This window comes from Maribacter caenipelagi (assembly GCF_004364175.1).
GTDB classification, from domain to species: Bacteria; Bacteroidota; Bacteroidia; order Flavobacteriales; family Flavobacteriaceae; genus Maribacter; species Maribacter caenipelagi.
Map to the genome: position 1 here is coordinate 230,687 of NZ_SNZW01000017.1, position 57,671 is coordinate 288,357.

Here is a 57,671-nt window from a genome sequence, read left to right on the forward strand (position 1 = left end):
TAAAGGTTATATTTTATTTTTCACTGAAACGCAACTGCAAAATTACAAAAAATATAGAGATTAGCAGTAATTATAGTAAGTTTGCTCGCTAATGAACTTTTCAATGCCGGTAATACAGACCAAAACCAAGCTAACAGAAGAACTAAATAAACTAGGCAACGATAATGACTTAGGTCTTGTACCCACTATGGGCGCTCTACATAAGGGGCATGCATCGCTTATACAAAGAGCGGTTGAAGAAAATAAGAATGTAGTTGTAAGTATTTTTGTAAACCCTACACAATTTAATAATAAAGAGGATTTAGACAAATACCCGAAAACTTTAGTAGCTGACGTTCAATTAATTTCAGCTATTTCAGCTAACATTATTGTTTTTGCACCTGATGTTGCCGAAATATACCCTGACACGGTTATACCAAAAATTTATGATTTTGAAGGACTTGACAAAGTCATGGAAGGTGAATTTAGAGATGACCATTTTAATGGTGTCGGTACAATAGTCGAAGAGCTTCTAAAAACTGTAAAACCTACAAGAGCCTATTTTGGAGAGAAAGATTTTCAACAATTACGTATCATTCAAAAACTTACCGAAATAGAACATATACCAGTTGAAATAATTGGTTGCGAAATAGTACGAGAGAATCATGGTTTGGCAATGAGTTCAAGAAACGAAAGGTTGAGCAAAAGAATACGACAAAGGGCTGCGTTTATATATGAAACATTAAAAACTGCCAAAATAAAATTTGGCATGGAAAATGCATTAAACGTTAAAGACTGGGTCTTTAAGGAGTTTGAAAAAACTGACGAATTTCAATTAGAATATTTTGATATAACAGATGTTGAAACATTGACCCCAATTCAGAATAAAATAAATAATGTAAAATACAGGGCGTTTATTGCCGTTTATGTTGAAGACGTAAGACTCATAGATAACATAGCCTTAAATTAGTACAAGATATGCAAGTAGAAGTAGTTAAATCAAAAATACATCGAGTAAAAGTTACTGGTGCCGACCTTAATTATGTAGGTAGTATAACGATTGATGAAGATTTAATGGATGCCGCAAATTTTATTCGTGGCGAAAAAGTTCAGATTGTCAATAATAACAATGGTGAAAGATTAGAGACCTACATTATACCCGGTCCAAGAAAAAGTGGAGAAATTACACTAAATGGAGCAGCAGCAAGAAAAGTATCTGTTGGTGATATTTTAATTTTAATTTCTTATACTTGGATGGATATTGAGGATGCAAAAAAATTCAATCCTTCTTTAGTTTTCCCTAACGAAGCAAATAATCTTTTAACCTAAAAATTGACGAATACCCTAAAAAAAAATCTTAAGACCATACTCCCAATTGCATTGGGAGTTTTTTTAGTTTGGTACTCTTACAATTCAACAACCCCAGAAAATAGAAAGGAAATTATCTTTTACGTTAAAGAAGCAAATCCGCTGTATGTATTTCTTTCTGTTCTATTAGGCATTCTAGGGCATATTTCTAGAGCCGTTCGTTGGAACTATCTTCTAGAACCATTAGGCTACAAGCCTAAACTCATAAACAATATATTAATAATCTTAACTTCTTATTTTGCCAACTTAGGCATCCCTAGAACTGGAGAAATATTAAGGGCTACAGCACTGACAACTTATGAAAATGTTCCTTTTGAGAAAGGCTTTGGCACTATTGTTACCGAAAGGGTGATAGACGTAATTATGTTACTTTTAATAGTAGCTATCGCATTTTTGCTACAGACCGATATTATTATGGGCATTTTACAAGACCGTGGTTTCAATGCCACCGGACTCATACTTTTGGCATTAGCGGGAATAGCTTTGTTCTTTGTGTTCATTTTTATTATTAAAAAATCAAAAAAACCGTTTGCCCAAAAAATCAAAACATTTGTAAAGGGACTTCTTGACGGGGTGTTCAGTATTTTTAAAATGAAAAATAAATGGCTATTTATTTTTCATACTTTTTTCATTTGGGGATGCTATATAGGCATGCTTTGGATAATAAAATTTACGGTCCCAGAAACTATTTCACTTACGCTTAGTCAACTCTTGGTAGCCTTTGTTGCTGGGGCTTTCGCCATGGCAACGACCAATGGTGGCATAGGACTTTATCCCATCGCCGTAAGCAGTGCTTTGGCAATTTTTGGAATCAGTGCAGTATCTGGTGATGCCTTTGGGTGGATTATATGGATCGCCCAGACACTTATGATAGTTGTTTTTGGTGCAATATCTTTTCTTCTATTACCGTTATTGAACAGTAACAAATAGTTTACTTTCAACTAATAATTACCTTTTATGCGTTATGTATCTTTAATATTCGCACTTTTATTCGGGATAACCTCCTATGCTCAAGTGACACAAGAAATCTTCGAATCTTTTAAACTTCAAGAACGAAGAGATGTACATTACTATTTTCCTGAGAATATGGATGAAACCAAAAAGTACCCTTTGATCATTGTACTTGATGGTGAATATCTTTTTGAACAGGTAGTGGCAAATTCAAAATTTTATAGTCGTTTTCATGGCATGCCACAAAGTATTATTGTAGGTATTAACCAAAGTGAAAATGATCTTAGATATGAAGATTGTGCCTTCGATAGAAATAGTGGTTTACCTTCAGAAAAAGGAAAAAGTTTTTATGAATTTATAGGAATGGAGCTAATACCCTACCTAGATCTAAATTATAGTACAGCGCCTTTTAAAATGATTGTGGGGTATGATATTACAGCCAATTTCATGAACTACTGGTTGTTCAAAGACAATTCTATTTTTGATGGCTATGTGAGTATCTCACCAACTCTTGCTCCAGAAATGGAAAGCAGGGTACCTATGCGTTTAGGCACTTTTGAAAATCAAATCTTTTACCAGTTAATCGTTGAGGGTGAAGCTAGCAATGACAAGCAGCGAATTTTAGCTATGGATAAAGACTTAAAGGCTATCGATAAAGAGTCTTTGCATTATTTCTTTGATGAGTATACGAATGCAGATCACATATCTGTTGCTACCTACGGCATAGGCAAAGCATTTGATAATATCTTCGGAATGTTCAAACCTATCAGTCCGAAGGAATATAAAACTCAAATTCTTACCAGCGAAGAGCCAGTTTATCACTATTTAGAAAACAAATACCAAGGTATTTCAGACATGTTCGGCTTTACTAAGCCTGTTGAACTAAATGACATTATGGCAATATATGCGGCATCTCGTAAGAAAGAAGATTTTGAGTCCCTAAAACCTTTATCTGACCTTTGTAAAAAAGAATACCCAGAGACGATGCTAGGTTTTTATTTTGAAGCTGAGTATTACGAGCAACTTGGTGAGCCTAAGAAAGCACTAAAAACATTTGAAAAATCTTTTCAAATGAAAGAAATAGATTTTTTAACTAAAGAAATGGCCCTTGAAAAAATGGATGCAATAAAAGCCGATTTCGGTTTTTAAAGAATATTAATAAACGGCTAGTCCCAAATTAGCCCAACCTACTTAATTATGATTAAAATTGACGCAATGTACTTCGTGTTCTCCGGAGTGCTCTTTACTTATTTTGGCTTAAAAGGAGAGTTCATTTTAGCCTATAACGGTATTGCCCTATTTATGGCGTGGGCATCATTTTTCCTCGCCTTTAGTGCTATTAAAAAAGAGCGGTCCGGTGAAAATTAGCTTATAATTTCACTCTAAAATATAATCATTTCAAACTTCTTGCTACCTTTAGCATTTTCAATAAAAGCTAAAGATGGCCAAAACTAAAACTGCATTTTTTTGTCAAAATTGTGGTACTCAATATGCCAAATGGGTAGGGCAATGTTCTGCCTGTAAACAATGGAACACCGTTGTTGAAGAGGTGGTGCAAAAAGAAGAGAAAGCAAGTTGGAAAACCCCCTCTCAAACATCAAAAAGAGTTTCTAAACCTCTTTTGGTGAATGAAATCAGTATTGAAAAAGAAGTACGCCTAAATACTTTCGACCTCGAATTTAATAGAGTTCTTGGGGGTGGTCTAGTACCTGGTGCACTAGTCCTGCTTGGTGGCGAACCTGGTGTGGGCAAAAGTACACTGCTGCTTCAAATAGCATTAAAATTACCTTATAAAACGCTATATGTTTCTGGTGAAGAAAGCCAAAAACAAATTAAAATGCGTGCCGATAGAATTCACCCGAACAGCCAAACCTGTTTTATTCTGACGGAAACGAAAACCCAAAACATTTTTAAACAGATTGAAGCTACAGAACCCGATATTGTAGTTATCGACTCAATACAAACACTTCACTCTGACTATATCGAATCTGCAGCAGGTAGTATTTCGCAAATACGAGAATGTACTGCCGAGCTTATTAAATTTGCTAAAGAAACCAATACGCCTGTCATACTCATAGGGCACATTACCAAAGATGGATCTATTGCAGGTCCTAAAATTCTAGAGCATATGGTCGATACCGTGCTACAGTTCGAGGGCGACCGTAATTATGTGTACCGTATTCTTAGATCGTTAAAAAATAGATTCGGTTCTACCGCAGAGCTTGGCATTTATGAAATGCAAGGCAGCGGGTTGCGTGAAGTCAACAACCCATCTGAAGTATTGATTTCTAAAAATGACGATGGACTAAGCGGTACCGCAATCGCCTCGACAGTTGAAGGCATGCGCCCTTTACTCATAGAAATTCAAGCATTGGTCAGCACAGCTGTATACGGAACACCTCAACGTTCTACAACTGGCTACAATGCTAAAAGATTAAACATGTTATTGGCTGTATTGGAAAAACGCGCCGGCTTTAAACTTGGGGCTAAAGATGTATTCTTGAATATAACCGGTGGAATTTCGGTAGATGATCCCGCTATTGATTTGGCTGTAGTTGCAGCTATTTTATCAAGCAATGAAGATATACCTATTGATAAGGGTATTTGTTTTGCTGCGGAAGTAGGTCTAGCTGGTGAGATTAGACCTGTACAACGGGTAGAGCAGCGTATTCTTGAAGCCGAAAAACTAGGTTATGACACCATTATTATCTCAAAAAGTAATAAAATAGGTCTTAAATCAACCAAAATTAAAATCTTGATGGCTTCTAAAATTGAAGAAGTTGTTGGTAATTTATTTAACTAACGCTTATCTCTCATTATTCTAGCCAACACCATAATCACTATTATTACCACTAAAATGAGGACTATTTGTCCGAATCCGACTTTTAACAAAATAAGGCTTCCCATATTATGGTGCTGGGTTTGGTATTGAATTATGAATGGCTTCAATTTTTTCGATAATATTATCAGACAAATCAACATCTATACTGCCAATATTTTCTTCTAATTGCCTTATGCTAGTAGCACCGATTATAGTACTAGTTACAAAAGGTCTTGTATTTACAAATGCCAATGCCATTTGCGCAAGTGTTAAACCATTGGCTTGTGCCAATTCATAATATCTTTTTGTCGCCTCAACAGCAGTATCGCCAATATATCTATTATACTGCGGAAACAAGCTTAACCTAGAGCCCTCTGGCATTCTATCTCCTAAATACTTTCCACTTAATGCTCCAAAACCCATTGGAGAGTATGCTAACAAACCTACCTGCTCACGCATAGAAATTTCTGCCATGCCAACTTCAAACAATCTGTTCAATAAACTATATGGATTCTGAACAGTTATTGTTCTTGGTAATGTTCCATGAACTTTACTTTCTTCTAAAAAGCGCATGGTACCCCAAGGTGTCTCATTAGAAATACCCACATGTTTAATTTTACCCTCGCGTATTAAATCACGTAAGGTTTCTAAAACTTGATGAATATTATCTTCCCAATGATCAGCTATATCATGTTTATATCCTCTTTGACCAAAATAATTAGTACTTCTATCTGGCCAATGCAGTTGATACAAATCGATATAATCTGTTTGCAAACGCTGTAAACTTCCCTCTACAGCTTCAATAATAGATTCTCTAGTAAAACCGCTAGTACGAATAAACTTCGTCATATCGGCTTTCCCAGCAATTTTAGAAGCCAAAACGATATCTTCTCTATTACCGTTTTTCTTAAACCAATTACCTATAATTTTTTCAGTAGCGGCATATCTATCTTTATGTGCAGGAACAGGATACAATTCAGCAGTATCTAAAAAATTAACACCTTTATCTATAGCATAATTGATTTGCTCATGACCTTCTTCTTCGGTATTTTGATTGCCCCAGGTCATTGTACCCAAACATATTTTACTTACTTCAATATCGGTATGTGGTAAATTGGTATAGATCATTCTACTTAAAATTTGCAATATTAAAACGCAAAACTACTAAATATAATTAGTGCACTTGTATCCATTTCGTTAACTCTCTACCTCTATTAAAATAGGGCAATGATCACTGTGCTTTGCTTCTGATAAAATTACAGACCTCGACAGCCTGTCTTTCAAGGTAGAAGCTACCATAGCATAGTCTAAACGCCATCCCTTATTGTTATTTCTGGCATTGGCTCTATAACTCCACCATGTATAATTATCCGGTTCAGAATTAAACTCCCTAAAACTATCTATGAATCCGCTTTTCATGAAATCTCCTATCCATTCCCTTTCTACAGGTAAAAATCCCGATACGTTTTTTAATCCTACAGGATTATGAATATCTATAGCTTCATGACAAATATTATAATCTCCAAGAACTATTAAATTCGGATTCGTCTTTTTAAGCTTTTCAGTATACTCTTGAAAATCTGCCATATACGTAAGCTTAAAATCTAAACGCTGCATATTTGTACCGGAAGGTAAATACATACTCATGATAGATATATCTCCAAAATCTGCGCGTATATTTCTTCCCTCGAAATCCATATAATCGATCCCAGTTCCAAAAACAACAGCATCTGGCTCGGTCTTAGAAAGTATAGCGACACCACTATAGCCCTTCTTTTGAGCGCTATACCAATAATTATACTTGTAACCCGCTTCTTCAAACAATGTAAGATCTAATTGATCCTCGTTAGCCTTAATTTCTTGTAGACAAACAACGTCTGGTGAAACCGTACCTAACCATTCTAAAAAACCCTTTCTTAGCGCTGCCCTAATTCCATTTACATTATAAGATATGACCTTCATCTATATTCATTTTGGCTTAAAAATAAAAAAGAGTTGAAGATTAAAGGTGCATACTTTCTATTAAAATCATAATTTCACAGCTTTAAAAAAATATTTGCATTTTAAAACGCATCTCATGAACAAGTTTATTTTTTCAGCTCTTTTAATATTCATTACAACTTCTTCTTTTTCGCAAGCCTATTATAACGATGAAAACAGCCATGAAGTGAAATTGAACATTGGTCAATTTTTGGTAACCACTACTGTTGAATTTGGGTATGAATATTACATAAACGAAGATACCAGTATTGGGGGCACACTATATTTTGATGGAAAATCTACAGATTACAACGGTAATTTTGGAATAGGACCTAACCTGAGGGCTTACTTTGGCTACGGACCAAAAAGTGGGCTTTTTGCTGAAGTTTTCGGACTTTATTATACCGGTGAAGATGATGAGGACACTGCAAACTTAGGTAATAGAAATTACGATTACTCTACTATAGCACTTGGTCTTGGCGGCGGATATAAATGGGCAACTAGAAGTCAAAAATTTACCATTGAATTAAATGGCGGACTGGGCAGAAACATTAATCCAGAAGATTTTCAAGATGACTTTATGTTCAGAGCCGGTTTATCTTTAGGTTATCGCTTTTAATAGGTATTTTTGAGGTTTAACCACCTATGAAAAGAATATTTCAACTATTACTAATAATATCATTTACTACGTTAAACCTTTCTGCGCAAAATACTGTCAAAAATGATAGTGTAACCCAATTGAACGAAGTTATTGTTGTAGATACGCTAACCGCTAAAAAGGCTATTGGCATTATACCTTCGCAAACTATTGGTGCTACTACGTTTGCCAATTATAGTCCCGTAGATTTTATAAGCTCCATTAATCAAGTTTCCGGTCTTTATGCTTTATCTGGAGCGCTGAATACCAACAGAATTACTATTAGGGGTGTTGGTTCTAGAACATTATACGGTACAGACAAGCTAAGACTTTACTACAACAACATTCCCATTACAAACGGAACAGGTTCGTCAACCATAGAAGCTTTTGATCTTGAAAACCTTACTTCAATTGAAGTAATTAAAGGACCTAAAGGAACAGGATTTGGAACTAATTTGGGTGGAGTAATTATTTTAAACACGAAACAAACAAGCAACCAACCTACCAAGTTTACCAATAATACTACGATAGGTTCTTACGGACTATTTAAAAACAGTTTAGGATTTACACATTCACAAAAAGATTTTTATATGACCTTTCAATATGGTCATATGGAAATAGATGGATACCGTGAAAACAATAGATTTGAACGTGACGGATTTCTTCTTAACACTATTTTTAAACTTTCAGATAAAAGTGAAATCGGACTTCTGGTAAATCATATTGATTACTCGGCTCAAATCGCCAGCTCCATAAGTCAAGAAGATTTTGATGAAGACCCAACACAAGCTGCCTTTACTTGGAGATCATCCAAAGGATACGAAGACAACAACTATAGCCTAATAGGACTTTCTCATACCTATTATGCAAATTCTAAACTTAAAAACACCACTAGTCTATTCTACACCTATTTAGATCATTATGAACCTGCACCATTTAATATTTTAGATGAATACACTAATGGTTATGGTTTTAGAACATTGTTCTCTGGCAATCTTGCTATTTCAGATAATACGCTAGCCTACACTTTTGGCGGCGAACTTTATAAAGATGAATATTCTTGGGGAACATTTGATAATCTATATCAAGAAAATAATGGTAATGGAAGCCTACAAGGTGAGAGGCTTTCTCAAAATAAAGAATTTCGAAATCAAATCAATGGTTACGCCACAGCATCGTATTCATTTACGAACAAGTTTACCGCTCAATTAGGATTAAACATTAATAAAACTAAATATGATTTTAGAGATCTTTTCAACTCTGGTGCAACAAGCACGAGTGCTTTTAGGGATTTTAAAACTTTATTCTTGCCAAGTTTAGATGTAAACTATGCTATTACACGAACGAATCAACTTTATGCGAATGTAAGCCGCGGATTTTCAAACCCTGGTTTAGAAGAAACGCTAACACCTGACGGAATCATAAATCCTGATATTGTTCAAGAGACTGGCACAAACTACGAAATTGGTATTAAACATCAAAGCAAAGACAATAGACTAAAATTAGAAGTCGCTACTTATATCATGCCGATTAAAAATCTACTTGTTGCCAAACGTGTTGGCGACAACCAGTATATTGGGCGTAATGCAGGTAAGACAAAACATCAAGGTATTGATCTAGATTGGAGCTATCGCTTTAACTTAACCAATAAAATAACAATTTCACCATTTATAAGTTACACCTACAGCAACCATAAATTTGTTGATTTCACAGATGAGGAAGTTGATGAGGATTACTCTGAAAATGCTTTAACAGGTGTACCTAAAAACAAAGTAAATTCAGGAATTCAAACCAATTTTGGAAACGGGCTATTTGTCAATTTAACCCATCAATATGTAGATGAAATACCTTTAACAGATGCGAATTCACTTTATAGCGACTCTTTTAATTTACTAAACATTAAAACAGGTTACAAAAATCAAATCACGGAAAAACTACGTGTAGGTTTAGATTTTGGTATCAACAACCTAACAAATAAAAAGTACGCGCAGTCTGTACTAATAAACGCTACCGGATTTGGAGGAAATGCTCCAAGGTATTTCTACCCTGGGAACACTATTAATTATTTTGGTGGTGTAAAGTTGACTTACACTCTTTAATTTATTCCATTTTCTTCAACCATGTTTTCATATCGACTGCATCATGTATAATACCGTTCAGTGCAGATATAGCAACACGTTCTTGCTCCATAGAATCTCTATGTCTAATGGTAACCGTTTGGTCTTCCAACGATTGGTGGTCAACAGTAATACAGAAAGGAGTACCATTGGCATCTTGTCTTCTATAGCGTCTACCTACAGCATCTTTCTCATCATAAATAACATTAAAATCCCATTTAAGATCATCTATAATTTGGTGAGCAATTTCTGGTAAACCATCCTTTTTAAGTAAAGGTAAAATAGCAGCTTTCACCGGTGCCAAGACAGCTGGTAATTTAAGAACCGTTCTGGTCGTATTGTTCTCCAATTCTTCCTCTTTAAGTGAATTAGAGAATACTGCCAAGAACATTCTATCCAAACCAATAGAAGTTTCTAATACATAAGGCACATAGTTCTTATTTACTTCATGATCAAAATACTGTAATTTCTTACCAGAGAATTTCTCATGACTGCTTAAATCAAAATCGGTACGAGAATGAATTCCTTCTAATTCTTTAAATCCGAATGGAAAACGAAATTCAATATCTGATGCCGCATCTGCGTAATGTGCTAATTTCTCATGATCATGAAAACGATAGTTCTCTTGACCTAAACCAAGTGACAAGTGCCACTTCATTCTTTTTTCTTTCCAAACCTCATACCACTCTTTCTGCGTACCTGGTTGAATAAAGAATTGCATCTCCATTTGTTCGAACTCACGCATTCTAAAAATAAACTGTCTTGCAACAATTTCATTTCTAAAAGCCTTACCGGTCTGTGCTATACCGAAAGGAAGCTTCATACGACCAGATTTCTGAACGTTCAAAAAGTTTACAAAAATACCCTGGGCAGTTTCTGGTCTAAGAAATAGATCCATTGCAGTTTCTGCATTGGCACCTAACTTTGTACCAAACATTAAATTAAACTGCTTTACCTCTGTCCAATTCTTAGAACCTGACATAGGGCAAGCGATATCTAATTCTTCTATTAACGCTTTTACATCGGCTAAATCTTCATTCTGTAAAGATTTTCCTAATCTGCTTAAAATAGTTTTACCTTGTTCCTGATAATCAACTACACGCTGATTTGTCTGTAAAAACTGTTCTTTATCAAAAGCATCTCCAAAACGCTTAGCAGCTTTGTTGACCTCTTTTTCAATTTTAGCATCAATTTTAGCAACATAGTCTTCTACTAAAACATCTGCTCTATATCTTTTTTTAGAATCTTTATTATCTATTAAGGGATCATTGAACGCATCTATATGCCCAGAAGCCTTCCAAGTTAGTGGATGCATGAAAATTGCAGCATCTAACCCAACGATATTATCATTGAGCTGCACCATCGCTTTCCACCAATAGTCGCGTATATTCTTTTTAAGTTCAACACCATTTTGACCGTAATCATAAATAGCACTTAAACCATCATAAATTTCACTAGATTGAAATACATATCCGTATTCCTTTGCGTGAGAAATTACACGCTTAAAATCATCTTCTTGCTTTGCCATGTGGCAAAAATAGAACAATAGCCCAAAAAAATAATAATTATTTTAATTCAAATTCAGAAGAAGTAATTAAACGTTCGTCTTCAAACACATTTAATGTGTAATTACCTTCCATTAAAGAACCTTCCGGTATAGTAATAGACTCGCATAAAAACTGGTCTAACCCTGTAAAAACAAACTCGACTCTTTTGCTGTAAACATTACCATTTACGGTAATGGTATTGGCATTATCTTCAACAATTTGCTTGTTGGGATCTAAAAATTGTAGATATATTACTTTCTCTTTATTAGCTTCACTCTCATCTGCAAAAACTGTTACGCAACCTCTTAATTTTTTAATTATAGATGCCTTGTTAGTTTTGGTTGGTCTTGTACCACGAATTAATCTAAAACCACTTCCTTCAGCATTAGCCATTTTCAAATAGCTCTTCGTCTTTAATTTCTGATTAAGTTCTAATATTTTTCTTCTTTGTAAAGCCTCTGCTTCTGCTAAAGAATTGCTGTTTGTTCTTAGATTTTCAATTTGTTTACGAGACTCATCATACTTATCGGTAAGTAACATGTTGTTATAACGTAAGAAATTGTTCTTTAAAAGCAAGCTATCGTTCTTAGATTCTAACCTACGTAATTCTGTTTTAAATTCTCTTAACTTTTGAACAGTAAAATTTAATCGCCCAACAGAATCTAAAAGCTCTTGAACCCTATATTTAGAATCTTGCAATTCAATTTCGTTCATTTCACTTTTTGCAGATAAGCGAGCTACATCTGCTTTCATAATGGTAAGATCTTTTACAAGAATTTCTTTCTCTTGCTCTAAAAAATCTATTTGAGCATTTGATTGGGCATAACTATAGTAGAATGCAATTAAAAGTGCTATAATAACTGCAACGAAAGCTGCTAGTATTATTTTATAATTGAATTTATTATCTTGACTGTCCATTTAAAAAGCGGGCTGTAGGTTGTTTAATCTGTAAAATTTGATGAAAAACAGAATTTCAAATATACTAAAGGATGTTACCAACATACTCTTACCTATATCATGTTTTGGATGTAATGCACGATTATATAGAGGAGAGGTTCTTCTCTGTACATCTTGCCGACATCAATTACCTCTTACCGAGTATACATTTAACGATGAAAATGCAGTTGACCGTATTTTTTATGGTCGAATTAACATAAAAAAAGCAAATTCATTCCTATTCTTTACCGAAATTGGAATCGTAAAAAACCTCATTCATTTCTTAAAATACAAGAATCAAGAAGGTATAGGCGAGTTTTTAGGCAATTGGCACGGTCAAATTTTAAAAGAACAAAATCATTTGCCAAAAATCGACTTTGTAATTCCCGTTCCTTTACACAGAAAAAAACTTAAAAAGAGAGGTTATAACCAAGTGGCACTTTTCGCGAAGCGAATTGCTTTTCACATCGATGCCAACTATACAGATGATATACTGGTGAAAACTGCCAATACAAGAACACAAACCAAGAAAAATAGACTTAATAGGTGGTATGACAACCGATCTTTATATGAAATCAAAAATGGAGAAACGTTAATAAACAAAACCATATTATTAGTCGACGATGTGATTACCACTGGCGCTACGATGGAAATTTGTGCTAACACCTTCAAAGATATCGAAGGTGTTGAGATTTATATTTCAAGTATGGCGGTTGTTCCATAGAATTAGATTTCTATAAAATATGTTGTTTCTTTGCGATTGATAATTACACTAATGAGCAGAAAAATTTTAGGTTTTATATTTGTTTTTATCATCGTATTGGTGTCATATCAATGTGCACAACGGGGCACACCTACCGGTGGACCAAAAGATATTACACCTCCAGTGTTAACAAGGGCAGAGCCACCTAATTTAACAACCAACTTTACGGGGCAAAAAATTAGATTGTATTTTGATGAATTAGTGAAGCTAAAAGACATTCAAAAGCAACTTATAATTTCTCCTCCTTTAAAAAATGCCCCTGTGCTTTCACCTATTGGCAACGCGAATAAATATGTAGAAATCACTATTAAAGATACACTCGAGCCCAATACGACCTATACTTTTAACTTTGGACAAGGTATTGTCGACAATAACGAAGAAAACCCGAAATCGTTTTTCACCTATGTTTTTTCTACTGGCGATTATATTGATTCATTAGCGCTTACAGGTGTCGTAAAAGATGCTTTCAAAAAGAAAGCCGACGATTTTGTAAGCGTAATGCTGTATAAAATTGATACTAGTTATACCGACTCTACCGTTTACAAGAGACCACCAAATTATATTACTAATACGCTTGATAGCGCAGTTATATTTAAACTTAATAATTTAAAAGAAGGCAAATATGCTTTGTTCGGTATTAAAGATGCCGCAGGCAATAATTTATTCGATCAGAAAACCGATAAAATAGGTTTTGTAAGAGATACTATAAACTTGCCTACAGATTCTATTTATTTGTTGAATCTATTTAAGGAAATTCCTGATTATGGCGTAGCAGTACCAAGTATGGAAGCAAGTAATAGAATTAGCTTTGGCTATTATGGAGATGGTACCGAAATTTCAATAGAAACCATTACCGAAATACCCGATACCGTCAGAACAAAAATCGTTAAAGAAAGAGAAAAAGACACACTGAACTTTTGGTTTACACCGTATGAAATGGACTCTCTTCTTTTTGTAATCACCAATGAGTCTTTAAAAGTAAAAGACACGTTCAAAGTTAAAAATAGAAAAGTTGAGTTCGACTCTTTAAAGATTTCCATGAGTCAAAATGGAAATATTGAAATGGACAAACCCATTAATCTCTTAAGCAATACACCATTAATTAGTTTTGATAGTACCAAGATTAAATTGATGGATAAAGATTCTGTTGAAATCGCCTATAATTTAAAACTCGATACCATTGAAAATTTATTGAATTTCAATTTTAAGATTGATCCCGACCAAAGCTATAGAATGGAACTGATACCAGGTGCTGTAACTGACTTTTTTGAAACATCTAATGATTCGGTTGCTTATTCTTTTCGAACAAAGAGTATTGCAGATTATGGCAACTTAACCTTAAATCTAAATGGCGGTTCAATTGTTTATCCAATAATTGTTCAGCTTACTAACGAAAAAGGAGACTTACAACGAGAAATTTATGCTACCGAGCCACAAGATTATGCTTTCAACAATTTAAATCCTGGTAAATACCAAGCTAGAGTAATATTCGACATGAACGGTAATGGAAAATGGGACACTGGTAGTTTCTTAGAATATAGACAACCTGAAAAAATAAGCTATTACCCTACGTTAATAGAACTACGTGCCAATTGGGAAAAAATAGAAACGTTTAATTTAATAGATTAAATTCATCCCTATCATTTAAAAAACGAAGTTTATTTCGCACCAGATCGATTTCATCTTTTACCAACTCAACAATAATTGTTTCTTCCTGCTCAGAAATCGATATTAATTCTCCGAGCGGGTCATATACGCTAGAATGCCCAGGGTATTGATGACCCACCTTGTCTTCGCCTAAACGATTAACTCCAACACAATAAACCATATTCTCAATTGCTCTTGCTTTCAACAGTGCATCCCATGCATTTATTCTAGGTGCAGGCCAATTTGCAACATATAATAATACATCAAAATTTTCTGAATTTCTGCTCCATACAGGAAAACGTAGATCATAACACACTAAAGGGCAAATAGCAAAACCTTTATATTCTATTACTAATCGTTCTGTACCTGCCGTATATTTTTCATGCTCCCCTGCCAATGTGAATGTATGCCGCTTATCGTACGTTTCATATTCGCCATTTGGCTTTACAAAGAAGAGTCTATTATAATTATTGCCGTTATCATAAAACACCATACTACCCACTATGGCACTATTATTATTGGCAGCCATTTTCTTCATCCAATCTAGGGCTGTATCTCCTTCTTTTTTTTCTAAATTGTCAGGAGACATTGTAAAACCCGTAGTAAACATTTCCGGTAAAATAATTAAATCAACAACTTCGTCTATTTGGTCAATTTTGGTACCGAACATTTCTCTATTGGCATATGGATCTTCCCAATGTAAAGTAGATTGTATTAAGGCAATTTTTAAACGACCGTTGTGTTTCTCCATCATACTATTACTCCAATAAATCTATAAAAGCGTTTAATCCCTGAGTTCTTGCATGATCTAACGCGCTATTTCCTCTATTATCTTTTATGGTTTTATCTGCACCATTAGCGATTAACAATTTTGCAATTTCTAGACGATTAAATTGAGCAGCATAAATTAGGCAAGTTGCACCCATAGCATTACGCTCATTCAGTTGCGCCTTCTTGTCTATCAATAGTTTAACTAAATCAGCAAAACCTTTGAAGCACACACCCATTAACGCTGTATTACCAGATGCATCTATTGCATCGATTTTTGCCCCTTTATCTAATAGTAGTGTTGCAATCTCCATTTCATCATAATATGTAGCCAAAATTAAAGGTGTAGACCCTCTAGCATCTTTACTATTGACGAGTATAGGATTCTTCTCTAACATAGCTTTAACCTCATTAAAGCTACCTTCTCTTATCTCTTTAAAAAAAACCTCGTTCATAGATTTGTGTTATAAATTATTCTCATTCACGACAATACGGAAGCAATCATATTAAGATGTATTTTCTTACCTCTAACAATTTTTTCCTACCTTAAAGATAATATGTACCTTTAAAAAATTAAAATTCTAAAAACTTTTGAAAACATTAGCCGTTGACTTTCTTTTAAAAGAGTCCCCCAATGCAATTGCTATCGTCGATACTAAGTTAAACTTTATAAGTTACTCTAACCAGTGGCACCAAACTTTTAGCTTAAACAAAACCGATAATTTCAATAAAAATTTATTTAATAGTATAATTGAAACCCCTGAACTTTTCAAAACTGCCGTAAATGAAGGTTTAAATGGAAAAGAGCATGAAAACAATGGTCAAAAATTTATTTTGCCAAACGGCAAATTACAATGGCTGAAATGGAAAATTATACCTTCTAAAATTGAGAACCAAGGTTTTGATGGAGCTATTATATTTTTAGAGGACATTACGACCGGACAGAAAGAACTTGAGCTATTACATAAAGCTGAAGAAGTTGCCAGAATAGGTTGTTGGGAACTAGATTTAATTAACAACACGGTACATTGGACAAAAACAACAAAAGATATTCATGAAGTAGACCAGGATTTTGTTCCAAATTTAGAAGAAGGAATAGATTTTTACAAAGAAGGAATTCATAGGGATAAAATTACTTATTTAGTAAGCACCGCAATTGCCGAAGGGAAACCTTTTGATACCGAACTCATAATTATTACTGCCAAAGGAAATGAAGTATGGGTATGTGCAAAGGGCGAAGTTGAGATATTAAATGGAAAAACAGTTAGGCTAGTAGGTACATTTCAAGATATAGATGAGCGAAAGAAAATTGAATTAGCTCATCAAGAAATCTCAGAGCGACTAAAAATCACTACCCAAACTGCGCAAATAGGTACTTGGGATTATGATTTAATTGCAAAAAACTTAAAATGGGATAATGAAATGTATCGAATTTTTGATGTGAAGGAAAACCAGTTTTCCGGAGCTTTTGAGGCTTGGTCATCTACAATACATCCTAAAGATAAAGATCGCGTACTATTAGCGACCAAGAAAGCCATTGAAGGCATAAAAGATTTTGATGAAGAATTTAGAATAGTGCATCAAAACGGATATATCAGGCACATTAGAGGCTTATCTAAAACAATTAAAGGTCTAAATGGCAAGCCTGTTAAGATGACTGGTGCAAATTGGGATATTACTGAACTACGTAGTGCCGAACTTAAATTAGCTAGAAGTACAAAATCATTTACAGAAACATTTGAGCATTCTGCAATTGGTATGGCCTTAGTCGGTTCTGATCTTAAATGGCTAAAAGTGAACAAAAGTTTATGCCATAGCTTAGGATACTCTGAAGATGAACTGCTAAAAATTAAAACAACGGATATTACACATCCTGACGATTTACCAAATAGCAAAACCTTTAAAACCAAAGTGTTCAACGGAAAAAACAGAAATTTACATATACAAAAAAGATATTTTCACAAAAATGGAAATATTGTACATGCTATAATTGGCGTGACACCGGTGAAAGATGATAACGGCAAACCTAGTCATGCGATCACTCAATTTTTAGATATTACGAGTAGAATTGAATCGCAAAAAAAACTTGAAGGCCTTGTTGAAGTTACCAAAAGCCAAAACGAAAGTCTTACCAATTTTGCCCATATCGTTTCACACAATTTAAGGTCACATTCAACAAATATGACCATGCTGACCAAGTTCTTAAACGAGGAAGAAGATGAAGACGAGCGTAAAAATTTAAATAAAATGATGGTTAGTGCCACCGAAAGTTTATCTGAAACAATTGCACATTTAAACGACGTGGTACAGGTGAAGACCGGGGCGCTTGAAAAATCACAAAGTATTAGCGTTCTCAATACTATTAACCAAATTACAAAAAGCATAAACGGCATACTTGAAAAACAAAGTGCTATATTAAAAATAGATGTTTCAAAGACCCATTTTGTAAATGCAGTACCTGCCTACCTAGAAAGTATATTTTTAAACATTCTTACAAATGCACTAAAATATAGCTCGCCAGAACGCACTCCTTTAATTGAAATAGAATCAAAATTAAAAAATGACCATGTTCTTATAACATTTACCGATAATGGTCAGGGAATAGATTTAGAGAGACATGGCAAAAACATATTTGGCATGTACAAAACTTTTCATAGCCATAAAGACGCAAAGGGTATAGGTCTATTTATTACAAAAAACCAAGTAGAATCAATGAGCGGTAGTATTAATATCAAAAGTGAAGTTGACAAAGGAACCACCATGTTTATTAAACTTAAACAAGGTTAATTAAAAGATTATGAAAAGTGTTAAAATATGTTGCATCATAGATGACGACCCTATTTTCGTTTATGGAACCAAAAGAATCATAAAAGAAGTAGATTTTGCTAAATCTATTACCGTTTATTCTAATGGTCAAGAAGCTCTTGACGGACTCATGAGAACATGCATTGCCAACGAACCATTACCAGATGTCATATTTTTAGACCTCAACATGCCAATAATGAATGGTTGGGAATTTCTAGATGAGTTTAAAAACTGTAAAAATCCAAGGTCAAAGAAAATTGTAATCTACATTATTAGTTCTTCTGTGGATCCAAGAGATTTAGAACGGGTTAAAGATTATGAACAAGTAGATACTTACATCCTAAAACCCATTACCCCAGATGATTTAGCTAAAATACTAGGTGCCACGATAGAAATTGATTGAAAATTAAAATCCTTAATATTCTAAGAATGTTATTGTTAATAAAAATACGTGAAACTTATTTTTGTCAACTATTAGCAATTAGTAAATTATATAATTTAGTCAAATATAATTGATTACAGACTTGACAACCTAAAATCCAATCAAGGTAGGTCTACTTTTGAAATAATTAAAAATGAGTATATTTTCTAGTTGTTGTATTATTGATGATGACGAATTTTTTTCTATTAGCAGTAAGAATATTTTAAAGCATCATAACTTCAGCGATAATATTCTTTACTACACAGGTGGACAAGAGGCTCTCGATGGCCTTATCGGTTTATTAGTTGAAAACATAAAATTACCCGATGTCATCTTTTTAGATTTAAATATGCCTAATAGAGATGGTTGGTCATTTTTAGAAGAATTTAAAGATTTGCCTGAAGACAAAATAGGGCATATTAAAATTTATATTACTAGTTCTTTTATTAGCCCTAAATACATGGAAAAAGCTAAAGACTATAAATTAGTAAAAGACTATATTGTTAAGCCTTTGACCGAAAGTGCCATTAAAAAAATTATTGATTCGAAAGAAGTAATATAGAATTACCTCACTCCCGGGCTAAAATCTAACGGAGCATTTTGAGGCATGTTTATTGTCCCCACGTCACCTGTATCATTATAAATCAACCATTCAGTTGGGTCAAAAATAGTATTGTTAGAATCTATTTCTATTTTTCTAACAGCCCTACCGTCTTCAAATTCGTGATTGGTATTACTACCGTCTTCACCGATAACACCAAAAATATCTACAATGGTACCGAAAGGGTCTACTAAAACAAGATTATCATCGCCATTAGAATCTGCCGGTGAATTTGTACCAACTGAGACATCAGGCTCAAAGCCATATACATTATTAAACTCTTCTGTGTTGGGCGAAATCACTAAGAATCCTTTTCCCGGTATTTCATATTCACTTAAGTCGATACTTGAACTGACCTCGATATTGTCATTGGTGTAACGTTCCAAAACCCATCCTTTTAAAGAAAGGCTTTCTTCAGATGCATTATAAATTTCTACAAACCGAGCTCCTGCATTATTGTTTGGGTCTGCGATCTCAGATATAAATATTGATGAAGAAGTGAATTCATCTATAAAATCTTCACATCGGTCTTGATCAAATGAAAGGTCATCTAGACTTCTAATAATTAATTGAAATTGACTATTATCCATAGTTAATATTCCGGTTACAGTTCCCATTTTATCTGGGAGTATTTCAGATTGAAAATCGGCATAACCGCTGTTAACTATTACCAATTCGTTATCGCCACAATCAATCATTGTTCTCAATGTTTCTTGTTCCTTAATGGCAAACGTTTCTCCTAGCTCTTCTTGCTTAATTTCTACATCGGTCACCACAACCAATGTATTCAACATAGCTTCATTTAAATCTAAAATAGCAATTGAAGTTGGCTCAACACCCACATTCTCTTTACAAGAGACCAATACATGGTCAAAAACCAAATTTTTAGGCAACCTGCCCACGCTACGGTTACCAAAAGAAGTAAATACCCCGCCAATTTTGTAAACATCATTAGACTCGCCCAAATACAATCCCTTCAATTTTATAATTATTTGCTGACCAATATTAAAGAACAAATGTGAATCTCTTAATTCTAACTCGATCTGCATTCCATCTGACGGATTACTTGGCTCATCTTGAAAATATATGGTATTAAAAAAATTACCTTCTTTGTCTGAAGAAATCACATAACCTTTAACAACTAAGTCCTCTTGAATTTGAATAGTCTCGCCTTTATAAATATTCTTTAACTCTGATATACTGATGAACGTAAATTCTGAATCAGAGCAGTCTATTGCTGGCGTATCAAATTCTCTATTCTTCACGCATGAGAAAAGCATGATAGCAATAGTAATTGTCGTAAAATATTTATTCAAACTAAAATTCATACGAATTACTTTATTTTTAAAAACTAAATGCAAAATTTAAAAAATAGGTTCTACCGAAACCATACCAATACTTAGGTGCAAAAGAGGGATTGCCACTTAAATTATCTTGAGTTAACTGGCCATAATTTCCATTTCTACTTTGCTCATAGCCACCAGTTCTAAAAGTGGTATCAAAAACATTATTAATACTGGCAAATACACTGATGTACTTCCCCTTTTTAAGCCATGACTTACCACCAACCATATTCAACAAATAAAAATTATCAAGTGGTTTTTGCTTCAATAGTCTCTCCACATTTTCATCTGTAGCGTCAGGAAATCTTAATTGTGTATCTGGATCAATTAAAAAACTCTGAGTTCTAGTTATCGTAGAAATGTTTGCATAATTATTTGCTAGATAATTTGCCGAAGCACTTACCCACCAATATTTTGGATCTCTGTATTCTATACCTGCCGCAATTGCTTTCTGCGGACCTTGTGCCAACTTATACCCCTTAACTGCAGATTGCCCCAAAAACTTAGAACCTGAAATATCGATTAAATCTTCGGTCGCACCAGCTGTATCAAAATTAATCGTCACGAAAGGGTTACTTGCATATTCATGTTTCGCCACAGAGCCGACTAATGATAATTTAACAGCACTAGATAACTGGTACTCTAAACCCAGTTCAATGCCTAAATGTAATTTATCTAAATCAGTGATTACTTCTTGCACAAAATCTGAACCAACACCCGAATCAACGAAGAAGAAATTTACATCGGTTGTATTTTGAAAACGAGTATAAAAACCTGTGAATCTACCCGTTAATTTTGGCATTCTAAGATAGTAATTAGCATCTACACTAGTAATAGTTTCGCTTTGTAAATTGGGAACTACAGTATTGTTCTCCCTAGGATTTATAAATACATTTTGTAGAACAGGTGCTTTATTTATCATTGCGGTATTGATAGAAACCCAATGCCTTCCCGTTATTGTATATGACGCTCCCGATTTTAATGACCAATTTGAAAATTTGACTTTTTCACTATCCCCAAATGAATTATCTAAAAAACGTTCATTCATAAACAAACCTTCTCTTTGATAATCAACCATAGTATACTTACCGGCTATAAATGCCTTAACCTTATTGTAATGCGCATTTAACTGAGTGTAAACCTCACTATTTCTACCATTTAAATTATAGTTGTAATTAAAAATAGCACCATTACCTTTATTTACTTCAGATGAAACATCATTTAACGTTTCTGAAAAAGTATCAATATCACGATGATACTCTGCACCTAATAAATCATTTATTTGAGCATAGTTTTTAGAATTAAGCTGCCTGTGAGTTGCACCCAAATCGAGTTTCAAATGACTATCAATATCTATATTGGCAGTAGCCCTTGCAGTAAGCTGATTATCTTTTGTGGTATCATCATACAGCACATAAGCCGCTTCTCCGTTTTGGCTTATATTGGTATTTGCCTTGTATATATTTTCCCAATCTAATTGAGGGTTTTCGATAAAGCCTTCTTTTGCTTGTATGGCACTTTCAAAATTGGCACCTATGGGCGAGTTCAAATAAAAACTTGGTAAATAACGATAATATGTAGGGTCAGGATTCGGAGCATTATAATACCCCAAACGGCTTCTCTTATATATTCCCGTTTGATATGCAATACCTCCCTTTATACGAAGACTTTTAGATTCATGATGATAATTGACTAGAAATAATGGCTCTCGAATATGTCTTTCCCTAGAATTTCTGATTTTTCCGTTTTGAATACCGGCATATGGATTATATCTGTTTCCCTGAATTTTTTGTACTTCTTCTGTGAGTGCAGAAGACCTACCTCTTCTATTTGATGCTACAATTGCCGTGGCAGAAATTGTGTTCTTTTCATTTAATAGATATTCAAATGAACCATATACTGAATAAGAATCATAAAGAGTACCATCCATATAACCTTCTTTCGCCCAGCGCCGAGAAGCAGAAATAATATAAGCGAATTTTTCATCTTTAACTCCTGAATTATAGGTTACCATAAGTCTACCACTGTACGTTCTGTTTGATAATGAGGATGATAATCTGGTACCAGGTCTTAACCCAGATGGACGTAAATCTATATTCGTATTCCCTAAAATTCCTCCGAAAGTAAAATCTGAAGCCTCTAAACCATTGGCATATTGTTGATTTCTAATTACATCATTTAGCCCTCCCCAATTGTTCCATTGCGGCCTGCCATCATACATTTTATTCATTGGCAATCCGTTTAGGTGTACTTCGCCATATTGAGAATCATATCCTCTTACCCTAAAAAATGCCTGACCAAAATCAAAGGCTGCCCTATTCAGAAAAATGTCTTTTGTAGATTGTAGCAAGGCGAGAGCGTTAGAATTAATTTCATCATCTAACAACTCGTCATCGGTAATATTAATTAGGTTGATAGATTTCTCTACGGTTATATCTCGCTCTAAAAAAATTATTCCTAAGTCAATATCATTATCATTGATATATATCGGTATTCTTTTGATATCATAATCAGGAGTAGAAATTTGAAGGATAAACTCTCCTTTATCAGACGTCACCAATTTGAATTCTCCTAATTCGTTCGTTATAATCGACATCGATTTACCCTCTAAAACTATCTGTACATTTTTAATTACCTCACTACTAATCTTTTCTTTTATTACTCCAGAGATGTTAGTAGTCGTTTGAGAATGCAGGTAACATATTTTAACAAAAAGTAATAAAAACAAGGTATGCTTAATCATTTTCTAAATTAAATCACTTACTCGTGAGCCATTAAGATACTGTTTAAGAAATAATTAACGCGAAAATTCCGTATACTAGCTGATAATAAAGACAAAATACTCTCTACAATGCGAATATCGCTTATCGTTTTCTTATTTTTTCCTTTCTTGATTTTCTCTCAAAAAGCTGATACCTATCAAATTAGAACAGTTGCATTTTATAATCTTGAGAATTTATTTGATACTAAAAATGACACCCTAATTTTTGATGACGATAGAACTCCCGAAGGAAAAGACAATTGGACAGAGGAACGCTATCTGAAGAAATTAGAAAATATGTCGAAGGTTATTTCTAAAATTGGCTCTACCGATAACAAAACGACACCAGACATAATTGGCGTATGCGAAATAGAAAACTTAGGTGTACTTGAAGATTTAGTACATCATAAAAACTTATCTAAGTTCAATTACGGAATAGTACATTTCGACTCACCCGATGAACGTGGCATTGACGTTGCGCTACTTTATAAGAAAAATGCTTTTGTACCAGTTAATTTTAATAGTCATAGATTACTCCTTTTTAATCTTGATGGAAAACGAGATTACACCAGAGACCAACTTATCGTAGAAGGATTATTAGATAATGAAAAGATATACTTTATGGTAAACCACTGGCCCTCTAGAAGTGGTGGGGAGGCTAGAAGTAGACCTTTTAGATTAGAAGCAGCCAAACTAAATAAACGTATTATAGATTCTGTTCAAAGACAAGACGCCAATGCAAAAATTATTAGTATGGGAGATTTCAACGATGACCCAATAGATCCAAGTTTTAAAAAAATATTACAGGTTGAAAAAAACAATAAGAATTTGGACTCATTAAGTCTTTACGGACCAATGGAAAAACTATATAAAAAAGGAAGAGGTTCTTTGGCCTATCGAGATAAATGGAATTTGTTCGACCAACTATATATGACATCAACTCTTATAGATAATAAAAGAGAAAGTTACAGTTACTGGAAGGTTGGTATATTCACCCCAGAATATTTAATGGACCCAAAGGGGAAATATAAAGGTTACCCATTACGGACTTATGCTGGTGGAAGTTATATTGGCGGTTATAGCGACCATTTTCCTGTATACCTGCATCTAATTAAAAAGGTTAACCCATAAAAAAGACCCTATTATATTAATATTAGGGTCTTAGTAATACTTTTAAATATTTCAATATTAGTTAAACCACTGTCCCCAAGGAATTCTACTTAAGATAAGCAGCAATCCAATACTATAGAAAATAGCAATGCTTTTGAATTTTTTAGCCCCGTCAACAAATTTCTTATGTCTTGACCAACCTATGGTAATAGCAACAATAGCCAAAATATTAATGAAGGGATGCTCTACTGCCAATAAACGCGCAGCAGAAGTTAAACCACCCATGCCGAACTCTTGTATTGCGCTCATTCCACTTGGAGATACGAAATAAAGAATTAGTCCGATCAATAATTGAATATGACATAAAATAAGAGCAAATAGACTTAGTCTAAGGTCTTTTCCCATATTAAAGATTCGTTTGCCTACAAGTCCTGAAATGGCATTAATAACCGCTAATATCAATACTGCCAATGCTATATAGGCCAAGTATGAATGTAGCATGTGAATCGTTTCGTACATAGTTCTAATTTTAAGTTTTAAATGTAATGAATTTTGAGCATAAAAAACCCCGACTATGCAGTCAGGGTTTAAAATTTATTATTCTCTAATTAATTTAGAAGTTGAATCTAGCACTTAAGTTCCAAGTAGTACCGAAACCAAAGAACACACGATTACTTGTATTAACACCATCGTAAGTATCATCACCAGGCTGAGCAAAGATATTAGTATCAGACTCTGCAATATAGGTTGTATCAAACAGGTTGTTTACATTTAACCTAAAGCTTAAATTTTTATCATCAAAAGGGATGTTATATGTTGCACCTGCATCGGCAAGACCGAAAGAAGGTAGCTTTAAAGCACCATCAGGACCTACATCTGTGGCGTCAAATTGAGCATATAAATTACCTGCAAAACGATATCCAAAATCAACATTTAGGTTATTAACTACATTATAATCGGCACCTAAGAAAGCAGTGAACTGAGCCGCATCACCAACCTTAACCCCGTCTAAAGCTAACGTTTCTACTTGTTCAACACCATCTATAACAATAGGTGCTTGATCGTTATCAAAATAAGTAGCGGTAACATCATCTTTATATTCCCAGTTACCAATAGACATCATACCTGTTAATGCAAATTTGTCACTAGCCTGAAATCTACCATCAAACTCAATACCTGTGTGAACCTGAGTAATGCCTAAAATATTAGCGGTACCACGAATCTCATCTGGTTGACCAAAATTAAAAGTTGCTCCTGTTGACTCAAATCTATCTTTCCAACTTGTATAGTATAAATTTACATTTGCTCTAAATTTTGAGCTTCTGTAGCCATATCCTAATTCAAAACCAGTAATTTTTTCATTAGTTAAATTAGGATTCAAGTTGTTTCCAAAATTGATATAAACTGCATCAAATAATGGTTGTTTTGAATAATAGCCTGCATTAGCAAAGAAATTATTTTTGGCATCTACGTTCCAGTTTACTCCACCTTTAACATTACCACCAAGAATATTTTCAAAATCAGTTTTTGCTGCTGGCACTTCATTAAAGAATTCTTCTCTAGCAAAACCTTGATTTGATAATGCACCTTGTACGAAACCAGTTATATCTTCAGTAAAATTATATTCAACTTGACCAAAAACACCTAGCCAATTTACTAAACCAGTATTGTAGTAATCAATTTTTTCCTCATCATCAATATTACCAAATACCCACCAAGGTTGATTTGCATTATAGGTTTCAGAGAATAATTGATTAGGATTATTTCTATTATCTGTTTCTTGATAAACATCTCCACCTAAACGATCATTAACTCTTCTATAATGGTAACCTGTATATTTTCTAAGATCAACACCAAAATCTATAGTTAAATCCTCAGATATACGATTGTTGAAGTTCGCTAAAATTCCATACCAGTTATGAGAATTTACAGAAGCTCTTCTAGAAATACCATTGGTATTATTTTCGTTAGCATTTTGATCACTATTATTCACATACTGACCATTGATTTGTTCTCTTGGAGTAGCACTAAAATCTGATACCAATTGACCACTGTTGTATGCAACGATATCATCTACTCTTATTAGACCATCAGCGGTTCTAGGAAGAGCAAATTGCCTACTTCCGTTGATTTCGCCAATTTCTCCAGTTCCACCTCCACGACCAAATGAGGCGTAAGTTGAAGTTTGCAGCGTGGTTTTTTCACTTAAATTCCAATCCCAATTTAAACTGATAACCGGTTTATGATAAAAATTGCGACGAAAGCTATACTCTTCACCATTTCTATACCCCCAATCTTCATTATACCTTCTATTTGGTTCACCATCGCCTTCACCGTAAAGAATTTGATTTTCAAGTGAAGTGGCTCTACTTCTCTGATGATGCCATTGAGGCGCTCCAGTAACCATAAATTCAAAACTATGATCACCTTTTGTATAACCTAAGCCCATAAAGAAATTATATCCTTCAAATTTAGTACCATCGGCATACATGCTACCACCAGTTCTACTAATCAACATTGACGCAGAAAAACCATTATCCAACAATCCAGATGAATAAGAAGCCAATGTTTTAACGTAACCATCATTTCCAACAGTTGCTCCGATTGCACCACCTTCAGCATTTAAAGATGTCTTTGTAACCACATTAATGGTACCACCAACAGATGATACTGCTAATTTAGAAGAACCTAAACCTCTTTGAACTTGAATTGCAGATGTTACATCTGAAAGACCTGCCCAGTTACTCCAATAAACCTGACCGTTTTCCATATCATTAACTGGCACACCGTTTATCATTACCGCAGAATTGTTAGTATCAAAACCACGAATATTAACACGAGCATCTCCAAATCCACCACCAGATTTAGTAGCGTATATTGACGGTGTAGTATTCAACAATTCTGGAAATTCTTGTGAACCCAATTTTAATTGAATCTCTTCTGCCTTAATTGTAGAAACCGCAACAGGAGTCTTACGATCCTTAGCAATATCCTGAACACCAACTACAACAACGCCTTCTAATTCCTCAGCATTAGGTTCCAATACAATTGAACCAATGCTACCAGTTGAAGTAAAAACAATTTGTTTTGAATTGAAGCCGATGTAAGAAACTACTAAAGTTCCAGATTCAGAACTTGTATTAATTGTAAAGTTACCATCAAAATCGGTTGATGTTCCATTTGTTGTTCCCTTTACCATTACTGTAGCACCTGGCAACGGAGTATTTGAATCGCCATCTAATACAGTACCAGTAATAGATCCTTGTGAAAAAGCAGTTACGGTCATTAAAAATGCCGCTAAAGCAAAATACATTTTTTTCATTTTCTTCGAGTATTTGTTAGTTTTTTAACTTGCTGCAAAAGTCCTTTATTTTTAAACCTCCAACGTTAAGAGAACGTTAAATCAGCAAGACAAAAATACCTAAAAACCAAACACAATTTATGTGAGAATGAAATAGTTATACTTTTAAGATGAACTTTATTGTTTTTATAATTATTTCTTAAAATATTGCAAAAGTCTCAATGTAGAGCTGTCGTGATCAGAAATATCTAAATTGATAATATCATCAAGAATAGTCCCAGCAAGCTGTTTCCCTAATTCCACACCCCATTGGTCAAAACTAAAAATGTTCCAAATCACTCCTTGAACAAAAATCTTATGCTCATAAAGTGCTATCAACGCACCTAAACTTTTAGGCGTAAGCTTTTCCATTAAAATAGTATTAGTAGGCTTATTACCTGAAAATACTTTGAAAGGTGCTAGCTTATCAATTTCAGATTCTGATAAATATTTGGTTTTTAATTCAGTAACTACTTCTTCTTTAGTTTTACCATTCATTAAAGCCTCGGTCTGCGCGAAATAATTTGCCATCAATTTATTATGATGGTCCTTATCGCCATGTAAAGAATGTTTAAAACCTATAAAATCAGTCGGTATTAACTTAGTACCTTGATGTATTAATTGAAAAAAGGCATGTTGCGAATTTGTACCTGGTTCTCCCCATATAATAGTGCCTGTTTCATAGCCAACAGTATTGCCTGCTCTATCTACACTTTTACCATTACTTTCCATGATACCTTGTTGTAAATACGCGGAAAATCTACTTAAATACTGCGCATAAGGTATTATTGCCTCTGTCTCAGCACCATAAAAATTATTATACCATACACTTAGTAATGCCATTACCACGGGAATGTTCTCTGAAAATTCAGTCTCCTTAAAATGTATATCAGTATCGTTAGCCCCTTGTAATAGTGCATCAAAATTATCATAACCAACGGCCAAGGCAATTGTTAACCCTACCGCACTCCATAAAGAGAATCTACCGCCAACCCAATCCCACATTGGGAATACGTTTGCAGCATCAATACCGAACTCGGCTATCTTTTCACTATTAGTAGATACTGCAGCAAAGTGCTTTGCAATGTCTTCTTGTGTTCCATGGTTTAAAAACCACTTCTTAATGGTAGTCGCGTTACTTAACGTTTCTTGTGTTGTAAAGGTTTTAGAAACTACTACGAACAGCGTTGTCTCAGGATCTAATGTCTTTAAAACTTCATGAACATGATCACCATCTACATTACTAACAAAATGAATAGATAAATGATTCTTATAAAACTTTAAAGCTTCAGTCACCATTGCCGGACCTAAATCTGAACCACCAATACCTATATTAACTACATCGGTAAATGCTTTACCGGTATACCCTTTTAAATCTCCATTAATTACTGAATCGGTAAATTCTTTAATATGTTCTTTTACTTCATAGATTTCTGGCATTACATTTTCACCATCAACCAACACCACATCATCTTTTTTGGCACGAAGCGCTGTGTGCAGAACAGCTCTACCTTCTGTTTCATTGATTAAATCTCCACCAAAATAATCTTTGATAGCACCTTTAAGATTTACCTCATCAGCCAACTTAAACAACATTTGCATAGTCTCTTCAGAGATTCTGTTCTTCGAATAGTCGAACAAGAAATCATTCCACTGTAACGTAAATTTTTCAGCTCTTTTCACATCCGAAGAAAACAAACTTCTTAGGTGTGTACCTTTTGTTTCCTCGTAATGAGCCGTTAATTTCTTCCAAATATCAGTTTGCTGTGGGTTTATTTTATTTAGTGCCATTTTCTTGATTAAGTGTTAGTAAATCCTCGTCGTCTTTTAACAAAACTTTAGGATAGATTATGCAATCTAACTGTTCTTTATATGTTGCGATATACGCGAAATATTCTTCTTTCAATGTATCATGCAAAGGTTCTGCCTGCGGAAGTTCTTCTTGTAACGGATCAACTTGTTTTCCATTTTTCCAAAAGCGATAACATACATGAGGTCCACCTGTATTACCGGTCATGCCGATCCAACCAATCACATCTCCTTGACGAACAAACTCACCTTTTTTTACCTTTTGAGCTTTCATATGTAGATACTGTGTTGAGTATGTACCATTATGTCTAATCTTTACGTATTTACCGTTACCACCCCTTCTTGTAGACTCTACAACAGTACCATCGGCAGTAGCCATAATCGGTGTTCCAATCGGTGCTGCATAGTCTGTACCTTTATGCGGACGCAACTTGTAGCCGTAGTATTTAATTCTTCTTTTAAGATTATATCTAGAAGATAACCTGCCATACTCAACGGGCATTCTTAAAAAAGTTCTTCTTAAATTATTTGCATTCTCATCAAAATAATCAACCAGACTTCTTAAGGAGTCATTTTCATAAGCAAAAGCATATATCGGTTTGCCATTATGCTCAAAATAGGCGGCCTCTATAGGTTCTGCACCTGCATATACAGTATCATTTATAAATTTCTCATTATAAATAATTTTGAACTTATCGTTCTTCTGTAATCTTGAGAAATCAATCGTCCATGCATATACATTTGCCAAGTTATGGGTAACGTTATAATCTACGCCTTGCTCTAATATAGCTTCTGATAAACTAGATTCTATTACACCTGAAACTTCTCGTTGAACAAATTTTACCTTGTTCTTATCTTTATAGACGTTTACACTATCGCGCAAATCTACAACCGTATAGTTAATTGGATCGTTCTCATAAATAAAAACCTGTGCTTGAGCGGTAGTATCTTTAGATTGTAGAATGGTATATGGCTTACCCACGCGAATTTTTCGTACATCAAAACTATCTCTAAAATTCTCTGAAATAGCCAATACCTTTGGGTAGTCTACTTTATTCTTCTGCATTAATTCGCCAAAACTATCACCATATTTGATAGTATCTAACTTAACATTGAATTCATCTAAATTAAAACCAAATCTCTCATTCACTTTTGGCACTTCAACGACCTCAACATTTTGAGCCACCTCATTTTTCTTGTTATCGCCGTCTTTGCATGATGCTATAACAGTTAATGCCAATAATACCCCCCAAAACTTCTGCATTATTCTATTTTTGATTTATCTGGATTCAACATATGATCTACCCATTGCTTACCCCAATTATTTAATTCTTGTTCAGTGTATAATTCTGGAAAAAACACAATTTTCTGAAAACTTGGCGGCAGGTATTCTTTCCAATTGGTGCCTCCTGTTGCTTCAATATCACCTGTCTCTTTTCTTAAATACCTATGAGCAGAACCCATATGCATTAGTTGCCAATTAATGTTGGCGTTTACGTCTAGAGTTTTCAATGAATCAACTAAAGTATTGTCTTCTCTTTGCTCTTTGGGTAAACTTAAATATTTATGATATATTGTTGCGTTCTCTACCTGTTTTGCTATTCTTATAAGCCTAGGCGTATAGCGATACTCGAACTGTTTTAAGGTCAATGTTTTTTCTCCTGTAGCTACATCTGTAGCACCTTTTTTCCAATAGATGTGCTCATATAATTCTTCTATCGTAGATTCTGAAGAAAATTGAGCTCTTTCAGAAACATGAACCAAGTTTTCTAAAGGCGTAGCATAAAGTTCAATCATTCTAAATTGTGCAGATTGAAAACCACTTGCCGGTAGTAATGCCATACGATATTGCAAGAACTGTTCACGCTCCATACCCTTAATCATTACACTAAATGAAGATATAAGGACTTTGTAATAGCTATTAACCCTTCTAACCTTTTCTATGAAAAATTCTAAACTGTTACTCTTATCATCTACTAATTGTTTTTGCTCATGCAAAATCAATTTAAAATAGAGCTCGGTAATTTGATGATACATGATGAAAATCTCTTCATCGGGAAAATGTGTTCTTGGAACTTGTAGACTTAATAATGTGTCTAGATGAATATAGTCCCAATAGGTGAGATAACGTTGGTGTAACAACCCATCTAAATAAGAGCTTAGATCTTGCCCTGAATCTTTGTATTTTTCTTCTAGCTTAGAGATTTGGGATTTGATCTTCTCTTTGTCTTCCATTTAGGGTCTAATCCATTATAATTTTAAACTGATGCTTAAGACCATTATACCCATCAATATCTGCTTTTATAGCACCTACGGCTAAATCTGCTTTAATTCTAATAGGAATTCGATTGTCATCGTTCGAAACCCATAATGATAAACTTTCTTGCTCTTTAAATACACGTCCAGATTGAACTAAAGGTCTAAATTTCAAGCATTCTACTTTACCATATTTTGTGTTTACGACTTCTATACCTAAATATTTAAGTTTAAAGTCGAAAATACCATCATCGTCATAAAGCATTTTCAGGGTAATCGCTTTTCCTACTTTAAGGTCTTCTATTTTATAGTTGTTCCTTAAAAAATAAAAAGCGGATATTAAATCCTGTATATTGTTCTCTAATGTAAAATTAAGCTTTTTCTTGTTTTTCTTGTCATTAAGTTCTGCTTTAGATGCGTCATGATCAAAGTTTATTTCAACATCTTTCTTATAACCACCTTCATTAATTTTACGAACGAACCTATATGGTTTGCCATCTTGCTTATCAAAATAACTTTCATAGGTATCGTCTACCTTAAAAAACCAACTGGCTACACCTGTTGTTTCACCATGACCAACTACATGATATACAGATTTATCGTCTATAGTCGCAGAATTTACTTGTAGCGTAGCATAACTTGCATTTAAAAAACCATAATGCATTCTAAACTTCAACCATTCTCCTGTCTTAAAGGCCGACTGTGAACTTTGACCTTGGACACCAAAATATGTTAAGATAAGGGCGAATAAAAATAGTTTTTTCATAGTCCGTATTTTAAAGCAAAAATAGTCATAGATAATACGCTATAACTTTCATTACAATATCTTAAACAAAATTTATTCCAAAGTATTGTTGTATAAAAAAAGCCCAGCTTAAAAACTGGGCTTTTCCTAAATAACCAACCAAACTTTAAATTATGAAAAACCACTACTTAAAGTTGTAAGGGAACCACCCCTTAGCTGGTGTAAATTTAAGGCACATTATTCTACCCATGGTACTGTTTAACTTACTTTAATGATAACCTTAACAGTTATTCACACTTCTAATTAATATTTGGGAAACTATTAAGAAAAGAAGCCCTTTTAGGTCCCTTTTTCTATTTGAATATTTGATTTTACCAGAATTAAAACCAGTAACCTACACTTACAAAAAATTGTGATTTGTCAATTTCAGGAGTCCAAGAATACATTAGGTTGATTGGACCCAAAAAAGACTCCCAACCAAAACCAATTCCATAACCTGAATATGTAGGCGCCTTAAACCAATCTCCTGTTCTAAAAATATCATCATCTACATTTGCAAAATTTGCAGTGAACAAAGCATGGTTCTTTTTGGCAAATTCATAATCCAACCTCGCATATGCTTTTACATAACTGTTGCCTGGCAGACTAATAAAGTCATACCCAATGAATGGGACAAAATTATTTATGAAATCTGTACCATAACCTCCGAGAAGAAAATCAAAAGAGGTAACATTAGAAGTCCCTAATTTAAATCCACCTTCTGTTTCTAAATTAACAGAAAGATTCTTAATCAAGGGCATTGCCATACCCATACGAGCTTTGGAAATAGAAAAATCTTTAAAATTATTATTGTAATCTGAAGACAATACATAATAATGCATATCGCCATTGAAATAAAGCCCTCTAGACGGAAAATATTTATCGTCGTACGTATCTAATTTCAATGATCCAAACGCGCTTATATAATTACTTCTTTCAAAATATGTTCTACCATTGCTAGCTGTAGTACCCGGCGTAACAACACCAGGAGTATCACCAAAGGTTCTAGTGCTATATTGCAAATGTTTAAATTCTCCACCGAGGGTAAACGCAAACTCTTCTTTGACTACTGTTTGTATATATAGTTGATTTGTAAAGTCAGACACGTTTAAATTAATTCTATTAAGTGTCGTTTCTGTCCCTACTTCAAAATTATCCTCTATTAAACCGAAATTAATTTCTTGCTCAAAATCATTAAATCTAGAATTTATCCCAAAACTCCAATAGGATCCTTTATCCAAATAATATTCAAAATTATATCTGATATTATCACCCAAAATAAGATCAAGAGATGCCACATCATCTTTTGAAAAAATTCTACGTTTTGTAAGATTTATTAGAGCAGCACTTTTATACAAATCATCAAAATGTGCCCCTAACCTCAAAAAGGACGTATTTCTTGTTTCATCTAAAGGCAGAATCAAATCTTCCCCACCATTAAAATTATCAAGCAATTTATATTTGATGGTTCTAAAATTACCTGTTGCAGATAAATTACTAATACCTTGTTGCAATTTTTTGAAGTCAATTGGCTCATCTAAATTAAATCGCAACTTACCTTTTACATAACCTCTAGTATGAACAGTATTACCATCAATTAACAACCTATTTATTGTAAGCTTTTCATCTGCCTCAATTACAGAAATTGAATTTTTACTCTTCTTATAACCAGTTGCAAGCTCACTTAGCTCGTTAATTTTTAAATTTGCAGCGTCTTCACCAGTTTTAATAATTTCGCTCAAGCTATTGAAGTCTAATACGGAGTACTCTTCTATATTTGGCTTAATATAAATATCGGTCTTTTTAGACTTAATTTCCATATCTGCCACTGTACGGTAATTATTAATTTGCAATAATATTTCAGTTGCAGACAACAACGCTTCCCTGTCAGATAAATCATGCTGAACATCTACCCCGATTATAATATCGGCGCCCATTGCCCTAACCTCGTCGATTGGGTAATTATTAACCACACCACCATCTATCAATACTTTATCATTAATGACTGTAGGCTCAAAAAGAGATGGCAATGTTCCACTGGCCAATATAGCCTCTGGTAGATATCCTGAATTTAAAATTACTTGTTTACCTGTTTCAATATCGGTCGCTATGCAGACAAACGGAGTTGGCAACATATTAAAATCATCTATATCTTTTACATGATATAATAACCGAACAAACTCATTATATATATTCTGCCCGCCCGAAAATGCAGGAGGTACCGTAACTTTAAAATTCTTGAACGGCAATGTTAGTGCATACCGCTCCGAATCTTCTTTTTCATAAAAGGTTTTAGCGCTACGGGGTAAATTGTCTTGAATTAACGACCCAATATTTGTAGCTTTAAAAATAGAATCTAACTCGTTTGCAGTGTAACCTGCTGCGTATAGCGCACCAACTATGGCACCCATACTAGAACCACCTATATAGTCGATTTCAACACCGGTCTCTTCGATAACTTTCAACGCACCTATGTGCGCCATGCCTTTTGCACCGCCGCCACTTAACACTAACCCTATTTTAGGCTTATTCTTTTTCTCTTTATTTTGAGCAATCAAAGAACCAGCACTTATTAAAAGTACCGACAACACCATTGGTATTCTACCTAAATTAATCTTTACGAAAAGATTCATATATCTTTTTTGCTTTTGAAGCACCCACTTCTTCACTTAAACTCTCTACAGAAGCTTCTTTAATTCGTTTTACCGATTTAAATTTCTTTAATAATTGCTGCGCAGTTTTTTCGCCAACACCATCTATACCTTCCAATTCAGAATTAATAGCTCCTTTACTTCTTTTATTTCTATGAAATGTTATCCCAAATCTATGGGCTTCATTCCGTAAGTATTGAATTATTTTAAGACTTTCAGATTTCTTATCTAAATACAAAGGTATAGGGTCTTCTGGAAAATAAATCTCCTCTAATCGTTTTGCTATACCTATGATAGCAATTTTACCTCTTAACCCTAATAAATCTAAACTTTTTAAAGCCGAAGATAATTGACCCTTTCCACCATCAATGACAATTAACTGAGGCAATGGTTGCATTTCTTCTTGTAATCTTTTATACCTACGGTACACGACTTCTTCCATTGATGCAAAATCATCTGGACCAGTTACTGTTTTAATATTATAATGTCTATACTCTTTTTTAGATGGTTTTCCATCTCTAAATACCACACATGCCGCTACAGGATTGCTACCTTGAATATTACTATTATCAAAACACTCTATATGTCTAGGTTCGGCAGATAACCTAATATCTTTTTTCATTTGCGCCATTATCCTATTGGTATGACGATCTGGATCAATGATTTTAATTTGATTAAATCGTTCTTGCCTAAAGAATTTAGCATTACGCTCAGACAAATCTAAAATTCGCTTTTTATCTCCCAATTTTGGGACAGTTACTTTTAACCCTGGCGATACGGCTATATTAAAAGGTACGTAAAGCTCCTTTGAATCTGACTTAAAGCGATCTCTTATTTCAACTATAGCCAATTCTAAAAGATCTTCATCTTTCTCTTCAAGCTTCTTCTTAATCTCCATTGTATGAGACCTTATTATTGATCCATGTGCCAGCTGAAGAAAATTTACATAGGCGAAAGCATTGTCTGAAATTATACTGAATACATCAACATTACTGATCTTCGGGTTTACAATAGTGGATTTCACCTGATAGTTTTCTAAAACATCTATCTTATCCTTTATTTCTTGCGCTTCTTCAAACCTCATTTCTTCTGCCAATGCTTTCATCTGACTTTTGAAATAGGTGATCGATGATTTAAAATTACCTTTTACAATCTCACGTATATCATCTATTTGACGATCATATTCATTTATAGATTGATATCCTTCACATGGTCCTTTACAATTGCCTAAGTGATATTCTAAACACACTTTATATTTACCCGCATTAATTTTCTCTGCCGACAAATCATAATTACATGTTCTTAACGGATAAACACTTTTAATCAAATCTAAAAGCACTCTTACCGTTTTCATACTTGTATACGGACCAAAATATTCAGAACCATCTTTGATGACTCTTCGGGTTGGAAAAAACCTAGGAAACCTTTCGTTCTTAAGACACAGCCATGGGTATGACTTATCGTCCTTTAACAACACGTTATACCTCGGTCTTAATTCCTTTATTAAGTTGTTCTCCAGTAAAAGGGCATCTGACTCAGTTGGCACAACTATATGCTTTATAGCTCGAATCTTTTTGACTAAAACTCGGGTTTTACCATACTCATGATTCTTATTGAAATATGAAGAAACTCGCTTCTTTAAGTTCTTTGCCTTACCTACATATAGAATGCTGTCATTACTGTCATAAAACTGATACACCCCCGGATCGGTAGGCAAAGCACTTAGCTGTATATTCAAGGGGATTTCCGTCATAATTCAATGCTACTAAATTAATATATAAAAGCCATTTCGAATTACTCCATTCTAGATAATTATAATTACAATCATTTTTGAACAATTATGAATATCATATTATTATGGTCTATAATTTTTCTAATAAATAATTTTATGATATTCAAATTATAACATCGATAATTCCAAAATACATATATGTATTTAAATATTTGATTTTCAATTAATTAACCATTCCTATGTTATTTTGTATAAATGAAACTGTTAATTTTTTTGTAAAAAAGTGCATTTCAACGATAAAAAAGTGCATTTCAAAGAGCTAATATTAATTATTTTACCTATTTTTAACGCAACAACAACAATTATTGGCTCATTTACAAAACAAATTTTATGGATAGTTATATCATCACTTTAGGAACATACCTTATTTTAATGTTATTTTTCAAGGTATTTTTTGCTGTTGCAGGTAAAGAATAATATGAAATATCATTGTGCTAAAATCACTTCATTATGTTGAAGAAAGATTTACGCATAAAATATTCAAAGCTACGTAGTTCCCTTACATCGTCTCAAATATCTTCTCAAAGTATAGCAATTGCCAATTCAGTTTTACAATTGCCCATATGGAGTAATTCATATTTTCACATTTTTATACCTATTGAACAAAAGGCTGAAATCAACACAGAAGGTATCATCTCGATACTTCTTGGTTTAGATAAAAATGTTATCGTTCCGAAAATTAAATCTTCTACCGAATTAGAACATTATCTACTTACCGATAACACAAAATTTACTACAAACAGTCTAAATATACCCGAACCTATTGACGGCATTACTATTGAACCTAAAAAATTGGATGTTGTTTTTATTCCACTTTTAGCGTTTGATGAGCTAGGGAATAGAATAGGCTATGGAAAAGGATATTATGACCGATTTCTAAGTGATTGTAAAGAAGACGTGATAAAAATCGGTTTATCTTTCTTTGAAGCTGAACATTGTATCGATGATGTTGACGCCACAGATATACCTCTTGATTATTGCGTTACACCTATTAAAACCTATTCCTTTAAAACATCCTGATTTTGTAGATGCTCACTCTCTTGATTTGGCGTTTCTTCTTCTCTATTAAATGCTCTTTTATTAAAAACTAGTAATATACCCACACCTGTACTTATTGCTGTATCTGCAATATTAAAAACAGGTTCAAAGAATCTAAAATTCTGTCCGCCTACCATTGGCATCCAAGTGGGCCAGGTAGAATCTACCATTGGAAAGTACAACATATCTACTACCTTACCATAAAATAATTTACCATAAGGCTCATCAGAAAATAGCGTTGCTACTTCATTATAACTTTCATTAAAAATAGCGCCGTAAAAAACGGAGTCCAATATATTACCTAATGCTCCGGCAAAAATTAATGAAACAGCCCAAATTAATGTGTTCGATGCCTTTTTCTTAATGACATCTAATAACCAATACCCTATACCAAAAATGGCAAATAATCTAAATACCGTTAATACCAATTTTCCGATATTATCAGAAATAGGCAATACATCACTTAGTTTTGCTCCCCAAGCCGCACCCTCATTTTCAATGAATAGAATTTTAAACCAGTTAAATACCTCAACCGACTCACCCAAAACAAAATGGGTCTTTATATAAATCTTACTCCATTGATCAATAATTAATATCAACAGAATAAATAGTACAGATTTTTTAATGTTCATGGGCTTTCATCAATGAGCGCAAAAATATAAATATTATTCGGTTTTAGTGAGATCAATATTCCCTGTAATGGTTTCTAACTTAAATAACGAATTTCCTTCTGGTATTATATTCTCAGAAACCTTTCCATACTTACTAGTAGCGTCAATACTAGCTGCTGTTGAATAGACCTCTATACTACCACTTTGAGATTTTATTTCAGCTTGAGCTACTATATCATTCAGTACACAAGTACCATCCGATAATGATACATGTATTTTATTATACTCGCCATCTAGAACTACCCTAGCATTTGTACCATAGATTTCTAGGTTTTTATAAGAAGGGACTATCAATTTCAATAAAATCGAAACTACTTTATGTGCACTTAATTTATCATTAGGATTCTCAAAATTCGGAGTAAAGCCTGTTTCAACCATAATCGTAGAACCATTAGTTGAGACTTCTAAATCTAAGTCTTGGCTATATTCGCCCTCCATTTCTGCAACAATGCTAATTTCATTACTCTTGTTCGTTTGTACTTCAATAACAAAGCAGTTAGTAGCATCTACCTGAATTAAACTGATATGATCTGCCAAAATATTCTTATACATCTTCTTTTGAGCAGTAAGCCCAACAGAGAGTAAAAGAACGAAACATAACAGGGAAACTTTCAAAATAAAAGTTATTAAAAAACGCCCCTTAAGGCGTTTTAATTATGACTGCATATTTTTAGCTTCAATACTTAATGTAGCATGTGGCACAAGTTTTAATCGCTCTTTATTGATTAATTTACCTGTAACACGACATATACCAAAGGTCTTATTCTCTATACGTAATAAAGCATTCTTAAGGTCACGAATAAACTTTTCTTGCCTAATAGCCAATTGCGTATTCGCCTCTTTGCTCATTGTCTCTGAACCTTCTTCAAATGCCTTAAAGGTGGGCGACGTATCATCGGTACCGTTATTACCATCGTTCATATAAGCACTTTTCAAAAGCTCTAAATGGCTTTTTGCCTTTTCTATCTTCTCTTCGATCAATACTTTGAATTCTGCCAAATCTTTATCAGAATACCTTACTTTTAAATCTTCTGCCATCTCTTAATGTTTTTCAATAAACAATTTAGTGTTCACCTCGTCAAAAGCAATTTCTATGCCTCTGTCCAATTTTTCTACAAAATTTAATTCTGCCGTTAAAGTCTCTGTTTTAATATACTCAATATTATTTTTTACAGCAACTTCAACAAAACCGTCTTTTAATATATCGATTGCAATTTTATCTGTCACCTCAAAACCAGAATCTTTTCTAATATTCTGAATTCTATTGACCAACTCTCTTGCAACTCCTTCATTTCTCAACTCTTCATTGATTGTTACATCTAAGGCAACAGTTAATTTTCCAGAGGTTGCTACCATCCAACCTTCAATATCTTGGGAAGAGATTTCTACATCCTGTAACTGTAAAGTAATACTTTTATTTTCTAATTGGATTGTTAATTCGCCATCCTGCTCAATTTTTTGGATATCGTTCTGGTCAAAACCGTTGACAACTTGAGCAATTTGCTTCATTTCTTTTCCAAATTTCGGACCTAAAGTCTTGAAATTAGGCTTAATACGCTTAACCAATATTCCTGACGCATCATCTAGTAGCTGAATTTCCTTAACATTAACTTCAGATTTAATTAATTCTGATACTGCTTCAATTTCTTCTCTGTCCGTATCATCTAACACCGGAATCATTATTTTCTGTAACGGCTGACGCACTTTTATCTTCTCTTTCTGACGGATTGATAACACCAACGAAGAAATTATTTGCGCTTTCTGCATTTTAACTTCTAAGCTTTTATCAATAAGTGATTCATCTGCAACTGGGAAATCTGCCAAATGCACACTTTCAAAACCATCTTTTACCGTAGCTTTATTCAAATCTAAATACAATTGATCCATGAAAAATGGTGCAATCGGTGCAGATAATTTTGCAACGATATCTAAACATGTATATAAGGTTTGGTACGCCGCAATTTTATCTTGAGCATATTCTCCTTTCCAGAAACGTCTTCTACACAAACGAACATACCAGTTACTTAGGTTCTCTTGAACAAAATCTGATATTGCTCTTGCAGCACGTGTTGGTTCATACTCGTTGTATGCCGTATCTACAGTTTTTATCAATGAATTTAATTCTGATAAAATCCAACGGTCTATTTCTGTACGTTCTGCCATCGGCACATCGGCCTCAGAATAGGTAAACTTATCTAAGTTCGCATATAGTCCGAAAAAGGAATAGGTATTATACAAAGTACCAAAGAACTTGCGTTTTACCTCTGCGATGCCTTCCGTATCGAACTTTAGGTTATCCCAAGGGTTGGCATTACTGATCATATACCATCTTGTAGCATCTGCACCGTGCTCGTTCATCGTTTCAAAAGGATCTACGGCATTGCCTAATCGCTTTGACATTTTCTTACCGTCCTTGTCTAAAACGAGTCCGTTAGAAACTACATTTTTATACGCAACAGAATCAAAAACCATAGTTGCAATTGCGTGTAAGGTATAAAACCAGCCACGTGTTTGATCGACGCCTTCTGCTATGAAATCTGCAGGAAATGTTTTTCCTTCATCTATCAATTCTTTATTTTCAAATGGGTAATGCCATTGAGCATAAGGCATAGAACCACTATCGAACCAAACATCGATTAGATCACTTTCACGCTTCATCGGTTTTCCTGATGCGGATAACAATGTAATCTGATCAACTATATTCTTATGTAAATCTATTTTATCGTAGTTCTCATCAGACATATCGTCAACTACGAAATCTGCATAGATATCTTTTTCCAATACTCCTGCTTCAACCGCTTTTGCCATTTCTGACTTCAACTCTGCAACGGAACCTATGATTATTTCTTCTTTACCGTCTTCTGTTCTCCAGATTGGCAGAGGAATACCCCAATACCTAGACCTAGAAAGGTTCCAATCATTTGCATTTGCCAACCAATTGCCAAATCTACCTTCACCAGTTGCTTTCGGTTTCCAGTTAATAGTTTGGTTCAACTCAAACATTTTATCCTTTACATCGGTCACTTTAATGAACCATGAATCTAACGGATAATATAATATTGGCTTATCTGTACGCCAGCAGTTCGGGTAACTGTGCACATATTTCTCAACCTTAAAAGCTTTATTCTCTTCTTTTAACTTAATGGCAATTTCAACGTCTATAGAACGCTCTGGCGCTTCACCATCTTCATAATATTCGTTCTTAACATACTTACCACCTAATTCTTTTAATTCTGGTCTAAACCTACCTTGCAGATCAACCAGTGGAACCAAGTTTGCATTTTCGTCTAACACTAACATTGGTGGTATTTCAGGAACTGCCTGCTTGGCTACAAAAGCATCGTCCGCACCAAAAGTTGGAGCCGTATGTACGATACCCGTACCATCTTCAGTAGTTACAAAATCACCTGCAATAATTCTAAATGCATTTTCTGCATTTTCATATGGAAGCACATAATCCATTAACTGTTCATAACGAACACCCAATAAATCTTTGCCTTTGAATTCCTTAACTACATAGAAAGGAATTTTTTTATCCCCAGATTTGTACTCCAATAATTCAGATTTCTCTGATACTTCTTTGAACTTACCAGAGAATTGTTTGCCTACCAAATTTTTGGCTAGAACAACATTCATAGGCTCAAAAGTGTACTGATTGTAAGATTCAACTAAAACATAATCTATTTTAGAACCTACGGTCAATGCTGTATTCGATGGTAAGGTCCAAGGGGTAGTCGTCCAAGCTAAAAAGTATACTGTGCCTTCATTCTGTAAGAAATCTGGCAATGTTTCTTCGACAGCTTTAAACTGAGCAGTTACCGTGGTATCAGTCACATCTTGATAAGTACCTGGTTGATTTAGCTCATGAGAACTCAACCCTGTTCCAGCCTTTGGTGAATATGGCTGTATGGTATAACCTTTATAGATTAAATCTTTTGAATATATCTGTTTTAACAACCACCAAACAGTTTCCATGTATTTGGACTTATAGGTAATATACGGATCTTCCATATCTACCCAATACCCAACTTGTTCGGTCATCGAATTCCAAACATCGGTGTATCTCATTACCGCTTTTTTACAAGCAGCATTATATTCTTCAACAGAAATTTTAACTCCGATATCTTCTTTGGTAATACCCAGTTCTTTCTCAACACCCAGTTCAATAGGAAGACCATGAGTGTCCCAACCAGCTTTACGCTTTACTTGAAAACCTTTCATGGTTTTGTATCTTGGGAAGATATCTTTAATGGTTCTAGCCATTACATGATGAATACCCGGCATACCGTTTGCTGACGGCGGACCTTCATAGAATACATAACTTTCTTTACCCTCGCGAGTTGATATACTTTTTTCAAAAATGGCATTCTTTGACCAGTAGTCAAGTATTTCTTCTGCGACCTTTGGTAAATTCAATCCTTGATATTCTGTGAACTTCATACAAAATGCTTATAATACTAGGTTTAAAAGGCTGCAAAATTATAAAATTTTGATCAAAAAGGAGTGTATTGGGTATACTGAAATACCTATAAACCATGTATTAAAGGATTTATTAACACTATAAACATCCAAAAGTTAAATTTCTACGTATATTACAATGAACAATTAACCATTTAAGTTTACACAAATGAAAAAAGTAATTTTAGGATCATTAGCAATTTTAGCACTTAGTATGTCAGTTTCATGTAGAGATGCTGCCGATAAAGCAAAATCTGCAACTGAAGAAGCAGGTGCTGCATTAGAAAATGCTGGTGAAGAATTAAAAGAAGCTGGTAAAGATCTAGAAGAAGCTGGCGAAGGCGCAATGGATGCGGCTAAAGAAGCAAGCGAAAATGCAATGGATGCTGCCGAAGATGCTGCTGAAACAGTAAAAGAAGCCGGTGAAGATACTATGGATGCAGCTAAAGAAGCAGGTAATGACGTAAAAGACGCAGCTAATGATGCAGCTGACAAAGCAGCTCAAACAGCTGAAGATGTAAAAAAGGCGGTTAAACACTAACAATATCCTTTTTTTTATAAATTAAAAAGACCCGTTAATACCGGGTCTTTTTTTATTTAAAATTGATAGCCTATACCAAGAATCATATTTAACCCTGGCGCAACTAGGCCAGAAGAATATGTTCTATACCGCTGATCAGTTAAATTCTCTAGACTAGCGGTCAACTTAAATTTATTGGTAATATCATATTGAGAACGAAAATTTAAAGTGTACCAAGATGGCGCAAAAGGATTTCCATTTTCATCTGTAGTATAAATGTACTCTTTAGACTGTTCTGACATAGCAAGATCTTCATACGCTATCTCTCCATTATAATTCAAAAATAAATCTGTTCGTAGTCTTTGATTTTTCCATACGATATGGAAATCTCCAAAAGTAGGCGCGGCATGTCTTGCAGGGGTTTCTATTCCACCATCCTCCTCTTCTACACCCTCTGTCAATGTCAAGTTAGACGATAGAGACCATTCCTCCGTTAAATATGCCTCTAAACCAAACTCAAAGCCATATACATAGGCTTTAGCTGCATTTTGAATGGCCTGTACTTTACTTAACTCGCCACCATATTCTATTTCAGAAACTCCATTATAGCTAAAATCTCTGCGTACCAAAGCGTCAACTAAATACGTGTAATACGCCGCACCCTTTAATATTACCTTATCATTTATATTTCGCTGAATGCCAATTTCAGCATTATATGCATACTCTGGCTCTAAATCAGTATTTGGCACGACCACCGACCCAGGTTCTGAATCAAAAATTTTACCGACGTCATCTATATTCGGAGCTCTAAAACCAGTAGATCCATTTAAAGTAACTTGAAGATTCGCTCTTGGAAACCAACTGAAACCTATACTACCAGTTAATGCCCCTGTACTTAAATCTGCGGTCTCAAACGGAAAATCATAAAAAGTATCGTCAAATTCAGCGTCTACCCATACATGGCTATATCGCAAACCAGACATAATCGTAAAATTAGGCTTTGCTTTGTATTCGACATTTACATACCCAGCCAAACTTTGCCATGTTGAGCCATCTGGGTAACGTGATGCAGCATCGGATTTTTCGTCAGTATTAATATTTAAATCAAAACCATTTGATCTTACTTTATTATATATATACTCGGTACCATAATACAGCCTAAAATCGCCAATTTTCTTATTCTCAAGGTCAATATTAAAGTTTACCGCATCTACTTTCTCTTTGGTTGTATTTCTTATCTCATCTTGAAAATCTCTATTAATTCTACTTTCCTCAAAATGTTGATATGCCAAACCTAGTTTTAAACCATCATACACCTTTCCATTTCCTTTTTTCTGTACTTGGGCATTTCCCATAAACCATTTTTGCGGACCATAATACCATTCTGCGGATCGCAACCCTAATCCATCACTTGATGGTCTAATTAATCTATCATATCTAGAATAGTTGGATGTTTCTGTGTAGTAAGCACCTAAGTTCAAATCCCATTTTGAATTGGGTTTAAACAAGAATTTTTGCATAAAATTCATTTGATTATAACCTGTAGAAACTTGTTTTTTTGGGGAATCATTTTCTACTAACTCATCAATGCCATTTAAAGTTTGTACGTATGTATTTCTTAAATAAGAATCAGGACCATGAGAACCCATTCTTAAATCTTGAAAATTATTATACGTTATACTCGTGAGTGACGACCACATTCTTTTACCAATATTGACATCTGTATGAACGGTGTTTTCCATATTCGCCGATGCAAATCTATAATTTGCATTACCTTGCACCAAAAGACTATCATTTTGAGACAACATGGGTTTTTTAGTGTATAAATTCATTACCCCTCCTATTGCATCACTACCATATATAACCGAACCCGGACCAAAAATAACTTCTGTATTCTTAATGGTAAAGGGATCAACAGATATCACATTTTGAACATTACCACCTCTAAATATAGCGTTGTTCATTCTTACTCCATCAACTGATAATAGCAATCTATTTGTGGCAAACCCACGGATCATAGGACTACCACCACCCATTTGGCTTTTTTGTACGAATACTTTACCGCTATTTTGAAGTAAATCTGCAGCCGTTTGTGGTGCAGAAAATGCAATCGACCTTGCATCTAAAGAAATTATTCTATTGGGTATATCTCTTTTTTGCTGTTCCCATTTAGAAACGGACATCACCACTTCATCTAACTGTTGAGCCTTCATAATTAAATAAGCTCTATTACCTTGTCTTTGCAATTGCAGCTTAGTGGTTTTAAATTCTTGATACCCAATATGCTTTAGGGTGATGCGTTCTTTACTTGTAAATACAGCGGCATTAAAAACCCCATCGAAGTTCGATAGTGCAATCTTAGATTTATCTTTATTGTATACGGCGACATTGGAAACCTCTTCACCACTATCGGCATCTAGCACGATAATTTCTTGAGAATTACCGAAACAACAACATAAAAAAAATACTATAAATAGATACTTATACATACGTATTAAAAACATCATTTAAAACGGCAAGCGACTTTGGTTTTCTAAATCCTTGTAAATGCAATTCAAAATAAAGGATTAAAGATTTCAGTAATTCTTGGCGATTATTTTTCTTCATCTTCACGGTATGCATTGCATCAAAATTTGTGCCCAATAAGGTCTTGAAGTAATAAATATTCTCTCCTCTTAACATTGGGTTCAACGATTCTACAGCAGCAAACTCCCCTTCTAACAAATCGAAATATGGCTTATCTATCTGATATACATCTGGATAAAAGCCTAAAAAGCGTGTCAACGACAACATAAAATAGAGATGAAAATTAGCCACATCTTTATGCATATCTAGCCATTGTAATGATGCTTCTAAAAATTGAAACAAATCTTCATTTTTTTCTTCTTCTCGTATACTATTGCCCAATAACTCTGCTAAAAACAACGTCATGGCATTTTTAGCCATGTCTGCATATAAGGTTTGGTAATGATAAAAAACCTTCGCTTCTTTCAACGTCTCTAATGTGCCTTTGTTTTTGTGATTGGCAACAATTTCTAATTGTGTTAATGGCTGAAAATACGCTGTCTTTAATTTTCCTTTTTTTGAAGATAACACCCCTCGCAATAAATATGATTTAATTCCGTCTGATGCTGTAAAGGCTTTGACAATAAGACTTGTATCGCCATATTTAATTGCAGAAAATATAATAGCCTTTGTAGTCACCTGCATATTAGAACATCTATTTCAACAAAGATAGCTGTTTGTACTTAGGTGACAACCTTGCATAAAAAATGCGAGACCCTAGCTTAGAGTCTCGCATCATATGTTTATTATAGTAAACTTAGGTTCTAGATAACCCCTTGTGCTAACATTGCATCGGCAACCTTTACGAAACCAGCAATATTGGCTCCTTTTACATAGTTACAGAAACCATCTTCTTCTTTACCGAATTCGATACAAGAATCATGAATATCTTCCATAATATCTTTTAAACGCTCATCGACCTCTTCACGTGTCCAGCTAATTCTCAATGAATTCTGAGACATTTCTAGACCAGACGTTGCAACACCACCTGCATTTGAAGCTTTACCAGGTGCAAACAATATTTTTGCATTATTGAATTCATGAACGGCATCTGTATCACAAGGCATGTTAGCACCTTCTGCAACACACATACATCCATTTTTCAATAGATTTTTAGCATCTAGTTGATTTAGCTCATTTTGGGTAGCACATGGCAATGCGATATCACATTTTACTTCCCAAGGTGTTTTTCCTTTATGAAATTCTGCTGAAGGATATTTATCTATATACTCAGAAATACGACCTCTTCTATTATTCTTAAGATCCATTACAAAAGCTAGCTTCTCATCGTTCAAGCCATCTTTGTCATAGATATATCCGCTAGAATCTGAAAGTGTAACCACTGTAGAACCTAATAAAATTGCTTTTTCGGCTGCGTACTGAGCTACGTTTCCTGATCCAGAAATTACAACAGTCTTACCCTCGAACGTTTCGTTTTTGGTTTTCAACATACTTTGTGCAAAATACACAGTACCATACCCTGTAGCTTCTGGTCTAATTTTAGAACCACCCCAAGAAAGGCCTTTACCAGTCAATACACCGGTAAACTCGTTACGTATTTTTTTATACATACCAAAAAGGAAACCAATTTCACGAGCACCAACGCCAATATCACCGGCTGGCACATCTGTATTAGGACCAATATGTCTATTTAATTCTAACATGAAGGCATGGCAAAAACGCATAACCTCATCATCAGATTTTCCTTTAGGATCAAAATCAGAACCACCTTTACCACCACCCATTGGCAATGTAGTAAGACTGTTCTTGAATACTTGTTCAAAAGCCAAGAATTTTAAGATACTTGCATTTACGGTCGGGTGAAAACGCAAACCACCTTTATACGGGCCTATTGCCGAGTTCATTTGTATTCTATAGCCACGATTTACATGAATTTCGCCATCATCATCAACCCACGCCACTCTGAAAGAAATTAAGCGCTCTGGCTCAACCATTCTCAAAAGAATGTTCTTACCATTATATATGTCCTGATTTGCAATATATGGTATAACAGTCTCTGCAACTTCTTGCACCGCTTGAATGAATTCTGGTTCGTGACCATTTCTGGCGATAACCTCATCCATAAATGCTTTTATTTTATTCTCCATAAAGCTATTTAAACTTATTTAAATTATTGATTTCAAAATATAACGTCAAAATTATATTATTTATGTAATTCAATAGCTTATTTTTTTAAAAATCGATAAAAATTGTTGTTTTGACAACAAACTACCTATTCTTACTATGTATAATTTAACATTTGGACAATTATTCTATCGCTTGTTCTAAATCTGCTATTAAATCGTCAACATCTTCAATGCCAACGCTTAATCTGATCAACGAATCAACCACTCCGCTTCTAAGTCGTTCTTCTTTCGGTATACTTGCATGGGTCATACTTGCAGGATGACCTGCAAGACTTTCTACACCACCTAAAGACTCTGCCAATGTAAATACCTGCAACCTTTCTACAATCTTAATTGCATTGTCATAACTACCACCTTTAGGCACAAACGAAATCATACCTCCAAAATCTTTCATCTGCTCTTTTGCTATATGATGATTAGGATGGTCTTCAAAACCGGGCCAGTAGACCTTTTCAATTTTCGGATTACTTTTAAGATACAAAGCAATTGCCCTGCCATTCTCACAGTGGCGCTGCATACGTACATGCAGCGTTTTTATTCCTCTTAAAACCAAAAAACTATCCATAGGTCCACAAACCGCTCCGCTTGCATTTTGTACAAAGTAGAGCTTATCGGCCAGTTCTTTGTCTTTTACTACTAGTGCTCCAACAACCGTATCGCTATGACCACCAAGATATTTGGTCGCTGAGTGCATTACAATATCTGCACCTAACTCTAAAGGCATTTGCAGGTAAGGCGTAGCAAATGTATTATCTACCGCCAACAAAATATCTTTATCTTTTGTTAATGCTGCTATTGCTTTTATATCTATAATATTCATCATTGGGTTAGTAGGTGTCTCTACCCAAATTAACTTTGTTTTAGAATTTATTTTATCACGAACAGCATCAGTACCTTGCATACTTACGAAATGAAAAACGATTCCGAACTTTTCGAAAATTTTTTTAAAGATTCTATATGATCCACCGTAAAGGTCATCTGTTGAAATTACCTCGTCACCTGGTTCTAATAATTTAATAACAGCATCTATAGCGGCAATACCACTACCAAAGGCCAAACCAAATTCACCGCCTTCTATGCTTGCCAATGAATTTTCCAACGCTGTTCTTGTTGGGTTGGCACTTCTAGAGTATTGATACCCTTTATGACCACCTGGTGTTGTTTGCGCATAAGTCGAAGTTTGATATATGGGTGGCATAACTGCCCCATAAGCTTCGTCTGGTTGCTGACCTCCATGTATGGTTTTTGTATTAAATTTTAAGTCTTTAGAAGCCATATTCAAGTATTTATGACACAAATGTATTGTTATCTTTCGGGGAATACAATGAAGCTGTATTTTTACCTTAAATCTATTTTCTACATGAAATCTAAGCTTACCTGCCTACTCATTTGTTTTTTAATACTTGCCTGTAATAATAACAACTCTCTTTCTTTTGAACCATTGACTATCGCTACAGATTCATGTGAGAATTGCACTTCGGTTCGCATAGAAATACCTGAGGCAACTGGCAAAACAAAACTAAGCAAGACCATTAATTCTGCCTTAGAAGGCGAGATTATTGCTTTACTAAATTTTGACGAGGAAAGCGACGCTCAAAATCTAGAAGAGGCAAAAGAAGCTTTTGTTTATGACTATAAAGAACTATCCGGAAAATTCCCTGAAGAATCTATGCCTTGGGAGGCTACAATCGAAGGCACAATAACTTTCGAAAACAAAGATATAATTACTATTAAACTAGAATCTTACATTTACACTGGCGGAGCACACGGTTATGGTACCAACAGATTTTTGAATTTTGATAAGCTCAATGGTGTAGAATTGTACCAAGAAGATCTGTTCAATAACCTTGATGAGTTTAAAACTTATGCCGAGACGCTTTTTAGAAAGCAAGAAAATATACCCGCAGATGGCCCTATAAACAACACTGGTTTTATGTTCGAAACAGAAAGTTTTTATTTACCCGACAATTTAGGGTATACCGAAAACGGACTCTCGCTTTTTTACGAACCTTACGAAATAGCATCTTTTGCAGATGGTCCAATTACACTAACCATACCTTATGTAGAGGTAAATTCTTTTCTAAAGTACCCACAACAGCCTTAAGCTAATTGCTTTAGCAATAGTGCGATTTGCCCAATGTGAAGCCCTTCATGAAACAAGTTAAATGCAATCGCATCATCAGCATTTTTAAGCGTTACACGTGCACTCGTTGTATACTCGTTGAAAGTTTGAAAAAGTGCCGTATTGTAATCTTCTATTAGCCATTCTGCTGTAGAAATTAAAAAATCTGCCACCATCATCATCTCTTCATCGGTAGCTGTACCATCTGGCACTGTACCTTTACTGAATTTGGTAACCAAATCATTAGGTATACGCATTTGTAATCCGCTGAACTTATAGATAAGAACTTGTTGTGTTGCTATGGTATGTGCTATATTCCAATAAACATTATTATTGAATCCTTCTGGTATTTTAAGTAGCTTTTCTTTAGGTGTCTTTGTTAATATCGCATGTAGATTTCTACGATTTTGCAACATAATCTCAAAAATATTCTCAGTCATCATTTCATATTTTATGCTTTGTAAAAATAGCACAATTAATGATATTTAGGTTTCTTTGCATTTCTAAAGCCAACATCCAATAATGGTGTTTTTTCTTTCGGAAGGATAAAAGCATCATCCTTAACATTCAAAGTCATGAAAAAAATATACCATTTAAGCACCTGTTCTACTTGTCAACGTATTATTAAAGAACTGCAACCACTCACGGATTTTGAATTACAGGATATAAAAACAGAACCTATAACACCCTCTCAATTAGAACAAATGCATAGTTTGTCTAACAGCTATGAAGATTTGTTCAGTAAAAGAGCTGTATTATATCGCGAGCGGAACCTTAAAGAGCAAAATCTTTCAGAAGAAAATTTTAAAGCGTTGATACTAGAACAATATACCTTCTTAAAACGACCTGTAATTATTGTAAACGACCAAATTTTTATTGGAAATAGCAAGAAAGTGGTAGAAGCCGCTAAAACGGCAATTAACTCTTGAATAAAAGATTACTAGCCATACTCGCTGCTATTGGGGCAACTACCATATATGGCATTAACCATACTATCGCCAAAGGGATTATGCCGCATTATGTGCAACCTTTTGGGTTCATCATTCTCAGAGTTTTGGGTGCTGCCATACTTTTTTGGCTGATTTCACCTTTAGGACCAAAAGAACGCATAGACCCTAAAGATTATTTGCGCATGTTAGTTTGTGCCCTATTGGGTATGGCCTTTAATATGCTAGTGTTTTTCAAAGGACTATCACTCTCTACACCTATAAATAGTGCGGTACTAATTACTACGACACCCATTATAGTATTAATTCTATCGGCAGTAATATTAAGGGAAAAAATATCTAGCAGAAAAATAGTGGGAATTACAATTGGACTACTAGGCGCGCTAGGTTTAATATTATTTAGTGCCGAGGTTAGACAAGACGCCCCTAATATTCCCCTAGGTAATTTCTTGATTTTTATGAACTCAATGTTTTATGGATCTTACCTAGTATTGGTAAAAATATTGATCACTAAATATCATCCGTTTACATTTATGAAATGGCTATTCTCTTTAGGTATACTCATCTGCCTACCTTTTGGGTATGAAGAATTCATGAAAATTTCATGGAGCACTTTACCATTCGAAGCCTACTTTGGTATTGGTTTTGTAATTCTCGGTACGACTTTCTGTACCTACCTGTTTAATATATTTGCACTTACCCAATTAAAAGCATCTACACTAAGTGCTTTTGTATACGTACAGCCACTAGTAGGCATTACATATGCAGTACTTACAGGTCAAGACACAATTACTACAGTAAAAATTATTGCTGGTTGTTTTGTTTTATTAGGGGTTTATCTTTCTAGCAAAAGACCCAAAAGACAACTACAAGAGAATTAAATATGTGATCTTTTTGAATTTTCTAAATTCATCGACATCACCTCAAAAGCCTTAATATCATCCCGTTGATGCATAGCAGATACAAGATCCAAATGTTCTTGTAAAATTACGTTTAAAGGTCTGTTTAGACCCACGAGATCCATAAAGGGCAATATTTTTGCAGACTTATAAAGTTGATATAAAGATCTGTTTCCACAATTCTTTATAATGAATTCGTGAAAATATCTATCAATTTTATAGAATACATAGCCGTTCTGCGGTCCATTTTCAAAAGGCACTAAAAGATTTCTTAGGTCATCAATTTTTGATTGCGGTGCGTTACGTGTAAAGAGTTTAACCGCCATCGTTTCTAACGCAATTCTGCAATCGAACATTTCTACAACTTCTTGCTCACACAATTCGCGTACAGAAAGTCCACTATCTAAATTACCAACCAATAAACTCTCTCTTTTTAACTGTTGTAATACTACAGGTACGGTATCGTCATTAATACGCAAAGTATGTGATAGCCTATGCTCCGTGATTAGTTGACCAGGCACCAATTTTTTGGTGACAATCAACTTTTTCACTTTACCGTAAGTTTCTTGAAATATTTCTTCTGGCAGGCTAACCATTAAGCGAATCTGTTATTTGGTTATTTATAAACTAATGACCTCTTTAGTTCTTTTGGTTTAATTAAAAAATTAAAAATAAAGTATTTAACACTATAATTCTTATAAGCTTTTGGGAATTTTTAAGAATTTCCTTGTATCCTCTTTGGTAAGTACTCGAAAAACCGCTGTTTTTGCTATATCATTAAATTTACTTCGTAATTCAATTGCTAGACCTGTTAGCTTTCTAGACTCTAAACTGATCCAAGCTCCCATCATTTCGCAACGTGCTATATTCTCTCCCTTACCATTATAAAAATTATGATGAAACTCAAAAAATTTTCCATCTTCACTTAACCCCATAATCTCTAAAGAAACTTTAATATGATCGCCGAGAAAGGCTTCTTTAAAATAATACATATGTTCATAAAACGCTACAGGTCCTATTTTATAAGTAACCATAGTCTTTTGATCAAAACCCTGTTCCATTAAGAAAGCCATTCGCGTGTGGCTCATAAGATTAACATATGCCGAATTCGCCAAATGACGATTCGCATCTATATCACTCCAACGTACTTCAAAATCCTTTGTATACATTTATATAATTTTTACTATGCACGCATAATACCTTATAAAAATACCATAGTTTTGAAATGTAAGAACTAAAGAACATCATTTTTTATAGTTATTTTTAAGTCACGTTCAAAATTTACATCAATATGTCAAACAAACCCGATTTCATAAAAGAGTTATCCTTACCAGCAGTTGCTGCACCTATGTTTTTAATTTCTGGACCTCAATTGGTTATTGAATGTTGTAAAAATGGTATTGTTGGCACTTTTCCTGCATTGAACCAACGTACAAGTGAAGGGTTTGAAGAATGGCTAATTGAAATAAAATCTGCCCTAAAGACCTTTGAAGAAGAGACCGGTAAAAAACCCGCTCCGTTCGGCGTAAACCTAATTGTACACGCAACAAACCCAAGATTAGAGGCTGATATAAAATTATGTGTGAAGCATAAAGTACCCTTGATCATCACTTCTTTAGGTGCTGTTTCTCAAGTGGTAGATACTATTCATAGCTATGGCGGATTGGTTTTTCACGATATCATTAAAAAACGTCATGCCGAGAAAGCGGCTGAAGCTGGTGTAGACGGATTGATTCTTGTTGCTGCCGGTGCAGGTGGTCATGCAGGTACCATAAACCCAATGCCTTTAGTTGCTGAAATAAAGAAATTTTTTCATAAAACTATTCTTCTCTCCGGATGCATAAGTACGGGTAGAGACATTGCATCTGCCCTTCAAATGGGTGCAGATTTAGCCTATATGGGTACGCGTTTCATCAATACTAATGAAAGTAAAGCTTCAGCTGAATATCGACAAATGATTATTGATGCAGGTGCAAGCGATGTGGTTTATACCGCTTCAATTTCTGGTGTACACGCCAACTTTCTTGGCGCTAGTTTAAACGCCGCAGGTATTACTGAAGAAGATCTTAAGAAAGATGTGAAAATTGATTTTGGCAAGGAACTGGATACTGAAGCAAAGGCATGGAAAACAATTTGGTCTGCAGGTCAAGGGTCTGCCCTTATTGACGATTCTATTCCCGTTGCCGAATTGGTATCACATTTAAAAACAGAATTTAAAGAAGCTATAGAAGAGCAAATAAAAGTTCTAGAAACATATCCTAAGTAAATAAACATTTACCTTTCTAAAAAATGCCTTTAGTTAACTCTACATATAATCCGCCTTTATTTTTTAAGAGCGGACATCTTTCTACCATATATTCTGGGTTAGTTAGAAAAGTAGAAGGTTTAGAGCAAATTCGTATTCGTATTACCTTGCCCGATTCTGACTTTTTAGACACGGACTGGAGCTATGCTTCATCTCCTTCTAAAAAATTGGTTGTCATTATACATGGACTCGAAGGCAGTTCTAAGCGCGCTTATATGAAAGGTAGTGCAAAAAATTTGACACAGTCTGGCTATGATGTTTGTGCCATTAATTTAAGAGGATGTAGCGGCACGACCAATAAATTATTTAGATCTTATCATTCTGGTGCTACAGAAGATTTACACGCAGTTATTGAGCATATTTTAGAATTAGATGAATACCTAAACATTTACTTACATGGTTTTAGTCTTGGCGGTAATCTTCTACTAAAATACTTAGGTGAAAAACGAGAATTGGCTACAGAAATTAAAGGAGCAGTTGCTATTTCTGTGCCTTGCCAATTGGCAGATTCGCTTCATCAATTACTTCAGTTTAAAAACGCTTTATATGCAATACGATTTAAAGGTAACCTCATCGAAAAACTAAAACAAAAGCAACAACTATTTCCTGATCTTATCTCAGATACCAATATTGAAAACATTAAAACCCTTAAAGATTTTGATGATATTTATACTAGTAAAGCTCATGGATTTAATGACGCGATGGATTATTACGCAAAAAGTAGCAGTCTTCAGTTTTTAGAAAATATTGCAGTTCCGACCCTAATTATCAATGCTTTAAACGATTCCTTTTTAGGCTCTGAATGTTACCCAATAGAAATTGCCAAACACCACAAAAAATTATTTCTAGAAATGCCTAAATATGGTGGTCACGTTGGTTTTTACGGTAACAATAACTTGACTTATGCAGAACGACGTACTTTAGAGTTCTTAGACAATATTGCATAGTAAAGTCTAAGTTTTTTGAACTAATATAAATTCATTCAGATAAATTGTTACCTGCATAAAATTATTAGTTAAAACTTAGCTTGATAGGTATTAAAACACACTTCGACCCGTAAAAATTCATATATTAGTCGCTCAATTTACAGACAACACTTAAAAGACAGTTACGTATGCGCAAATTATTCACTTTATTAGCTCTTAGCACAATGATTATTAGTTGTGGTGAGAAAAAAGAAGAGAAAAAAGAAGGTTTTGAAATGAACAGAACCAAAAAAGAAGTTAAAAAAGAAACGGCAAGTGAAGGTGTGCCTGTTGATTTAGACAACAAAGGTGTTGGCCCGATAACCAGTGTTACTTTTGACGATGCCGTAAATGAAGAGATGGCAGCTGCAGGGAAAGAAAAATTTCAAGCCATTTGTACTGCTTGTCATATGGCAGAGCAACGTATGATCGGACCGGCATTAAAAGGTGTTTACGAACGTAGAAGCCCTGAATGGGTTATGAACATGATTATCAATCCTGATAAAATGTTGAAAGAAGATCCAATTGCTAAAGCATTATTGAAAGAATACAACAATGCAATTATGCTTAATCAGAATTTAAACGAAGAGGATGCTCGTAACTTAGCAGAATACTTGCGTACGCTATAAAGTTAAACGCCAACCTAATACCGAAAACCCTTTCATGTTCATGAAAGGGTTTTCTTTTTTACAAAAACTCGTTGTCACTTTAAAAAGTATGTTTTCTGTACTTTTTACGACCAATTAGCTATTAAATGATAGATACATGCAAAACAATAAAATAAAAATTGATATAATTTCTGATGTTGCTTGCCCGTGGTGTTATGTTGGTAAGAAAAGATTAGAAAAAGCGATAAAAGAATGGGATGGCGCTGAAATAGAAATTGAATGGCACCCATTTCAATTAGACCCCAATATACCAAAAGAAGGACTTGACAGAGATACTTACCTTACCAATAAATTCGGTAGTGTTGACGGACCTCTTGAAATGACCAAACGTTTAGAAGAGAGTGGAAAGGATGAAGGAATCAATTTTAACTTTGGCAAAGAATGGTTAGCTGTAAATACGCTGCCATTGCACCAACTTTTACACATAGCTGGAGAAGAAGGTTTTAAAGATGTCCTGAAAGAACGCTTAATGAAAGCCTATTTTGATGAAAACCTTCATTTGAACGATGTTGATGTTCTATGTACTATTATGTCTGAATATGATTGGTCGGTAGAAAAAACACAAAAAATTTTAAATGATGATGCGATTGCCTACTCGGTAAAACAAGAAATTGCACATTACCAGCAACGCGGTGTTAACAGTGTGCCTTTCTTTATCATCAATGATAAATTCGGAATTAGTGGCGCGCAACCACCAGCAGCATTTTTAGAAGCTTTTCAACAAGTCGCTCCTTTAAAAATAATCGCAACCGGCGATAGTTGTGATCCTTCAACAGGAATTTGCTAATTTAATACTAGCTAAAAATTATTATTAATCATAAAACAAAAGATATGAAAGCATCATTTTCTGACATCATAAAAGGGGACACTCCGGTTTTAGTAGACTTTTTTGCTGACTGGTGTGGACCGTGTAAAACGCTAGCTCCTATTTTAAAAGATGTTAAAGGAGATTTAGGTGACACTATTAAAGTCGTGAAAATCGACGTTGATAAAAATCAAACTTTAGCCTCTCAATATCAAGTTAGAGGTGTACCAACTATGATTCTATTTAAGGATGGCAAGCAGGTTTGGAGACAATCTGGAGTAGTGCCAAAAAACGAGTTAATACAGATTATCAAATCAAATTAATAGAATTTCAAACATACTGGACTAGGCAAATCAACCTGGCTAATAAAACTT

General features: G+C 34.4%; 53 protein-coding genes (2 of these 53 running past the window's edge). 24 read left to right on the forward strand and 29 right to left on the reverse strand.

Annotation, left to right across the window (positions count from 1 at the left end):
• Position 1: a 1-nt sliver of a glycogen/starch synthase gene (locus DFQ03_RS15390; RefSeq protein ID WP_133674136.1), read on the reverse strand. The gene continues 809 nt to the left of window position 1, outside the view; a 1-nt sliver of its 810-nt coding sequence is all that appears in the window; the start codon is cut by the window's left edge — 1 of its three bases falls inside, at position 1; its stop codon lies beyond the left edge, outside the window.
• A 90-nt stretch (positions 2–91) separates the two neighbouring features.
• Here DFQ03_RS15390 and panC point away from each other — a divergent pair, with 90 nt between their 5' ends.
• The 6 genes from panC (at position 92) to radA (ending at position 5,101) form a co-directional block, all read left to right on the forward strand.
• The gene (gene panC, locus DFQ03_RS15395; protein ID WP_243834519.1) at positions 92–949 is read left to right on the forward strand and encodes a pantoate--beta-alanine ligase; all 858 of its coding nucleotides are present in this window, start codon (positions 92–94) and stop codon (positions 947–949) included.
• A gap of 8 nt (positions 950–957) precedes the next feature.
• Complete coding sequence (gene panD, locus DFQ03_RS15400; RefSeq protein WP_027065788.1) at positions 958–1,308, forward strand: aspartate 1-decarboxylase; 351 nt, start codon at positions 958–960, stop codon at positions 1,306–1,308.
• Positions 1,309–1,311: 3 nt separating this feature from the next.
• Entirely contained in the window at positions 1,312–2,277 is a 966-nt protein-coding gene (locus DFQ03_RS15405; protein ID WP_133674137.1) for a lysylphosphatidylglycerol synthase transmembrane domain-containing protein, read from the forward strand.
• A 27-nt stretch (positions 2,278–2,304) separates the two neighbouring features.
• Complete coding sequence (locus DFQ03_RS15410; RefSeq protein WP_133674138.1) at positions 2,305–3,447, forward strand: alpha/beta hydrolase; 1,143 nt, start codon at positions 2,305–2,307, stop codon at positions 3,445–3,447.
• A gap of 48 nt (positions 3,448–3,495) precedes the next feature.
• Positions 3,496–3,666, forward strand: coding sequence for a hypothetical protein (locus DFQ03_RS18885; RefSeq protein WP_166637482.1), 171 nt, complete (start codon positions 3,496–3,498; stop codon positions 3,664–3,666).
• 73 nt (positions 3,667–3,739) lie between these two features.
• A complete protein-coding gene (gene radA / locus DFQ03_RS15415) occupies positions 3,740–5,101 on the forward strand; it encodes a DNA repair protein RadA (RefSeq protein WP_133674139.1) in 1,362 nt (453 codons plus the stop codon).
• Positions 5,102–5,206: 105 nt separating this feature from the next.
• Here the strand turns inward: radA and DFQ03_RS15420 are convergent, their stop codons facing one another.
• Positions 5,207–6,247, reverse strand: coding sequence for an aldo/keto reductase (locus tag DFQ03_RS15420; RefSeq protein ID WP_133674140.1), 1,041 nt, complete (start codon positions 6,245–6,247; stop codon positions 5,207–5,209).
• A gap of 69 nt (positions 6,248–6,316) precedes the next feature.
• Entirely contained in the window at positions 6,317–7,081 is a 765-nt protein-coding gene (locus tag DFQ03_RS15425; protein WP_133674141.1) for an exodeoxyribonuclease III, read from the reverse strand.
• A gap of 115 nt (positions 7,082–7,196) precedes the next feature.
• Here DFQ03_RS15425 and DFQ03_RS15430 point away from each other — a divergent pair, with 115 nt between their 5' ends.
• Both DFQ03_RS15430 and DFQ03_RS15435 read left to right on the forward strand, forming a co-directional pair.
• On the forward strand, positions 7,197–7,718 hold the full coding sequence (locus DFQ03_RS15430) for a DUF3575 domain-containing protein (protein WP_133674142.1): 522 nt from the start codon (positions 7,197–7,199) through the stop codon (positions 7,716–7,718).
• 26 nt (positions 7,719–7,744) lie between these two features.
• Positions 7,745–9,835, forward strand: a complete 2,091-nt coding sequence (locus DFQ03_RS15435; RefSeq protein ID WP_133674143.1) for a TonB-dependent receptor family protein — start codon at positions 7,745–7,747, stop codon at positions 9,833–9,835.
• Position 9,836: 1 nt separating this feature from the next.
• Here DFQ03_RS15435 and DFQ03_RS15440 read toward each other — a convergent pair whose 3' ends face one another.
• Both DFQ03_RS15440 and DFQ03_RS15445 read right to left on the reverse strand, forming a co-directional pair.
• Positions 9,837–11,381 (reverse strand): glycine--tRNA ligase, encoded by a 1,545-nt coding sequence (locus tag DFQ03_RS15440; RefSeq protein ID WP_133674144.1) that lies wholly within the window; start codon positions 11,379–11,381, stop codon positions 9,837–9,839.
• A gap of 37 nt (positions 11,382–11,418) precedes the next feature.
• The gene (locus tag DFQ03_RS15445) at positions 11,419–12,318 is read right to left on the reverse strand and encodes a hypothetical protein (RefSeq protein WP_133674145.1); all 900 of its coding nucleotides are present in this window, start codon (positions 12,316–12,318) and stop codon (positions 11,419–11,421) included.
• Between the two features lie 40 nt (positions 12,319–12,358).
• Between DFQ03_RS15445 and DFQ03_RS15450 the strand changes: the two genes are divergently transcribed.
• Together DFQ03_RS15450 and DFQ03_RS15455 are read left to right on the forward strand one after the other, a co-directional pair.
• Entirely contained in the window at positions 12,359–13,060 is a 702-nt protein-coding gene (locus tag DFQ03_RS15450) for a ComF family protein (RefSeq protein WP_133674146.1), read from the forward strand.
• 51 nt (positions 13,061–13,111) lie between these two features.
• Positions 13,112–14,728 carry an Ig-like domain-containing protein gene (locus tag DFQ03_RS15455; RefSeq protein WP_133674147.1) on the forward strand — a complete coding sequence of 539 codons (1,617 nt, stop codon included), beginning with the start codon at positions 13,112–13,114 and terminating at the stop codon, positions 14,726–14,728.
• Here the strand turns inward: DFQ03_RS15455 and DFQ03_RS15460 are convergent.
• Both DFQ03_RS15460 and DFQ03_RS15465 read right to left on the reverse strand, forming a co-directional pair.
• The gene (locus DFQ03_RS15460) at positions 14,712–15,500 is read right to left on the reverse strand and encodes an amidohydrolase (protein ID WP_317128188.1); all 789 of its coding nucleotides are present in this window, start codon (positions 15,498–15,500) and stop codon (positions 14,712–14,714) included. The genes DFQ03_RS15455 and DFQ03_RS15460 overlap by 17 nt on opposite strands.
• Positions 15,501–15,504: 4 nt before the next feature.
• Positions 15,505–15,969, reverse strand: coding sequence for an ankyrin repeat domain-containing protein (locus tag DFQ03_RS15465; RefSeq protein WP_133674148.1), 465 nt, complete (start codon positions 15,967–15,969; stop codon positions 15,505–15,507).
• Positions 15,970–16,105: 136 nt separating this feature from the next.
• Between DFQ03_RS15465 and DFQ03_RS15470 the strand changes: the two genes are divergently transcribed.
• The 3 genes from DFQ03_RS15470 (at position 16,106) to DFQ03_RS15480 (ending at position 19,302) form a co-directional block, all read left to right on the forward strand.
• Positions 16,106–18,301 (forward strand): sensor histidine kinase, encoded by a 2,196-nt coding sequence (locus tag DFQ03_RS15470; RefSeq protein ID WP_133674149.1) that lies wholly within the window; start codon positions 16,106–16,108, stop codon positions 18,299–18,301.
• 10 nt (positions 18,302–18,311) lie between these two features.
• On the forward strand, positions 18,312–18,722 hold the full coding sequence (locus tag DFQ03_RS15475; protein ID WP_133674150.1) for a response regulator: 411 nt from the start codon (positions 18,312–18,314) through the stop codon (positions 18,720–18,722).
• Positions 18,723–18,894: 172 nt separating this feature from the next.
• Positions 18,895–19,302: a response regulator gene (locus DFQ03_RS15480; RefSeq protein ID WP_133674151.1), complete on the forward strand. Its 408-nt coding sequence runs from the start codon at positions 18,895–18,897 to the stop codon at positions 19,300–19,302.
• Positions 19,303–19,304: 2 nt separating this feature from the next.
• On the opposite strand, the gene DFQ03_RS15485 is transcribed toward DFQ03_RS15480, so the two are convergent.
• Together DFQ03_RS15485 and DFQ03_RS15490 are read right to left on the reverse strand one after the other, a co-directional pair.
• Positions 19,305–20,669, reverse strand: coding sequence for a DUF5689 domain-containing protein (locus DFQ03_RS15485; protein WP_133674152.1), 1,365 nt, complete (start codon positions 20,667–20,669; stop codon positions 19,305–19,307).
• Positions 20,670–20,685: 16 nt separating this feature from the next.
• Positions 20,686–23,427 (reverse strand): carboxypeptidase-like regulatory domain-containing protein, encoded by a 2,742-nt coding sequence (locus tag DFQ03_RS15490; protein ID WP_133674153.1) that lies wholly within the window; start codon positions 23,425–23,427, stop codon positions 20,686–20,688.
• Positions 23,428–23,535: 108 nt separating this feature from the next.
• Here DFQ03_RS15490 and DFQ03_RS15495 point away from each other — a divergent pair, with 108 nt between their 5' ends.
• Entirely contained in the window at positions 23,536–24,576 is a 1,041-nt protein-coding gene (locus DFQ03_RS15495) for an endonuclease/exonuclease/phosphatase family protein (RefSeq protein ID WP_133674154.1), read from the forward strand.
• A gap of 57 nt (positions 24,577–24,633) precedes the next feature.
• On the opposite strand, the gene DFQ03_RS15500 is transcribed toward DFQ03_RS15495, so the two are convergent.
• The 8 genes from DFQ03_RS15500 to uvrC form a co-directional block, all read right to left on the reverse strand.
• The gene (locus DFQ03_RS15500; RefSeq protein ID WP_133674155.1) at positions 24,634–25,074 is read right to left on the reverse strand and encodes a hypothetical protein; all 441 of its coding nucleotides are present in this window, start codon (positions 25,072–25,074) and stop codon (positions 24,634–24,636) included.
• A gap of 94 nt (positions 25,075–25,168) precedes the next feature.
• Positions 25,169–27,877, reverse strand: coding sequence for a TonB-dependent receptor (locus tag DFQ03_RS15505; protein ID WP_133674156.1), 2,709 nt, complete (start codon positions 27,875–27,877; stop codon positions 25,169–25,171).
• A 171-nt stretch (positions 27,878–28,048) separates the two neighbouring features.
• Positions 28,049–29,686: a glucose-6-phosphate isomerase gene (gene pgi / locus DFQ03_RS15510; protein ID WP_133674157.1), complete on the reverse strand. Its 1,638-nt coding sequence runs from the start codon at positions 29,684–29,686 to the stop codon at positions 28,049–28,051.
• On the reverse strand, positions 29,673–30,968 hold the full coding sequence (locus DFQ03_RS15515; protein ID WP_133674158.1) for a M23 family metallopeptidase: 1,296 nt from the start codon (positions 30,966–30,968) through the stop codon (positions 29,673–29,675). Before DFQ03_RS15515 ends, pgi begins: the two co-directional genes overlap by 14 nt.
• Positions 30,968–31,939: a tryptophan 2,3-dioxygenase family protein gene (locus DFQ03_RS15520; RefSeq protein ID WP_133674159.1), complete on the reverse strand. Its 972-nt coding sequence runs from the start codon at positions 31,937–31,939 to the stop codon at positions 30,968–30,970. Before DFQ03_RS15520 ends, DFQ03_RS15515 begins: the two co-directional genes overlap by 1 nt.
• 7 nt (positions 31,940–31,946) lie before the next feature.
• The gene (locus DFQ03_RS15525; RefSeq protein WP_133674160.1) at positions 31,947–32,726 is read right to left on the reverse strand and encodes a DUF3108 domain-containing protein; all 780 of its coding nucleotides are present in this window, start codon (positions 32,724–32,726) and stop codon (positions 31,947–31,949) included.
• Positions 32,727–33,085: 359 nt separating this feature from the next.
• Complete coding sequence (locus tag DFQ03_RS15530) at positions 33,086–35,377, reverse strand: patatin-like phospholipase family protein (protein WP_166637483.1); 2,292 nt, start codon at positions 35,375–35,377, stop codon at positions 33,086–33,088.
• Positions 35,355–37,148, reverse strand: a complete 1,794-nt coding sequence (gene uvrC, locus DFQ03_RS15535) for an excinuclease ABC subunit UvrC (RefSeq protein ID WP_133674161.1) — start codon at positions 37,146–37,148, stop codon at positions 35,355–35,357. Before uvrC ends, DFQ03_RS15530 begins: the two co-directional genes overlap by 23 nt.
• 489 nt (positions 37,149–37,637) lie before the next feature.
• On the opposite strand from uvrC, the gene DFQ03_RS15540 reads away from it, so the two are divergent.
• Positions 37,638–38,207 (forward strand): 5-formyltetrahydrofolate cyclo-ligase, encoded by a 570-nt coding sequence (locus DFQ03_RS15540; protein ID WP_133674162.1) that lies wholly within the window; start codon positions 37,638–37,640, stop codon positions 38,205–38,207.
• Here the strand turns inward: DFQ03_RS15540 and DFQ03_RS15545 are convergent.
• The 4 genes from DFQ03_RS15545 to ileS all read right to left on the reverse strand — a co-directional run bounded on the left by DFQ03_RS15545 (position 38,186) and on the right by ileS (position 43,336).
• The gene (locus DFQ03_RS15545) at positions 38,186–38,857 is read right to left on the reverse strand and encodes a lipoprotein signal peptidase (RefSeq protein WP_133674163.1); all 672 of its coding nucleotides are present in this window, start codon (positions 38,855–38,857) and stop codon (positions 38,186–38,188) included. The two genes, DFQ03_RS15540 and DFQ03_RS15545, sit on opposite strands and share 22 nt — an antisense overlap.
• 33 nt (positions 38,858–38,890) lie before the next feature.
• Positions 38,891–39,448 (reverse strand): DUF4097 family beta strand repeat-containing protein, encoded by a 558-nt coding sequence (locus tag DFQ03_RS15550; RefSeq protein ID WP_133674164.1) that lies wholly within the window; start codon positions 39,446–39,448, stop codon positions 38,891–38,893.
• 102 nt (positions 39,449–39,550) lie between these two features.
• The gene (locus tag DFQ03_RS15555; RefSeq protein WP_133674165.1) at positions 39,551–39,934 is read right to left on the reverse strand and encodes a TraR/DksA family transcriptional regulator; all 384 of its coding nucleotides are present in this window, start codon (positions 39,932–39,934) and stop codon (positions 39,551–39,553) included.
• A 3-nt stretch (positions 39,935–39,937) separates the two neighbouring features.
• The gene (gene ileS / locus DFQ03_RS15560; protein WP_133674166.1) at positions 39,938–43,336 is read right to left on the reverse strand and encodes an isoleucine--tRNA ligase; all 3,399 of its coding nucleotides are present in this window, start codon (positions 43,334–43,336) and stop codon (positions 39,938–39,940) included.
• A gap of 187 nt (positions 43,337–43,523) precedes the next feature.
• Between ileS and DFQ03_RS15565 the strand changes: the two genes are divergently transcribed.
• A complete protein-coding gene (locus tag DFQ03_RS15565) occupies positions 43,524–43,895 on the forward strand; it encodes a hypothetical protein (protein ID WP_133674167.1) in 372 nt (123 codons plus the stop codon).
• Between the two features lie 56 nt (positions 43,896–43,951).
• On the opposite strand, the gene DFQ03_RS15570 is transcribed toward DFQ03_RS15565, so the two are convergent.
• The 4 genes from DFQ03_RS15570 to DFQ03_RS15585 all read right to left on the reverse strand — a co-directional run bounded on the left by DFQ03_RS15570 (position 43,952) and on the right by DFQ03_RS15585 (position 49,862).
• The gene (locus DFQ03_RS15570; protein WP_243834520.1) at positions 43,952–46,363 is read right to left on the reverse strand and encodes a TonB-dependent receptor plug domain-containing protein; all 2,412 of its coding nucleotides are present in this window, start codon (positions 46,361–46,363) and stop codon (positions 43,952–43,954) included.
• Entirely contained in the window at positions 46,356–47,084 is a 729-nt protein-coding gene (recO, locus tag DFQ03_RS15575) for a DNA repair protein RecO (RefSeq protein WP_133674169.1), read from the reverse strand. Before recO ends, DFQ03_RS15570 begins: the two co-directional genes overlap by 8 nt.
• A 119-nt stretch (positions 47,085–47,203) precedes the next feature.
• Positions 47,204–48,547 carry an NADP-specific glutamate dehydrogenase gene (gene gdhA, locus DFQ03_RS15580; RefSeq protein ID WP_133674170.1) on the reverse strand — a complete coding sequence of 448 codons (1,344 nt, stop codon included), beginning with the start codon at positions 48,545–48,547 and terminating at the stop codon, positions 47,204–47,206.
• 160 nt (positions 48,548–48,707) lie between these two features.
• A complete protein-coding gene (locus tag DFQ03_RS15585; protein ID WP_133674171.1) occupies positions 48,708–49,862 on the reverse strand; it encodes a cystathionine gamma-synthase in 1,155 nt (384 codons plus the stop codon).
• Between the two features lie 84 nt (positions 49,863–49,946).
• Here DFQ03_RS15585 and DFQ03_RS15590 point away from each other — a divergent pair, with 84 nt between their 5' ends.
• Complete coding sequence (locus DFQ03_RS15590) at positions 49,947–50,690, forward strand: DUF3298 and DUF4163 domain-containing protein (RefSeq protein ID WP_133674172.1); 744 nt, start codon at positions 49,947–49,949, stop codon at positions 50,688–50,690.
• Here the strand turns inward: DFQ03_RS15590 and DFQ03_RS15595 are convergent.
• A complete protein-coding gene (locus tag DFQ03_RS15595; protein WP_243834521.1) occupies positions 50,687–51,151 on the reverse strand; it encodes a DinB family protein in 465 nt (154 codons plus the stop codon). The two genes, DFQ03_RS15590 and DFQ03_RS15595, sit on opposite strands and share 4 nt — an antisense overlap.
• 132 nt (positions 51,152–51,283) lie before the next feature.
• Here DFQ03_RS15595 and DFQ03_RS15600 point away from each other — a divergent pair, with 132 nt between their 5' ends.
• Together DFQ03_RS15600 and DFQ03_RS15605 are read left to right on the forward strand one after the other, a co-directional pair.
• Positions 51,284–51,637: an arsenate reductase family protein gene (locus DFQ03_RS15600; RefSeq protein ID WP_133674173.1), complete on the forward strand. Its 354-nt coding sequence runs from the start codon at positions 51,284–51,286 to the stop codon at positions 51,635–51,637.
• Positions 51,634–52,536, forward strand: coding sequence for a DMT family transporter (locus tag DFQ03_RS15605; protein WP_133674174.1), 903 nt, complete (start codon positions 51,634–51,636; stop codon positions 52,534–52,536). Before DFQ03_RS15600 ends, DFQ03_RS15605 begins: the two co-directional genes overlap by 4 nt.
• On the opposite strand, the gene DFQ03_RS15610 is transcribed toward DFQ03_RS15605, so the two are convergent.
• Positions 52,533–53,150 (reverse strand): GntR family transcriptional regulator, encoded by a 618-nt coding sequence (locus tag DFQ03_RS15610; RefSeq protein ID WP_133674175.1) that lies wholly within the window; start codon positions 53,148–53,150, stop codon positions 52,533–52,535. The genes DFQ03_RS15605 and DFQ03_RS15610 overlap by 4 nt on opposite strands.
• A gap of 99 nt (positions 53,151–53,249) precedes the next feature.
• Positions 53,250–53,723, reverse strand: a complete 474-nt coding sequence (locus DFQ03_RS15615; protein WP_133674176.1) for an acyl-CoA thioesterase — start codon at positions 53,721–53,723, stop codon at positions 53,250–53,252.
• A 122-nt stretch (positions 53,724–53,845) separates the two neighbouring features.
• Here DFQ03_RS15615 and DFQ03_RS15620 point away from each other — a divergent pair, with 122 nt between their 5' ends.
• The 5 genes from DFQ03_RS15620 to trxA all read left to right on the forward strand — a co-directional run bounded on the left by DFQ03_RS15620 (position 53,846) and on the right by trxA (position 57,620).
• Positions 53,846–54,820 (forward strand): NAD(P)H-dependent flavin oxidoreductase, encoded by a 975-nt coding sequence (locus tag DFQ03_RS15620; RefSeq protein WP_133674177.1) that lies wholly within the window; start codon positions 53,846–53,848, stop codon positions 54,818–54,820.
• Positions 54,821–54,843: 23 nt separating this feature from the next.
• The gene (locus DFQ03_RS15625; RefSeq protein ID WP_133674178.1) at positions 54,844–55,806 is read left to right on the forward strand and encodes a YheT family hydrolase; all 963 of its coding nucleotides are present in this window, start codon (positions 54,844–54,846) and stop codon (positions 55,804–55,806) included.
• Between the two features lie 167 nt (positions 55,807–55,973).
• Complete coding sequence (locus tag DFQ03_RS15630; protein ID WP_133674179.1) at positions 55,974–56,453, forward strand: c-type cytochrome; 480 nt, start codon at positions 55,974–55,976, stop codon at positions 56,451–56,453.
• A 136-nt stretch (positions 56,454–56,589) separates the two neighbouring features.
• Entirely contained in the window at positions 56,590–57,279 is a 690-nt protein-coding gene (locus tag DFQ03_RS15635; RefSeq protein ID WP_133674180.1) for a DsbA family oxidoreductase, read from the forward strand.
• A 44-nt stretch (positions 57,280–57,323) separates the two neighbouring features.
• Positions 57,324–57,620 (forward strand): thioredoxin, encoded by a 297-nt coding sequence (trxA, locus tag DFQ03_RS15640; RefSeq protein WP_133674181.1) that lies wholly within the window; start codon positions 57,324–57,326, stop codon positions 57,618–57,620.
• Here the strand turns inward: trxA and DFQ03_RS15645 are convergent.
• Positions 57,617–57,671 carry the final stretch of a lactonase family protein gene (locus DFQ03_RS15645; RefSeq protein WP_166637484.1) on the reverse strand. It continues 989 nt past the right edge of the window, so 55 of the gene's 1,044 nt are visible here — the last part of the coding sequence; the start codon falls outside the window, past its right edge — the gene reads right to left on this strand; the stop codon is at positions 57,617–57,619. The two genes, trxA and DFQ03_RS15645, sit on opposite strands and share 4 nt — an antisense overlap.

Bases quoted from the DNA above. Each gene is read 5' to 3' on its own strand.
- panD (WP_027065788.1), top strand. From the start codon at position 958: ATGCAAGTAGAAGTAGTTAAATCAAAAATACATCGAGTAAAAGTTACT.
- DFQ03_RS15520 (WP_133674159.1), bottom strand. From the start codon at position 31,939: ATGGAAGACAAAGAGAAGATCAAATCCCAAATCTCTAAGCTAGAAGAA.
- DFQ03_RS15595 (WP_243834521.1), bottom strand. From the start codon at position 51,151: ATGATGACTGAGAATATTTTTGAGATTATGTTGCAAAATCGTAGAAAT.
- DFQ03_RS15455 (WP_133674147.1), top strand. From the start codon at position 13,112: ATGAGCAGAAAAATTTTAGGTTTTATATTTGTTTTTATCATCGTATTG.
- DFQ03_RS15475 (WP_133674150.1), top strand. From the start codon at position 18,312: ATGAAAAGTGTTAAAATATGTTGCATCATAGATGACGACCCTATTTTC.
- DFQ03_RS15555 (WP_133674165.1), bottom strand. From the start codon at position 39,934: ATGGCAGAAGATTTAAAAGTAAGGTATTCTGATAAAGATTTGGCAGAA.
- DFQ03_RS15550 (WP_133674164.1), bottom strand. From the start codon at position 39,448: ATGTATAAGAATATTTTGGCAGATCATATCAGTTTAATTCAGGTAGAT.
- DFQ03_RS15620 (WP_133674177.1), top strand. From the start codon at position 53,846: ATGTCAAACAAACCCGATTTCATAAAAGAGTTATCCTTACCAGCAGTT.
- DFQ03_RS15565 (WP_133674167.1), top strand. From the start codon at position 43,524: ATGAAAAAAGTAATTTTAGGATCATTAGCAATTTTAGCACTTAGTATG.
- DFQ03_RS15625 (WP_133674178.1), top strand. From the start codon at position 54,844: ATGCCTTTAGTTAACTCTACATATAATCCGCCTTTATTTTTTAAGAGC.
- DFQ03_RS15425 (WP_133674141.1), bottom strand. From the start codon at position 7,081: ATGAAGGTCATATCTTATAATGTAAATGGAATTAGGGCAGCGCTAAGA.
- DFQ03_RS15590 (WP_133674172.1), top strand. From the start codon at position 49,947: ATGAAATCTAAGCTTACCTGCCTACTCATTTGTTTTTTAATACTTGCC.
- gdhA (WP_133674170.1), bottom strand. From the start codon at position 48,547: ATGGAGAATAAAATAAAAGCATTTATGGATGAGGTTATCGCCAGAAAT.
- trxA (WP_133674181.1), top strand. From the start codon at position 57,324: ATGAAAGCATCATTTTCTGACATCATAAAAGGGGACACTCCGGTTTTA.
- DFQ03_RS15515 (WP_133674158.1), bottom strand. From the start codon at position 30,968: ATGCAGAAGTTTTGGGGGGTATTATTGGCATTAACTGTTATAGCATCA.
- DFQ03_RS15545 (WP_133674163.1), bottom strand. From the start codon at position 38,857: ATGAACATTAAAAAATCTGTACTATTTATTCTGTTGATATTAATTATT.
- DFQ03_RS15435 (WP_133674143.1), top strand. From the start codon at position 7,745: ATGAAAAGAATATTTCAACTATTACTAATAATATCATTTACTACGTTA.
- DFQ03_RS15450 (WP_133674146.1), top strand. From the start codon at position 12,359: ATGAAAAACAGAATTTCAAATATACTAAAGGATGTTACCAACATACTC.
- DFQ03_RS15490 (WP_133674153.1), bottom strand. From the start codon at position 23,427: ATGATTAAGCATACCTTGTTTTTATTACTTTTTGTTAAAATATGTTAC.
- radA (WP_133674139.1), top strand. From the start codon at position 3,740: ATGGCCAAAACTAAAACTGCATTTTTTTGTCAAAATTGTGGTACTCAA.
- DFQ03_RS15610 (WP_133674175.1), bottom strand. From the start codon at position 53,150: ATGGTTAGCCTGCCAGAAGAAATATTTCAAGAAACTTACGGTAAAGTG.
- DFQ03_RS15505 (WP_133674156.1), bottom strand. From the start codon at position 27,877: ATGAAAAAAATGTATTTTGCTTTAGCGGCATTTTTAATGACCGTAACT.
- DFQ03_RS15485 (WP_133674152.1), bottom strand. From the start codon at position 20,669: ATGAATTTTAGTTTGAATAAATATTTTACGACAATTACTATTGCTATC.
- DFQ03_RS15410 (WP_133674138.1), top strand. From the start codon at position 2,305: ATGCGTTATGTATCTTTAATATTCGCACTTTTATTCGGGATAACCTCC.
- ileS (WP_133674166.1), bottom strand. From the start codon at position 43,336: ATGAAGTTCACAGAATATCAAGGATTGAATTTACCAAAGGTCGCAGAA.
- DFQ03_RS15570 (WP_243834520.1), bottom strand. From the start codon at position 46,363: ATGTATAAGTATCTATTTATAGTATTTTTTTTATGTTGTTGTTTCGGT.
- DFQ03_RS15440 (WP_133674144.1), bottom strand. From the start codon at position 11,381: ATGGCAAAGCAAGAAGATGATTTTAAGCGTGTAATTTCTCACGCAAAG.
- DFQ03_RS15540 (WP_133674162.1), top strand. From the start codon at position 37,638: ATGTTGAAGAAAGATTTACGCATAAAATATTCAAAGCTACGTAGTTCC.
- DFQ03_RS15525 (WP_133674160.1), bottom strand. From the start codon at position 32,726: ATGAAAAAACTATTTTTATTCGCCCTTATCTTAACATATTTTGGTGTC.
- DFQ03_RS15585 (WP_133674171.1), bottom strand. From the start codon at position 49,862: ATGGCTTCTAAAGACTTAAAATTTAATACAAAAACCATACATGGAGGT.
- uvrC (WP_133674161.1), bottom strand. From the start codon at position 37,148: ATGACGGAAATCCCCTTGAATATACAGCTAAGTGCTTTGCCTACCGAT.
- DFQ03_RS15495 (WP_133674154.1), top strand. From the start codon at position 23,536: ATGCGAATATCGCTTATCGTTTTCTTATTTTTTCCTTTCTTGATTTTC.
- DFQ03_RS15420 (WP_133674140.1), bottom strand. From the start codon at position 6,247: ATGATCTATACCAATTTACCACATACCGATATTGAAGTAAGTAAAATA.
- recO (WP_133674169.1), bottom strand. From the start codon at position 47,084: ATGCAGGTGACTACAAAGGCTATTATATTTTCTGCAATTAAATATGGC.
- DFQ03_RS15480 (WP_133674151.1), top strand. From the start codon at position 18,895: ATGAGTATATTTTCTAGTTGTTGTATTATTGATGATGACGAATTTTTT.
- DFQ03_RS15615 (WP_133674176.1), bottom strand. From the start codon at position 53,723: ATGTATACAAAGGATTTTGAAGTACGTTGGAGTGATATAGATGCGAAT.
- DFQ03_RS15465 (WP_133674148.1), bottom strand. From the start codon at position 15,969: ATGAACGAGGTTTTTTTTAAAGAGATAAGAGAAGGTAGCTTTAATGAG.
- DFQ03_RS18885 (WP_166637482.1), top strand. From the start codon at position 3,496: ATGATTAAAATTGACGCAATGTACTTCGTGTTCTCCGGAGTGCTCTTT.
- DFQ03_RS15500 (WP_133674155.1), bottom strand. From the start codon at position 25,074: ATGTACGAAACGATTCACATGCTACATTCATACTTGGCCTATATAGCA.
- panC (WP_243834519.1), top strand. From the start codon at position 92: ATGAACTTTTCAATGCCGGTAATACAGACCAAAACCAAGCTAACAGAA.
- DFQ03_RS15430 (WP_133674142.1), top strand. From the start codon at position 7,197: ATGAACAAGTTTATTTTTTCAGCTCTTTTAATATTCATTACAACTTCT.
- DFQ03_RS15630 (WP_133674179.1), top strand. From the start codon at position 55,974: ATGCGCAAATTATTCACTTTATTAGCTCTTAGCACAATGATTATTAGT.
- DFQ03_RS15460 (WP_317128188.1), bottom strand. From the start codon at position 15,500: ATGATGGAGAAACACAACGGTCGTTTAAAAATTGCCTTAATACAATCT.
- DFQ03_RS15530 (WP_166637483.1), bottom strand. From the start codon at position 35,377: ATGAATCTTTTCGTAAAGATTAATTTAGGTAGAATACCAATGGTGTTG.
- DFQ03_RS15445 (WP_133674145.1), bottom strand. From the start codon at position 12,318: ATGGACAGTCAAGATAATAAATTCAATTATAAAATAATACTAGCAGCT.
- DFQ03_RS15600 (WP_133674173.1), top strand. From the start codon at position 51,284: ATGAAAAAAATATACCATTTAAGCACCTGTTCTACTTGTCAACGTATT.
- pgi (WP_133674157.1), bottom strand. From the start codon at position 29,686: ATGGCACTAAATAAAATAAACCCACAGCAAACTGATATTTGGAAGAAA.
- DFQ03_RS15635 (WP_133674180.1), top strand. From the start codon at position 56,590: ATGCAAAACAATAAAATAAAAATTGATATAATTTCTGATGTTGCTTGC.